This window comes from Amycolatopsis sp. (genome assembly GCF_035546795.1).
Lineage (GTDB): Bacteria > Actinomycetota > Actinomycetes > Mycobacteriales > Pseudonocardiaceae > Amycolatopsis_E.
Window position 1 is genome coordinate 334,698 of record NZ_DASZWC010000002.1, and the last position, 54,528, is coordinate 389,225.

Below are 54,528 nucleotides of genomic sequence, written 5' to 3' on the forward strand. Positions count from 1 at the left end.
CCCGAGCCGAGGAGCCGGGGCAGGAAGTAGGTCCCGCCGTTGCCCGGCACCAGGCCGAGCCTGATGTAGGTCTCGCCCAGCTTCGCGCGCGACGACGCGATCCGGATGTCGCAGGCCAGCGCGAGGTCCAGGCCACCGGCCGTGGCGCCACCGTTGATCGCGGCGACGATCGGCAGCCTGCTGGTGGTGAGTCGTTGGGTGAGCGGGAAAAGCACTCGCGCGTTGTAGGGCTCCTGTGCGATGTGCAGTTCCTCGTCGAGATACCGTCGCATCGCCTTGAGGTCGCCCCCGGCGCAGAACTGGCGGCCGGCGCCGGTCAGCACCAGCGCGCGGATCCCGGTGTCGGCTTCGAGATCGTCGAGGGCGCCGCACAGATCGCGGACCAGTTCCGGCACCACGCCGTTGGCGGACTCGGGCCGGTTCAGGGTCAGCACCGCGACCCCGTCCGCGGGAAACTCGTAGAACAGCGTCTCCAGCCGCACCGTGTCCCTCACCGGAGCGCCTCCAGGATCGTCGCGACGGCGACGGCGTAACCGCCGCCCATCCAGCCGCCGGTGTTCACGGCCAGTCCGAGGCCCGCGCCCTCGACCTGACGGTCCCCGGCGCGGCCACGCAGCTGGGTGGCGACCTCCACGATCTGCGCGATCCCGGTCGCGCCGAGCGCGTGCCCCCGGCTCATCAGGCCACCGCTGGTGTTCACCGGGATGCGGCCACCGAGTCCGGTGTCGCCGCCGCGGATCAGCCGGGTCTCCTCACCGGCCGGGCAGAGGCCGATTTCGCCGTACTGCAACAGTTCCGCGGGTGCCGCCGCGTCGTGCAGCTCGATCAGGTGCGCCTCGGGCACGCCCACCCCGGCCGCTTCGGTCACGGCCGCGGTCACCTCGGTGACGGGCAGGACGTCGCGCCCGCCCTTGAGCTCACAGCCCAGCACGCGCAGGAGCGCCCCGATTCCGTTGGCGCGGGCGTATTCCTCGGTGCACAGCACGACCGCGGCCGCGCCGTCGGTCATCGGCGAGCACATCGACAGCGTGAGCGGCGGCGCGATCATCCGGCTCGCCAGTACCTGCTCCACGGTCTGCGGGGCGCGGAACTGGGCCAGCGGGTTCAGCGACGCGTGCCGCCGGTTCTTCACCGCCACGCGCGCCAGGTCTTCGGTGGTCGCGTCGGTGCGGTCGAGGAAGCTCGCCGCTTCGGCGGCATAGAAGTCCATGAGGATGGACTTGGTCCAGTCCTGGTCCTGCGGCGCCTCGCCGATCTCGTAGATGTCGGTCGAGCCGCGCAGCGCCTTGAACGACCGGACCTTGTCCTCGTGTGTCAGCTGCTCGGCGCCGACCGCCAGTACGATCTCCTCGTGCCCGCCCGCGATCGCCTGCACGCCAAGGTGCACGGCCGAGCTGCCGGAGGCGCAGGCGTTCTCGATGTTGATCACCGGCAGGCCCGCCAGCTCACTGCCCCGGAACGCCACCTGGCCCTTGATCATGTCCTGCTGGGTCACGGTCGGGGCGACGGCGTTGCCGAAGAAGATCTTGCCGACCCGGTCGGCGGGCACGCCTGCGTCCTTCAGCGCCTCCGCCGACGCAGCCGTGGCCATCGCCCGGATGCCGACGCCCGGGCTGCGCCCGAACGGCGTCATCCCGACGCCGGCGATCACTACGTTTCGCATACGCACCTCATCTTCGAAGAAAACCTGGTCACGACGCTCAGCCGAGCAGCCCGAGCTCGTAGCGCCCGAAGGTGTCGTAGAGCTGGTTGGTGCTGAAGGAGTGCAGGATGCCGGCGCGCGCGTCGCGGAACAGGCGTTCGAGGATGTTCCCGCGCCGGAAGGAGGCACCGCCGACGAGGCGCAGGGCCTGGTCGGTCACGCTGATCGCGGCTTCGGTGGTGACGACCTTGGCCAGGTCCCACTGGGCCTTGCGCGCCGGGGCCGGCCCTTCGGGCCAGCGGCCCTCGATGGCCATCTGCCCGGTCGACTCCAGCACCCGCGCCGCGGTCTCGATCTCGGTGAACATCCGGCCGAGCCCGTACTGCACATAGCCGAGCTGCTTGATGTCGGTGTCCTGCGCGCCCGCGGTCGCACCGAGGTGCTTCTTCTTCAACGCTTCGCGAGCCTCGGCGAACGCCTTCTCGGCGAGGCCGAGATACACCCCGGCGAAGCCCATGGCCGCCCATTCGGCCTCACCGACCAGGCCTTCGCGGAAGTTGCCGCCGTAGGTCTCCGGTGCCGCGTAGACCTCGTCCATCACCAGGGTCTGGCTGCCGGTGGCGCGCATGCCGAGGGTGTCCCAGGTCCGCTCGATGGTCACGTTCGGCGAGCCGGTGGGGATGATGAAGGTCGATTCGCGGGCGCTGTGCTCGTGGAAGTCGGTGGGCAGCTTGCCGTCCTCGTCGGTGATCGTCGCGTTCAGCGCGATCACGTCGGAGCCTTCGATCAGGGTGGACCAGTTCTTCTTGCCGGTGATCTTCCAGCCGCCGCCGCGCTGCGGCACCGCGACGGTGTCCGCGAGCCCGGCGAGACCGGCGCGGGATTCGCTGAACGGACCGCAGATGATCGTGCCGTCCGACACGACGCTGGACAGGATCCTGGCGCGGGTCTGGTCGTTGAGCGCCGGGGTGTTGCGGAAGATGCCCACCATCGCCTGGTGCATGTTGAACGACAGCGCGATCCCGGGGTCGCCCTTGGCCAGCTCACGGCCGATCAGCGAGATGGTCAGGATGTCCGCGCCCAGCCCGCCGTACTTCTTCGGCACGGCCGCGCCCGCGATCCCGCTTTCGCGGTAGAGCGGCACCATCTCGGTCGGGAACCGGTTCGAGGCGTCGCATTCCTTGCCGATCGCGTCGAACTCCTTGGCCAGATCCCGTGCCTTGGCGAGAATGTTCGCCCGCTCCTCGGCGGTGATCTCCGGCGTGTGCTTGTGCATGGTCGTCCTCTCAGCTCAGTTCGCGGAAGAACTCGCGCAGTTCCCTGGTCACGAGTCCGGGTTGTTCGGCCGGGGGGAAGTGGCCGCCGCGAGGCTGGACCTCCCAGCGCCGGAGATTGGTGACCTTCGCCGCCAGTGCCCTGGGCAGCAGCAGAAGCTCCTTCGGGAACACGGCGAAGCCGGTGGGGACGTCGATCGCGCGCTCACGGTAGTGGCGCGGCTCCGGAGGCCGGCCGCCCCGGAAGTGCTCGTGGTAGATGCGCATCGAGGAGGCGATCGAGCCGTTGAACCAGTAGATCGACGCCGTCGTGCACAGGAAGTCCTTGTCGAACAAGGAGAACACGTCGCCACCATGGTCGCCCCAGTCCCGGCGGCGGCCCAGCACCCAGGCCGCGGTGCCCACCGGCGAGTCGGTCAGGCCGTAGGCGATGGTCTGCGGCTCGATCTGGTGCACCGTACGGTGGCTCTGGATCGTCGGCCCCGCCTCCTGCATCCGCGCCCACATCCACGCCTCGTCCGGCGCGAAGTCCTTTTCGGACAGTGTGCGGAGGTTGACGCCGGGCACGTAGGGCAGCGTGAGCCAGACCCCGTAGAGCGAGTCGGGGAAACCGTGCCCGATCTCGCCGGTGATGATCGAACCCCAGTCGCCGCCGCCGGCGCCGTAGCGTTCGTAACCGAGTACCTCGGTCATGAGTTTCTGCCACAGTTCCGCGACCCGGCGGGCGCCGTACCCGGTGGTGGTGAGCGGCACCGAGAAACCGGCGCCGGGCAGCGAAGGCACCACGACGTCGAAGGCGTCGGCCGGGTCACCGCCGTGCGCGCCCGGGTCCGTCAGCGGGCCGATCACGTCCTTCCAGTCCCAGAACGTCCACGGCCAGCCGTGCGTGAGGATCAGCGGTTTCGGGTTCGGCCCCACGCCCTTGACGTGGATGTAGTGGATCGGCACCCCGTCGATCTCGACCCGGTACTGCGGGAAGGAGTTGATCAGGTCTTCCTGCGCGCGCCAGTCGTAGTCCTCGATCCAGTACCGGACGAGGTCCTGCAGCCAGCCCTTTTCCACGCCGTAGGTCCAGCCGGCATTACCGGCGTCGCCCGGCCAGCGGGTGTTGCGCAGGCGTGCGTACAGGTCGTCCAGGTCCTCCTGGGGAATGGCGACCTTGAACGGTACGGGTTCTCCTCGGCTCATGGTGGCTCTCCGTTCTCTGCTCAGGCTCGGGCGCGGATGCTCAGCCCGCCGTCGACGACGATCGTTTGCCCGGTCACGTAGGCGGCGGCCGCGGAACCGAGGAAGGCGATGACCGAGGCGACTTCCTCGGGCCGGCACAGGCGGCCGAGCGGCACGTCGCCGGACAGCTCCGCGGCCGCCTGGTCGCCCATCCGCCGGTCGAACCCGGCGGTCCGCACGTAGCCGGGGGCCACCGCGTTCACCCGGATGCCGTTGGCCGCCCATTCGACGGCGAGCGTCCGGGTCAGGCCGATGACGGCTGCCTTCGCGGCCCCGTACCCGGCCCGCCCGGGCATCCCGACGACACCCGCGACCGAGCTGACGTTCACGATCGCGGGCGCGGCCGACGACTTGAGCGCCGGATAGGCGGCGCGGCTGCATTTGAGGGCGCCGCTCAGGTTCACGTCGAGCATCGCCGACCACTCGTCGTCGGTGATCGACGCCGAGACGTGCGAGCCCGGCACGCCCGCGTTGTTCACCAGGACGTCGAGGGTGCCGAACCGGTCGAGGGCGCCGGCGATCATCCGCTCGATGGACTCGCTGTCGGTCACATCGGCCTGCAGCGCGTGGGCGCGGGCCGGGTCATGGCCCGCAACGGCAGCGGTGGCGGCGGCCCCGTCCAGGTCGGCGAAGACCACGCGGCAGCCCTGGCGGGCGAACTCGGCGGCCGTGGCGAGCCCGATCCCGTTGCCGGCTCCCGTCACCAGCACCACTGGGCCACCGCTCAGCTGCGCGTTCCCGGCGGGCGCACCGTCTACTTGCGACAGTCCCGCACCGGCTGCCCGCGTTCCCATCGATCCTCCGAAGCCTCGTTGCTAAACGAACAATTGTTTTTCTTTGCCGACACCTCGCCGTGGACGTCTCCGCGCCGCACGCCTAGCGAGGCATCAGAGGCCCATCTCCCTGGCGATGATGCTGCGCTGGATCTCGCTCGCGCCACCGCCGACCATGCCGTGCTTGGCCTCGCGGAAGTACCGCTCCATGTCGTACTCCGGAACCTGCGCGTAGCCGCCCAATGCCTGCATACCGTTGAACGCGACCTTGAACGCGACGTCGGCGGCGAAAACCTTCGCCATCGACACCTCCTTCACGGCGCGCTCGCCGCGGGCCATCTTGGTCGCGGCGCTGTAGGTCAGCAGGCGCGCCGCCTCGACCTCGCACTCGTTCTCCGCCATCCGGTGCTTCAGGACCTGGAACGAGGACAGCGCGCGCCCGAACTGAGTGCGCCCCCTGGTGTAGGAGATGGTGTCGTCCAGCGCCGTGCGCGCATTGCCCACATAGGACGCGGCGAGGCCCAGCCGCTCGTACTCCAGGTGTTCGTTCACGTACTGCCAGCCCGAGTTCACCTCGCCCAGGATGCTCTCCCTGGGCACGCGCACGTTGTCGAAGAACAACTCCGTGGTGCCGAGGCTGCGCCGGACGATCGTGTCGAGCTTGCGGATCGTCAGACCGGGCACGTCGTTGGGCACCAGGATCATGCTCAGGCCGCCGTGCCGGTCCTCGCCGGTGCGCGCCATCAGGGTGATCGCGGTGTTCGGGTGGTGCGCGCCCGAGCACCAGGTCTTGTTGCCGTTGATGACCCACTCGTCGCCGTCGAGCACCGCCCGGGTCTGGATACCCGCGGCGTCGGAACCCGCGTCGGGCTCGCTGATCGAGATCGCGAACTTCTGCTCGCCACGCAGGAAAGCGGGCAGGTACTCCTGCTTCTGCTCGGCCGTGCCGTGGCGCGAGATGTTGGTCGCGGTGAACATCGGCGTCATCACGCAAGCCGCCGTGTCCAGGCTGAACTTCGCCATGGCCTCGCAGAAGATCGCGTACATCACCGGATCGGCGTCGAGGCCACCCTGGTCCTCCGGCAGTAACATGCCGAGCCAGCCGTTGTCGGCGACCTTCTGGTAGAGCTCGCCCGGGAACTCGCGCGCCTCGTCGTGCTTTCGCGTGTATTCGCGGCCGACCTCGTTCTCCATGAAGGCGTGCAGCGTGTCATGCCACAGCTTCTGTTCTTCAGTGAACGAGAAATCCATCGCCTAGCTCTCCCACTCTCACGCCCGGCCCCGGCCGTCATGCGCATCGTAACAAACGAACAGTTGTTTTTCAATGAATCCGGATCAGGCCCGCTGTACATGCGCCCGGATCGTCCCGTCCGGGCGGCACCACCCTTTCCGCCGGGCGTAGCCGACCATGGCCTGGTAACCGTCCCGCCAGCCATCGCCCGCGCCCGCGGCGGCGGCCAGCGCTTCGAGCGCCGGACCGCGTACCCAGACGTACCCGTCTTCGACGCTTCCCACGCCCGTCTCGCGCAGCACCGTGTCCACAGTGGACATTTCCGCACCGGGCGGGATCTGGACATGGAACGCGGTGAAGTCGTCCACTTCGGTCAGTCCCACTGCCTTTTCGGCCGGCTCGACGGTGACGATCATCGGCACTTTCCCTTCTGCCCGGGATCAGGCGGCGTGCCGGTTGCGCGGGATCGCCAGGCCCAGGTTTTCGCGCAGGGTCCGGCCGGTGTAGTCCGCACGGATCAGGCCGCGTTCGCGCAGGATCGGCACCACCAGGTCCACGAAGTCGGTTACGCCCTCGGGCACGTGGGAGATCTGCAGGATGAAGCCGTCGCAGGCCTCCGTCTCATACCATTCCTGGAACTCGTCGGCGGCCGCCTCGGCGGATTTCGGGTAGATGTTGGTGCCGTTGAACCCGTAGACCAGCTCGCGCATGGTGAGCTTCCGGTCGCGCGCCCTGGTCAGCATGTACTCCTGGTGCGCCCGCGGCATCCCGTGGGCGGCGTCCGGCAGCTCGATCTCGGGCACCGGCTCGTCCATCGGGTACGCCGACAGATCGATGCCGAAGTAGACCTCGGCGAAGGTACGGGACACGTCGTCGTCGAGCAGCGACTGCATCTGCTCGTACTTCTCCTCGGCCTCCTCTTCGGTGCGGCCCACCACCGGATTGATCGAGGCCAGGACCTTGACCTCGTCCGGATGCCGCCCCGCGTCCGCGGCCGCCTTCTTGACGGCCTGGTAGTAGTCGCGGGCCCGGTCCAGGCTGCTGTTCACCGAGAACAGCAGTTCGCCGTTGCGGCCGGCGAAAGCGATGCCCTCCTTCGACGCGCCGGCCTGGCAGATCACCGGGTAGCCCTGCGGCGGGCGTTCCATGTTCAGCGGGCCCGCCACCTTGAAGTGCCTGCCCTGGTGATCCAGCGGATGGAACTTCTCCGCGTGGAAGAACTGCCCGCTGTCCTTGTCGCGGATGACGGCGTCGTCCTCGAAGGAGTCCCACAGCCCCTTGACCACGTCGAGGAACTCCTGCGCCCTGGCGTAGCGGTCCGGACGCGGCGGGATGTGGTCCAGGCCGTAGTTGTGCGCCTGGTCGTCGGTGTAGGAGGTGACGACGTTCCAGCCGATCCGCCCGCCCGAGATGTGGTCGAGGGAGCCGATCTGCCGGGCCAGGTTGAACGGCTCGCTGAACGTGGTCGACGCGGTCGCCACCAGGCCGATCCGCGAGGTCACCGCGGCCAGCGCGCCGGTCAGTGTCAGGGTCTCCAGCCGCGCCGCGCGGGCGGTGCGGGCCAGGTACTCGGTCGGCAACGGCCAGGCGTCCAGCCGGTCGCCGAGGAAGACCACGTCGAACTTGCCGCGCTCGCAGTCCAGCGCCATCTGCTTGTAGTTCTCGAAGCTCATCAGGTCGGCGCCGGTGCTGCCGGGTAGCCGCCACGCCCCGTGGTGGTGCCCGCCCGGCCACAGGAACGCCGCCCACACAGCGGGTCCTTCTCGACGTGTCATCGCTTTCTCTTTCCTTGAGACGAGGTTCAGCTCCGGAGCCGGCCCGGGTCGATCGTGAGCGGGCGCCGGTAGGAGACGTCCGTGCGGTCCCGGCGAGGCTGCGCGCCGGTGCGCAGCAGTTCCCGGGTCCGCTCGTCCAGGCCGGGCACCGCGGTCAGCGAGGCCTGGTCGAGGCTCTCCGGGACGGCGGGCAGCGGAGCCCAGTCGCGCAGGCAGACCCGGGCGGCGATCGCCCACCGCCCGGCCCGCTTCTCGAACCGGTCGAGGTAGCGGCCGCCGCTCAGGGTCAGCGCGCTCCCCCGCCGGTTCATCCCGGCGAACAGGTAGTACGTCTCGGTATGCGCCACCGCACCGGCCAGCTCGCACGTGTAGTTCAGGATGCAGTGCTGGTGCGAAAGGTGCGTCGAGGTGTGCATCGCGAGCGCCCAGTCGACGAACTCCTCCGGGGTACCCACGAACACGCCGTGATCGTCGATCGCGTCGTCGTGGTAGACCGACAGCAGCAGCTCGCGATCCAGCCGGTCGATGCCCCGGGAGTAGGTCATCAGGCAGTCGTGGATGGCCTGCCGGTCCTGCAGCTGGACGACGGCCCGTTCGAGCTCGTCCGGTGACACGTTTCCGTCACCGCCGCCGGAACCAGGCGATCGGGCGCGCGTTCTCGGCGGTGGCGCCCTCGGCGACGAACTCGACCTCGGTGTCGCACGAGTAGCCGAGCCAGTCGCCATCGGCGTCGGCCACCAGCCTGCCGAGCAGTTGCACGTCCTCTTCGAGCCGCACCACCGCCAGCGCGTAGGGCAGTTCCTCCTCGAACCCGGCCGGCGCACCGATCCGCGAAATCGTGAACGAGCGCACCACCCCGCGCCCGGCCGAACGCTGCCAGCCCAGGTCCTCGGACTGGCAGAACGGGCACACGAACTTCGGGTACATGTTCAGCCTGCCGCAGTCCTGGCATCGTTGCAGCAGCAGCTCACCGCGGCTGAGCCCGGCGCGGTATTCGTCGGTCAGCACGTCCACCATCGTCATCACCCAACCCGCTCGAGCAGGAGAACCTGCGAATCCATGTAACTGCCCCCGGTACCGCCGATGATGGCGCGCCGGTGCTTGTCCAACTGCCGTTCGGACCCGGCGCGCCCGAGCAGCTGGCGCACACCTTCGGCGAGCAGCGCCGTGCCGCCGCCGACTCCGGTGTGCCCGGCGGAAAGCAGGCCCCCGTTGGTGTTCAGCGGGAACTCACCGCCCGGCGACGTCGCGCCCGAGGCGATCCACCGCGCGCCTTCCGATGGCTTGCACAGGCCGAGGCCCTCCGCGGCGATCGTGGTCACGGCGGCGTAGGAGTCGTAGATCTCGGCGAAGTCGGCGTCGCCGGGTCCCCAGCCGGACTGGGCGTAGGCCCGGTCCGCCGCCGTTTTCCAGCCCAGCGCGGCCAGATCGGTTTCCTGACCGATGCTGTAGTGACTGACACAGCCACCGGAGCCCGCGACCCGCACACTGTCCTGTCCGCGCCGTGTCGCGTTTTCCTGTGTGGTCATCACGAAACCGACCCCGCCGTCGGCGAGCATCGGGCATTCCATGGCGTGCAACGGATCGGTGATCATCCGCGAGCCCAGCACCTGCTCGACCGTCAGCGGCTTGTCCCGGTACATGGCGTTCGGGTTGAGCTGCGCCCATTTGCGCAGCGACACGCAGACGGCCGCCATCTCCGCCGGCGTCGAGCCGGTCTCGGCCATGTACCGCTGCGTGATCAGCGCGCCGATCGCGTTGAAGTGCAACCCCGACGGGCGTTCCCACTGGGCCGGGATGCCGTTGTAGCTCAGCATCGTGACCATCTCGGTCAGATCCGCCGAACCCCAGCACTCCGCTTGCAGCACAAGCACGTTCCGCGCGTGCCCCGACGAGATGAGCCCGGACGCGACCCGGACGGCGTTGTCGCTTGTGGACCCACCGGAGTGGATCATGAAGCTCGCCTTGGCCTGTTTGTTGAGCCCGAGCTCCTCGACCATCCGCGAGAACACCAGATCCGCCTGCTGGTCGGCCGAATGCAGGTTCGGGATCAGCAGGATGGTGTCGATGTCCGCGGGCTTCATCGCCGCGTCCCGCAGCGCGCGCACCGCGACCTGGGTCAGCGCCTGGATGAACGGCCGGTCGGGATAGCGCCCCGACGGGATCTCCCCCACGCCCACGAATACCGGGTCGTTGGCCGCGCCCGGCTCGATGTTCAGGGGGTTGACCGTAGCTGTCGTCACGACTGGAACTCCTCCGTACGGCATTTCGCCAGCATCTTCTGCTCGAAGTACATGACCTCTTCCTCACGCTGATTGAGCACCGAGTACGCCACCGTGATGGCGCCGGTCCGCCCGCTGTTCCCCTTCTCGGCGGCGATGACCGTCCCGCGCACCCGGATGGTGTCCCCCGGCAGCACGGGTTTCCGCGCCCGGAGACCGTCCACACCGAGCAGGGCGACGATCGCGTCGCCGTAGAACCCGCTCATCCCGACCAGGCCGACGGCCAGCGCGAAGGTCAGCGGGCCGTGCGCGATTCGGCTCTTGAACTGCGTCTGCTCGGTGTACTGCTGGTCGGTGTGCAACGGATAGTGGTCACCGGTGAGGCCGGCGAAAACGGTCAGGTCGCCGACGTCGACCGTCCGTCCCCGGGTGAGCACCACGTCACCGGTCGTGAAATCTTCGAACCAGCGCCCGGCCGGATCCCGCCACTCCGCGTTCGTCATCGAACCTCCGAACAACCATTTGTTTTAGTCTCGCCGCAGGACGGATCGGTTGTCAAGCCGTGAGCCGGCCATCGAGGCCCGAAGTCTTGCCACGGCGGCAGTTCGGCCGCGCCGACCCGGCCTTGACCCCATCCGGCGACCATTGTAATACTTCCGCAAACGAACAGTTGTTTGGAGGCAACGATGCCCCTGACCAGACGCAGCCTGCTCTCCGGGTCCCTGGCCGCCCTGCTCACCATGACGCTCGCCGCGTGTGCCGATTCCGGGACGCCCGCGGCGCCGGCGGAACCCTTGACACAACAGCAAAACGACCTCTACGCGAAGGCGAAGAGCGAACCGTCCCTGACCTGGTACAGCTCCCAGGACCCGGCGCGCAACGATGCGGTGCTCAAAGCCTTCCAAGCCCGGTATCCCGGCCTGCACGCGACCTCGTTCCGGCTGGCCTCGGGCGAGCTCGCCAACCGGTACTCCCAGGAACACCAGTCCGGGGTGCACACCGCCGGGCTGGTGACGCTGTCCTCACCGGACTTCGTCCAGCAGGGCCGGCAAAAGGGCTGGTTCGATCAGCTCTCGGCCGACGCCTTCCCCGAGCTCAGGACCTACCCGGCGGACTTCTACGCCGACGGGGTCGCGACTACCGGGATCAGCGTGTTCGGTATCGGCTACAACACCACGCTGGTGCAGAATCCGCCGAAGAACTGGACGGATCTGCTCAGCCCCGACTACCGCGGCAAGATCATCCTCGGTGATCCGCGCAATACGCCCGCCTACATCGCGCTTGGCACCGTGTGGCTGGAGAAATACGGCGAGAACTTCCTGCGCGGCCTGGCGGGCCAGCAGCTCAAGCTGGTGGACAGCATGGTGCCGGGCACCCAGCAACTCGCCGCTGGTGAAGGCAGCATCGGGCTGCCCAGCGTGCTGACCGTGCTCAACCCGCTCAAGTCCGACGGCGCGCCGCTCGACCTCACGGTGCCCGACATCACCACCGGGGTGGAGTTCCAGACGATGCTCCCGGCGGGCGGCCCGAGTCCGGACACCGCGAAGCTGCTCTACCAGTTCCTGCTGACCCCGGCCGGACAACAGGCGTTCAACGGCACCACCAGCTCCTCTCCGGTGAACGCGCCCGGCACCGTGCCGCTGCCGGCGAACTACCAGAAGGTCACCCTTGCCGACGCGGCGAACAACCGTGACCGGGTGCTGAGCCTGCTCGGGGTGCGGCAGTGACCGCCGGTCTCGATCTGCCCGCCGAAACCGCCACCGCCGACCCGCCAAGCATCCGGATCTCCGCCGCACACAAGCACTTCCGGCGCGGAGACGGGAGCACCGTGCGCGCGGTGGACGGGGTCGGGCTCACCGTCGCCGCCGGGGAGTTCGTGGTGCTGCTGGGCCCGAGCGGGTGCGGGAAGACCACCCTGCTGCGCAGCATCGCGGGACTCGAAACCCTCGACGAGGGCACCGTGGAGGTCCACGGACGGACCCTGTTCGACCGGGCCCGGCGGATCAACCTGCCGCCGGAGCGCCGGCAGGTGGGCATGATGTTCCAGTCCTACGCGCTGTGGCCGCATCTGTCGGTGGCCCAGAACGTGGCCTATCCGTTGCGGGCACAGAAGGTGGCCAGGGCCGAGGCCACCCGCAGGGTCGCCGAGATCCTCGACGTCGTCGGCATCGGGGAACTGCGCGGACAGTATCCGGCGCAGATCTCCGGTGGACAGCAGCAGCGCGTCGCGCTCGCGCGGGCGCTGGCGTGCGCGCACGACGTCGTGCTGTTCGACGAGCCCTTGTCCAATGTGGACGCCCGGGTACGTGATCATCTGCGCACCGAGCTGGCCAGGCTGCATCGTGAACTGGGCTTCACGGCGGTCTACGTCACCCACGACCAGGACGAGGCGCTGTCACTGGCCACGAGGGTGACGGTGCTGCGGAACGGGAAGGTCGCCCAGTCGGCACCGCCGCGGGAGGTCTACGAGCGGCCGGCGAACCCCTATGTGGCGCGGTTCATGGGCACCGCGAACGAGATCCCCGGCCGGGTCCTGGAGTCCTTTTCGGACGGACGAGTGGTGGTGCGGGCCGGGTTCGGCCCGGTCACCGGCGTCGGTGCGAGTCCGCTCGCCGTCGGCGAGCCGGTGATCGCCTTCTCCCGCCCGGAGATGTGGCGGTTCAGCGAACACGAGCCCGCCACCGCGAACCGGTGGCGGGCCCGCCGTGAGGACGGGCATTTCCACGGTTTCTACACCGATCACCTGTTCCGCCTGGGCACCGCGCCGATCCGGGTGCGGTCGCTTTCGGCGGCGCAGCCGCCGACTGCCGAAGGGTGGCTGGCGATCGACCCCGGCGAGGTGCGCGTGCTGCCGGAGGTGGAGCCGTGACCCGGCGCCCGCCGCGCCCTGGGGCCGGCCTGTTCGACCGCACGGCCGCCACCCTGTCCTGGGTCGCCGTGCTGCTGATCCTCGTCCCGCTCGCCGTGGTGTTCGTCCGGTTGTTCGGCGACGAGTCCTACCGTGGGTCGCTCGGCCGCGTGCTCGCGCTGCCCGGTCTTGGCCGCACCCTGCTGAACACGGTCGCCGTGATCGGCGCGAGCACGGTGCTCGCGGTCGTGGTCGCCTGCCTGCTCGCCTGGCTCAACGAGCGGACGAACGCGCGACTGGGGTTCCTCACGGATGTGCTGCCGGTGATGCCGATGCTGGTGCCCTCCATCGCGGGCGCGATCGGATGGGTGCTGCTGGCCGCGCCGACGGCCGGGTTCGTCAACGTCGTCCTGCGCGGCGCACACCTGCCCGTGCTGAACATCTTTTCCTGGCCGGGGCTCATTTTCGTGTACACCATCTACCTGGTGCCGCAGGTGTACCTGACGGTCGCGGCGGCGCTGCGCACCCTCGACCCCGGGCTGGAAGAAGCCGCCCGCATCAGTGGCGCGGGTCCATTCAGGACGCTGCGCACGGTGACGCTGCCGGCGGTCAAACCGGCCGTGCTCTCCGGTGCGCTGCTCGCGCTCGTCTACGGGATCGCGCTGTTCTCGGTGCCGTTGATCATCGGCACCCAGGCGCGGATCGACATCCTGACGGTGCAGGTGGTCCGGATGCTCGCGTTCACCTTCCCGCCGAGGACCGGCGAGGCCCTGATCCTGTCGCTGCTGGTGGCCGTGGTGCTGGCGCTGCTGTGGTGGATCAACGCCCGGATCGTGCGGCGCGGCCATTTCGCCACCATCGGCGGCCGGCACGCCGCGCGGCCCACCATCGTGCTGCGGCCGGTGTCGTTGGTGATCGCCAGGATCGCACTGCTCGGTTTCGTGCTCCTGGCGGCCGTATTGCCGCTGCTGGCGCTGATTCTGGTGTCGTTCCAGGGTTTCTGGTCCGGCAGGTTCGTCACCGTGTTCACCGTGCGCAACTACCGGACCATGTTCGGCGCCGGCAGCCAGACCCTGAACGGGTTGCTCAACAGCCTCGTGCTCGGGCTGGCCGCGGCGACCGTCACGATCCTGCTGGCGGTGCTGATCTGGTACCGGGTCACCGGGCCGGGCGCGCGCCGTGGGGGCCGGTTCATCGACGGTGTCACCAAACTGCCCGGCGCGCTCTCGCACATGGTGATCTGTGTGGCGCTGCTGGCCGTGCTGGGCGGGCCGCCGGTCGGCCTCAGCGGAACGCTCACCCTGCTCGTCATCGCCTACGTCGTGCTGTATCTGCCGCAAGCTTCGGTGAGCGCCCAGTCCGCGAACCAGATGGTGGGCGGCGAGCTGTCCGAGGCGTCCTGGATATCCGGCCGCGGCCGGGGCGCGACGGTGCGCAAGATCGTCGTGCCGTTGGCGCGGCCCGGGCTGGTCTCGGGCTGGACGTTCGTGTTCGTGCTCGTCGCCGGCGACATCACGGCCTCCTCATTGCTGGCCAGCCCGAGCAACCCGGTGGTCGGGTTCGTGATCACCACGCTGTTCCAGAACGGCACCTATCCCTTGCTGGCGGCGCTGGGCGCGGTGATCAGCGTCGTGTCGTCGGTCGTGGTGCTCACGGCGTTGTCCCTGGCGAACCGCAGGCGGCGCTACGAGCGCGCTGATCAGCCGGCCTCGTCGTCAGCCGCGGTCGGTGGGCGATCCGCAGCAGGGCGAGAAGCGTCATGAACAGCATTCCGTAAATGGTGAGCAGAACCGAGGTCTCGTAGATGTCGGCGGTGCGCCAGGTCGCGCCGGTGGCGTCGGTGACCGTGGTGTGCGCGGCGGTGAAGAACGTGACGAAGTAGGAGACAGTCGTTGCCGCGTAAAGCAATACTGCCTGCAGGTCGCCCGCCGTGATGCGTCCGGGCCAGGTGGCCGGGCCGCGGTGGCGCAGGTAGAGGGCGAACACCTGGAGGAACAGGTAAACGGTGAGCGTCCAGCCGAGGAAGTTGACCAGCGGCACGCCGAAGAAGCCGCCACCGTGCTCCCAGATCCAGGCCCGGTCGACGGTCGACGTGGTGGGGTCGAAGGCGAGGTCCCAGGCCGTCATGGTGAACGCGCCGACGACGGGTGTGCCGATCGTGGTCAGCCAGGGCGAGCCGCGGCGCACGTCACCGAGCAGCACGGTGGCCACGATCCAGGCCAGGTAGCCGGTGGCGAGATAGGCCGGCCCGATGAACCACGGCACCGCGAAGATCTTGCCGCCGCCGGTGTAGTGGTAATGGCCGAACGGGAAACCCGTCCGGATACTGAGGTTTTCCAGGATATTGCTGATGATCAGGCCTGCCCCGGCGAAAACCCCGATGGCGCGCCGGCCGTAGCGGTGCGCACCGTGCAGGAGCACGAAACCGACTTGCACCACGATCACCGGTAGCCGTGCGCCCGCGCCGGGGGCGAAGGCCGCGACGAGCAGGCCCGCCGCGATGACGGCGGTGAGGATCCACAGTGCCCTGGACGGGCTTCGGACAGCGGACATACGGTGACTCCAGCTATTCGGCGGGTCGCGCGAGCAGTCCATTGAGGACCAGGGTGCTGAGCAGTTCGTGGTCGCCGGCGTCGTCGGGACGGCCGAACAGCCGGGCCAGCGGTGTCTGGCTGTACATGGCCAGCGGCTTGGTGACGGCGAAATGGAACAGGTAGAAGGGGACGTCGCGCAGCACGCCCTGCCGGACGAGCCGGTCGAAAGCCGGACGCGCCGCGTTGTTGAGCGGGCTCATCAACGTGTGGAGGTAGGCAAGGCGCGGTGAGTCGCGGCCGGCTTCGTAGTCGACGACCCGGCCGAGGTGCGGGCGGCGGGCGCTGGCCTGGTGGAAGGCCCGCACACCGGCGATCAGCCGGGCGAGGTCGTCGGTGGGCGGCTCGTTGCCGAGAGCCGCCATGACGTCCTCGTTCACCTGGGCGACAGCGGCTTCCATGACCGCGCGCCAGAACGCTTCCTTGCTCGCGTACCGGTCGTGGATGAAGGTGTGCCCCATGCCGAGGCGCTCGTTGAGCTGCCGCACGGACACCGCCTCGTAGCCCAGTTCCGCGAAGGCCTCGAGACCGCGCTGCAGGATCTCGGCCAGATCGGGTAACGGTGCGTCGGCGGGCGGGCGGCCGGGCGCGCGCCGTGCTCTGCTCACAACACCTCCTGTGGTCGTCCGAACAGTGCTAACCTTAATCAGACAGCTGCCGGATTACAAGAAACCGGAGGGCGGCACCATGAACGCCATGCCTGCACGCCTCGGCTCGGCCGCCGAGGACTACGAGCGGATCGGGCTCAGCCCCGGCCAGGTCGCGCCGTGGGAGGACGGGACACGGACCGGCGGCGACGCGGGAACCTACGAGTGGTGGTACTTCGACGCCCATCTCGACGACGGCGCGAAACTGGTCGTGGTGTTCTACACCAAGAACTTCACCGACATCGCCAAGCCGCTCGCGCCGACCATCAGGATCGACCTCGACCTGCCCGACGGCACCAGCCACCACAGGATCGGGAAGTTCGCGCCGGAGGAGTTCTCGGCCTCCCGTGAGCGGTGCGACGTGCGCATCGGCGACAACGTGTTCAGCGGCGACCTGCACAGCTACACGATCATCGCCGAGGTAAACGACATCGCCGTCGAAATCGGTCTCACGGGCGAAGTCCCGGCGTGGCGGCCCGGCACGGGACACATGTTCTACGGCGCCGCCGGCGAGCACGAGTTCGACTGGCTGCCCGCCGTACCGCAGGGCAAAGTGGAAGCGAGCTACCGGGTGGCCGCGACGTCGGCCAAGTCCACCGGCGTGGGATACCACGACCACAACTGGGGCAACGCGCCGATGACCTCTCTGGTCAACAACTGGTACTGGGCCCGGGGACAGGCCGGTCCCTACAGTGTCATCGCGTCCTACGTGACGGCGGAACAGAAATACGGCTACGCCGGGATCCCCATCTTCATGCTGGCCGAGAACGGCGAGATCATCGCTGACGACGCCGCCAAGGTGACCTTCGAACGGCTCGGCATCTACACCGACACCACCACCGGAAAACCGGTCGCCAACCTGACCCGCTACACCTACACCGACGGCGACGACAGCTACCTCGTCACGTTCACCCGCCACCGCGACCTCACCGCGAACAGGCTGATCGACGAGGTCGACGGCGCCAAGAAGCTGGCCGCCAGGATCGCCGGCTTCGACGGCGCCTACCTGCGCTTCACCGGCGAGCTACGGATCGAGCACCGTCACGCGGGCAGGATCGTCGAGGGCCACGCCGACGCCGCCCTCTGGGAACTGATGTACCTCGGCAAAACCAGGGCCGGCCGGTAACCGCTCACTTCGAATACGGCAGGAAACTCCTGCCGAATCGCTCTCGCGCGATGATGATCTTCTGGATCTGCGCGGTGCCGTCGGCGATCTCGACGGCCAGCACGTCGCGGAGTCGCTGCTCGAGACCATAATCCTGGGCATATCCATAATTTCCGTGCAACAGCAGGCAATCCTTGACCGCCTGACTGGCTTTCAGCGGGCCGTACCACTTGGCCATCGCGGCCTCGGCGGTGTGCCGGAGCCCCTCGTTTCGCCGCCACAGCGCCGAATAGCACAGCAGGCGCGCTGCTTCGAGGGTCGTACTGTGCTCGGCCAGCGGAAAAGACACGCCCTCGAAGCCGGCCAGCGGGGTCCCGAACGCGTCCCGGTCCTGGACGTACTCCGCTGTCCGGTCGATGCAGTACTGCGCACAGCCGATGCCGGTCAACGCGAGCAAGGGCCGGGTGAAGTCGAAGCCGGCCAGTACGCTCCGGAACGCCGAGCCCTCCTCGCCGAGCAGGGCGTCCCGCGGCACCCGCACGCCGTCAAGGTGGAGCACCCCGCGGCCCATGGGCTTCCACCCGGTGTCGGCGATGTCCGAGCGCGAGACACCGTCCTGGTCCAGTTCGATCAGGAATGCCGACACACCGGCCGGTTCGCCGTCCCGGAAGGTCCGGGCAGCGACGATCATGGCCTCCGCGTTGGCGAGCATCGTCACGGATGTCTTCTCGCCGGTGAGCAGGTATCCGTCGCCATCGGCGACCGCGGAGGTGCGCAGCGCCGCCGCGTCCGAGCCGGAATGCGGTTCGGTGAGACCGAAAGCGATGTAGGTCTCTCCCGCAACGAGACGGCGGAGCCAGCGTTCCCTGACCGCCGGGGTCCCGTGCTCGGCGATCAGCGACGACATCAGCAGCACGGGGATAACCATGTTGGCCACGTTGAAATCGCCGTAGGCGAGCTCCTCCACCGCCAGGCCGGCGACCACGTAATCCGCCGTTTCCAACGGGTTGTGCTCCGGCCCCGCGAGCAGTCCCAGCACACCGAGATCCCCGAGGCGCCGGTGGATGTCCCACGGAAACGCGGTGCCGCGAGCACGTTCGGCGTAGCCGGGCGCCAGCTCCCGCCTTGCCAGGTTGCGGACGGTGTCGCGAAGCGCGATCTGGTCCTGGGTGAGCCCGAAGTCCATCGTGGTCTACATCCTCAGTTCCCGGTCACGGTGCCCAGCAAAGGCCCGGTGACCGCGGACAGTGGCGGCGGAGCCACCGGGAACGGGGGCACGAGCCGGGTCAGTTCCGGGAGCCGGTCGAAGATGCCGGGTCCGTGCGTGGCACACACCTGCCGGTACCGCGCGGTGTTTTCGCCGTGCACGCCCATCGCCTGGTCGGCGAAGAACATCACCTGGGCCTGGAACTGCGGGGCGTTGCGGTGCAGGGCCACGTTGTGTGAGGCGTCGGGGATGACGGCACCACGGAAGCAGGACTGCGAGTTCATCGCCGTCGACTGCCATTGCGTGTAGTGCGCGGACTTCTGCTCGACGGCCGCCGGGTCGTCGGCCCCCGTCGCGTCGGTCGAGCATTCCTGGGCGTTGTCGCCGCAGGTCATGATGTCGTACTCGCCCTGGATGGAGAAGGTGGGAATCGTGATGTTCTTGTGCGTGCCGTCGTATTCGCGGGGCACGAAGGTCGCGGCCTCCCCCACGGTGACCGTGTTCGCCAGCCGCCGGTCCGTGTCGATCACGGCCGGGTCGGCGTTCGGCGCGTAGTAGAGCTGCGGAAGGCCCCGTGCGGTGTCCAGTGGCTGAAGGTAGCCGGGGTCGATCGCCCACGGCTGGTTCCGCTGGACCGCGGAAGCGAGCGCCGGCGTCGCCATCGCGATGAACGACCCGGCGGTGACGGGGTCGACCCGGTCGCTGTATCCGGTGCCGATGTCCAGGTCGGTGTCGTTGTAGATCGCGGATTCGATCCAGTTGATGACCGTCCCGTAGGAATGTCCCACCAGGCCGACGTGACCGAAGGGGACACCGCCGATCTGTCCGGCCTTGAGCTTGTTCACCAGCTGGTGCACGACTTCGGCCTGCGCCGGTGCGTTCACCAGCGCGCTGAGGGGATGATCGCTCCTGCCGTCACCGACGCGGTCGAGGTTCAGCGTCGCGTACCCGTGTCCCACCAGGCTGTTGACGGTGGAATAGGTCTGCGGTTCGTACGGGAAGTCCCAGTAGTACGTGCCGTAGGTGATGCCGTGCACGAGAACGAGAACCGCCGGCGGATGGCCGGCCCTGGCCTCGGCCAGCGCCTGTTCGCTCATGCACAGCTCGCCGTACACGTTGGTCGGCACCGAGGGCTCGGACAGGTCGACCGCGGCGAGTCCCGGAATCGACGTGCCGACCGGCGACGTGATCGCCGGCAGGGAGACCGGGATGTTTCCCGTGAACGGACAGGTTTTTCCCGGCGCCGCGGTCGGAGTGCCGTAGTCGCGCAACGGCCCGTTGGGCAACCCGCCCGGCAGCGCGGTCAGCTCCGCGGCACCTCCGGCGGCGGGTTGGACCAGCGCCAGGGCGGCGACTCCCACCAAGACAAGAAATCGTATGCCCCGTCGCATACGCACTCCTCTCCATTGCGGCTACGTGCACCTTCACACGTTCTACGATCGGAGTGATCGTGTACGCGACGATGTCAATCGTCAATCGAGCTCACCTGATCGGGTGACGCCACCGCGGTCGATGTGCTGGAACGCCGCCATATTCGGAAGATCTGCTCGCGATGAGCCGGCCGCGGAGAATCCCGCTATCGACACCTAACGGAATGTGACCTGCTCTTGTGTCACAGGACTCCGGCCCGGACGGCGACGGGTTTACGACCCGGCCCGGTCATCGCGGCCGGGATGTCCTCCCAGTCGACGAGTCCACTGTAGACGGTCGAGGGCCGGACAAGCCGCCTGGCGACGGCGTCGACGGTGGCCTTGACGCTGTCCGGGCCGTGGTTCCCGCGGTACACGCGCAGCACGGCGGACAGGCCGTACATGGCCCAGGCCGGCAGGGTCGGGTCGGCGAAACCGCCGATACTGTCCACGACCCCTTCGGGCTCCAGCAGGTGAAAGGCGCGGCGAAGCCAAACAGGGTCGGGGGTCGCGGCGACCACGAGGTCGAAGCGGCCGTGGGAACGATCCGGTGGCCCGGGCGCGACCCGGGCGCCCATGGTCTCCGCGAGCCTCCGGTTGACGGGGTCGTCGTCGACGTAGAGAACGTCCGCCGCGCCGAGGGCGGTGGCGAAGGCGGCCTGGTAAAGGCCGTGCTCGGCCCAGCCAAGGACGAGGATCCGGTCCCGGCCCTCGGCGAGGCGCCCGGGGATGATCTCGTAGCCGAGACCGAGGGTGTCGCCTGCGACGACGAACTCGGCGAGATCGGCGACGGTGGCCGCGGTGCCGCCGGGTATCGGGGTGAGCATGGCGTCGGCGGCGGGGACCCGGACCAGGTCGTCGTAGAGTCCGCCCCAGTTCCCGCCTGCCGGAAAGCCATAGGCCGCGCCGGGCGGGGTGGACCGGCAGTGCGCAGTGCGGCCCCGCAGGCAACGGTCGCAATGGCCGCACGCGATGTTGGGGCTGATCACGACATAGTCGCCGACGGATACGCGAGTCACCGCGGAGCCGGTCTCGACAACGCGGCCGACAGCCTCGTGCCCGATGGGGAACGGACCGGTCAGCGGGGATTCGCCGGTGACGATCAGCCGATCGATCGCGCACCGGGCGGCGATCACGGGCCGCACCAGCGCATCCGACTCCCCCGCCAGCCGGGGCCGGGGAACCTCCCGCCATTCCAGCTTTCCCGGCCCGGCGAACCACAATGACCGCATGGTCACCACAACCTTGTTCCGCGATCGGCGAGCGTGAGTGCGTGGCCACCGGTTCCCCAGCCACCGTGCGGTACTTCGCTGACGTGGTTCCGCACGAGCGTCTCCCTCGTTCTATGGCGGTCGCCATATTATGTCGGTCGCCATAGTATGGCCGCCGCCGGCGCCGGTGGCAATCCCCGACTATGGCGATCGCCATAGGACGGCTAAGCTGGTTTCGTGCCACGTTCCACCGACGCCCGGGCCAAGGCCGTCCGCACCGCGGGGCTGCTGTTCCAGGAGCAGGGGTATGCCGCGACCGGGCTCACCGAGATCATCGAGCGCAGCGGCTCACCGAAGGGGTCCTTCTACTTCCACTTCCCCGGCGGGAAGGAGCAACTCGCGGTCGAGGCACTGACGGCGGCCGGCGAGTCGGTGGCCGAGGCGTTGCGCGGCCTCGCCGCCCGGGCACCGGGCCCGGCACGGCTGGTGCGCGACTACGTGAAGCTGCAGGAGCGGATGCTGGAGAACTCCGGCTACCGGCAGGGATGTCCGGTCGCGACCGTCACGCTGGAGATGGCGTCGGAATCCGAGCCGATCCGGGCGGCCGCCGCGGGCGTGTTCGCCCTGTGGTCCGGAATCCTGGCGGACTACCTGGTGCGGCACGGCCACCGGCCCGGCGACGCGGCCCGCTCGGCCGAGCACATCGTCGCGACACTGGAAGGCGCGCTCCTGCTCGCCCGCGCCCAGCAATCGACCAAACCGCTGCGCAACGCGGCACGAACGCTCACCGCCACGCTGGGCTGACGGTGCCGACTTTGGCCTGAACATTGAACCGTCGGACCCATCGGGGCTAGTATTCGCCCGACTCATCGCACCGCGCACCACAACATCGAGCTGGAGTCGAGATGCGGACAACGAGGTCCGGCATGATCGCCAGGGCGTTCGCCGTGGTCGTGGCGAGCTGTGTGCTGCTGGCTTCCGAAGTGAGCACCGCGTCGGCGGGCACTGCCCGCTACCCGGTGCCGTTCACTTTCGCGGCCAACGTGCTGGGCGCCGCGCAGCCGTACACCGATCCACCCGGCAGCAACGACTGGAGCTGTCGCCCGTCGGCCGCGCACCCACGCCCGGTGGTGCTGGTGCACGGGTTCGCGTCGGTGGCCAATGACGCCTGGCAGACCTACGCCCCGCTGCTCGCCGACGAGGGCTACTGCGTGTTCGCGCTGAACTACGGCGTCCCGGAGGGCACCCCGTTCCCCCTCGACCAGGTCGGCGGCCGCACCCCGCTGGAGGACAGCGCCACACAGCTCGCCGCGTTCGTCGGGCGGGTGCTGACCACCACCGGCGCGGCCAAGGTCGACATCCTCGGTCACTCCGAAGGCACCCAGATGCCCGACTACTACGTCAAACGCCTCGGCGGTGCGGCGACGGTGGACAAATACGTCGCATTGGCGCCGTTCTGGCGCGGCACCAACGCCGCCGGGCTGGCCACCGCCACCCGGCTGGCCGCCCGTTTCGGCTACGCGCCGCTCGTGGACGGCGTGCTCGACGCGGCGTGCGCGGCCTGCCGCGAGTTGCTCAGCGGCTCGGACTACTACACCGCCCTCGGCGACCCGGTCGTCGCGGGTGTGAGCTACACCAGCATCGTCACCCGCTACGACGAGCTGGCTGTGCCGTACACCAGCGGCATCGAGCCGGGCATGCACGACATCACGCTGCAGGACCAATGCCCGCTGGACTACGCGGACCATTTCGCGATCCTGTCCGACCCGGTGGCCGCCGCCGACGTACTCAACGCGCTGGACCCCGGCCACCCCCGGCCCGTGCCGTGCGTGCCGGTCCCGCCATTTCTCGGTTGAGCGCATGACTTCCGCACCACCAGACAGGAGATCCGACATGCCGACGACCTTCACCTTCACCGGCAGCGATGGCCTGGAAATCACCGCCTACCGCTGGGATCCCCCGGCGACGCCGACGGGCATCGTGCAGCTCACGCACGGAGTGGGCGAACACGCACTGCGCTACGCCGAGACCGCGGAACGGTTCACCGCCGCGGGGCTGGTCGTGTACGCGCAGGACCACCGCGGCCACGGCGCCACAGCCGACCCCACGCGGTACGGCGTGATCGGGGCGGACGGGTGGGCCGCGCTGGTCGCCGACATCGGGGTGCTGAGTGCGCACGCGCGCCGCGAACATCCAGGACTGCCACTGACCCTGCTGTCGCACAGCCTCGGCTCGTTCGCCACCCAGCAGTACCTGATCGAGCACAGCGCCGACGTGGACGGGGTGATCCTCACCGGCACCGCCGCGGTGGATCTGCTCGCCCCGGCGCTGGACCTCGACGGACCGGTGGGCCTGGAGCTGTTCAACGCCCCGTTCCAGCCCGCGCGCACCGAGTTCGACTGGCTGACCCGCGACGAGTCCATTGTGGACGCTTACCTCGCCGACCCGCGCTGCGGCTTCAACCTCGACCCGGACGGTCTCAAGGCCATGTTCGAAGGCGTGGCCCGCGCCGGCGAAGCCGCCGGCCGCGTCCGCACGGACCTTCCGCTCTACATCGCGGTCGGCGAACTCGATCCCGTCAACGGCGACCTCGCCCTGCTCCGCGCGCTCGAACAGCGCTACCTCGACGCCGGGCTCACGGACCTCACCGTGGTCACCTACCCCGGCGCCCGCCACGAACTGCTCAACGAAACCAACCGCACGCAGGTGATCACCGCGATGATCGACTGGATGCGCGGGCACGACCTCGGCATCGCCTGAGACACCGGGCCGCGGACGCAGGTGCCCGCACCGGGCAGCCGGGCCCGGTTACGGCGCGGGGTCCGCGCCCGCCAGGCGCAGCGCGAGGTCGCCGTAGTACCAGACCAGGGTGTCCTCGTCGAGTTCGCCGTCTTCCCGGTACCAGGCCGCGACTCCCATGCCGAGGTCGAGAATGGCGTAGGACGCCAGCCGCACTGAGGGGACGCGAAAAGCTCCGGCCGTCACGCCCGCGGCGATGAGATCCCGGAAGCCCGTCTCGTATTCCGCGCGCAGAGCCAGCACATCCGTGCGATGGGGCTCGCTCAGGCTGCGAATCTCCCGGTTGCCGACGAACGCCTCCATCCGGTGCCTGGCGTGGAACCGGACGTGCGCCTCCGTCGCCCGGCGCAGGCGGGCCACCGGATCTTCGGCCGTGGCGATGGCGGCGCGGTGCAGGGCGAGCAGATTCCGCATCGTGCCGAGCATGATGCCGGCGAGCAGGTCCTGTTTGGACGCGACGTGCTTGTACAGGCTCGGTCCGCGCATGCCGACGGCGTCCCCGATGTCGGACATCGTGGTCGTTTCGTAGCCGCGGCGCGTGAACAGTTCCAATGCCGCCGCGCGGATGTCCTCGGATCGACTCACCCTGTCGCCTTCCCGAATAGCTAACGGCTCTTAGTCTAGCCCAGCACCGGTGTGTGACCTGAAGCGAAAGCTGTTGAGTGGCAACTAGGTGGACCCTAGAGTATGGCTACTGATGATTAGCCACAGCGCGCGGGAGACGACATGCCAGTAGACCTGACCCCCGACGACGTGGTGGTCGGCCTCGCACAGCGGACGGCGGAGTTCGTCCGCGAGGTCGTCGTGCCCGTCGAGGAGCAGCACCGCGGTATCGCGCACACCGAGGAGATCCGGAGGGACCTCCAGCGGGCCGCCCGGGAAGCCGGCGTGTTCGCGCCGCACGTCGGCCGCGAATTCGGCGGGTACGGGCTGGACATGCGCGGTCGCGCCGCCGTGTTCGAAGAGGCCGGCTACTCCCTCCTCGGCCCGCTGGCACTGAACATCGCCGCGCCCGACGAGGGCAATATGCACATGCTCGAGGCGATCGCCACGCAGGAACAGAAGGAGCGGTACCTGCGCCCGCTCGCCGCCGGCGAGCTCCGGTCCTGCTTCGCGATGACCGAGCCCGCCCCCGGCGCCGGCTCCGATCCGAGCGCACTGGCGACCCGCGCGGAACGGGTCGAGGGCGGCTGGCGCATCAATGGCCGCAAGTGGTTCATCACCGGGGCCGACGGCGCGGGCTTCACGATCTGCATGGCCCGGTCCTCGGGCGAGCCGGGCGACGCGGGCGGGGCCACCATGTTCCTCGTCGACGCGGACAACCCCGGGATGAAGGTGATCCGCCACATCGAGACGCTCGACGAGAGCCTCTACGGCGGTCACATCGAGCTCGAGTTCGACGACTGCCACGTCCCGGACGAGGCCGTGCTCGGCGAGGTGGACCAGGGGTTCCGGTACGCACAGGTCCGGCTGGGGCCGGCGCGGATGACGCACTGCATGCGCTGGCTCGGCATCGCGCGCCGCGCACAGGACATCGCGGCCGGCAGAGCGGCACAGCGGGAGCTGTTCGGCTCGCGGCTGGGGGATCTCGGCATGGTCCAGCAGATGATCGCCGACAACGAGATCGACATCGCCGCCTCGCGTGGCCTGATCCTGCGCGCGTGCTGGGAGCTCGATCAGGGCCAACATGCCTCGGCGGCCACGTCGATCGCCAAGACGTTCTGCGCCGAAGCCGTCTGGCGAGTCGTGGACCGGTCATTGCAGATCTGCGGCTCGCTCGGCGTTTCCGGCGACATCCTGCTGGGCCGCTTCCTGCGCGAGGTCCGCCCGTTCCGGATCTACGACGGCCCGTCGGAAACCCACCGCTGGGCCATCGCGCGGCGCGTCATCCGCCAGGCTTCGAAGGCGGGCGCGCGATGAGCGGCGAGGCCGAAGGTCTCGATCTTGGCGCGCTGGAGCGGTATTTCCGGGACCGGGTGCCCGCCTTCGAGGGCAGGCTCACCGCGGAACTGTTGCAGGGCGGCCGTTCCAATCTCACCTACCGGCTCACCGACGGGCGCAACCAGTGGGTGCTGCGCCGCCCACCGCTGGGCGGGCTCACCCCGTCCGCGCACGACATGCTCCGCGAGTACCGGGTGGTGGCCGCGCTGTCGGGCACCGGGTTTCCGGTCGCCGAAGCCGTGACGACGGGCGGCGCCGACGTGCTCGGCGTGCCCTTCGCCGTGGTGGAGTACGTCCAGGGAAACGTCATCCGGACGCTCGACCAGCTGCACGCGTTGCCCGGCCCGGAGATCACCCGGTGTGCCTACGGCCTCGTCGACGTGCTGGCCCGGCTGCACGCCATCGATCCCGAGCGGGTCGGGCTGGGCGATTTCGGCCGGCCGGCCGGCTACCTGGAACGCCAGGTGCGGCGCTGGTACGACCAGTGGCAGCGAGTCCGCACCCGGGAACTCGGCGACATCGACGGGCTGCACGCCCGGCTGGCCGAGCTGTGCCCGGCCGAGAGCGGCGCCTCGATCGTGCACGGGGACTACCGGATCGACAACGTGATCCTCGACCCCGCGGACACCGCGACGGTACGGGCAGTCGTGGACTGGGAGATGGCCACGCTCGGCGATCCGCTCGCGGACCTGGCCCTGCATCTGGTCTACTCCGACCCCGCCTTCGCCCCGGTGCTCGCGGGCTCGGCGGCCTCGACCAGCCCCCGGCTGCCCCGCGCGGCCGACCTCGCGGAGCGCTACGCGAAGACCAGCGGCCGCGATCTCGGTGACCTCCAGTTCTACCTGGCCCTCGGCTATTTCAAGATCGCCGTGATCGCCGAAGGCATCCACGCCCGCTACCAGCGCGGCGAAACCCTCGGCTCGGGATTCGAAACCGTCGGCGGTGCCGTCGCACCGCTGGCGGCCGCCGGGCTGCACGCCCTCAACCACCCGGGACTGACATGACCGCCCTACTCGACCTGTTCCGCCTCGACGGCAAGGTCGCCCTCGTCACCGGAGCCAGCTCGGGCCTCGGAGCCGGGTTCGCCCGCGCCCTCGCGGAGGTCGGCGCCGACGTGGTCCTGGCCGCCCGCCGGACCGACCGGCTCGAAGGTGTCGCGGAGGAGATCCGCGGCCTCGGCCGACGGGCCCTCGCCGTGCGCGCCGACGTCAGCGAGCCTGCCGACTGCGACTCGCTTGTCGCCGCGGCGACGAGCGAGTTCGGCCACGTCGACATCCTGATCAACAACGCCGGCGTGGGCACCGCGGTACCCGCCACGAGGGAAAGCCCCGACGAGTTCCGCCGCGTGATCGACGTCAACCTCAATGGCGCCTACTGGGCGGCGCAGGCTTGCGGGCGCGTCATGGCGCCGGGATCGAGCATCGTCAACATCGCCAGCGTGCTCGGCCTCATCAAGTCCTACGCGCCCCAGGCGGCGTACGCGGCCAGCAAGGCGGGCCTGATCGGTCTCACCCGGGATCTGGCCCAGCAATGGTCCGGGCGCAAGGGAATCCGCGTCAATGCCGTCGCACCCGGCTACTTCGCCAGCGAGATGACCGCCGGCCTCCCGGAGGAGCCGCTGCTGAACTTCATCCGGCAGACCAGTCCGCTCGGCCGCCTGGGAGTGCAGCACGAACTCGACGCGGCCGTGGTCTTCCTCGCCAGCCCCGCGTCCGGCTATATCACCGGCAGCACACTGGCCGTCGACGGCGGCATGTCCGGGCACTGAGAGGCGCATGCCGACGGCGGACATCCCGCGGCGGGCCGCACCGTGACCTCGGTGCGGCCCGCCGCATCCCGCGCGTTGCCCGTCGCGTCGGCGACCACCTCCGGGTGCTCGGCACCGGTGACGCGGTAACTCTCGCCCGGACCGCGTACGACGGTGTCCCGCCAGAAATCGCGCCGGCCGGGGTGAATCGCCGCGATCTTGTCCGGCCACACCCGGGCCGCCCCCTCCAAGAACGACAGCGAAGTCAACGACGTGTACGAAACCGAGTCCACAATGACCTCCGGGGAAAGTGTGCAGGCTGAGCACACCGTAAATAGTCGGAACCTGCCTGGTCGGTCGACCAAGTCCCATGAATGGCCGGGTTCGCGCGCCTACCGGAAGTCGGCGGGACGGAACCGCCTGGTACGCCACCAGTACTCGACGGTCGTCGCCGGCCGGATGATGTCGTTGCGGCCACCGTCGGACAGGTACCAGCTCCGGCAGCCGGATACCCACACGGTCTTCTTCATGCGCTGCTGAACGTCGGCGTAGGTGGCGTCCTGAACCCGGCAGGCTATCTCGAGCACGGGACGGCGCGCGTCCCGCATGTGCCGCACCGCGGAGACGATGTACCGGGTCTGGGCCTCGACCATGAACACGATCGAATTGTGGCCGAGGGCGGTGTTGGGGCCGCCCATGAGGAACAGGTTGGGGACACCGGCGGTCACGATCCCGAGATGCGTCGCCGCGCCATCGCTCCACACATCGGAAAGCTCGACGCCGCCGCGCCCGAACACCTTCATCGGACGCAAGAAGTCGGTCGCCGAAAACCCGGTGCCGAAGATGATCGTGTCGGCAGGCCTTTCCGTACCGTCGTTGCTCACCACGGCAGTGGGACGCACCTCGGCGATCCCGTCCGTGACGAGCTCGACGTTTTCGCGCTGCAACGTCGGATACCAGGCGCCGTTTGCACCCGGGGGTGAAATCGGGGGTCACGGCCGCGCGCAGCCGCGGATCGGGAACCTCGGCCGCGAGATGCGCCAACGCCTCCTGGCGGTATTTCTCGACAGCCTTTCCGGCACCGTCGAGGAACCGGCGGGCGTGCAGCTCGAATTCCCAGTACGTCTGCCGACGGCGCAACCGCTGAAGCAGCGGAAGCCGGCGGTAGCGCGCACGGACGGCGGCCGGGATCGGCCGGTCGTCACGGGCAGCACCCACGCCGGAGTGCGCTGGTACACGTCCACCCTGGCCGCCGTTTTCGCGATCTCCGGGACGAACTGGATGGCGCTCGCGCCGGTCCCGATCACCGCCACCCGCGCACCGGCCAGATCATGACCGTACTCCCATTCGGCGGGGTGGAAACGCGTGCCCTAGCGGCGCGACGACTTCATCCGCGCTGCCGTCGAGGTCATCGCCGAACACGGCGTGGGAGGAGCCACCACCCGCCGGATCGCGGCCACGGCCAAGGCGCCGCTGGCCAGCCTGCACTACTGCTTCAGTTCCAAGGAAGACCTGCTCTTCGCGATCTACGAGCAGCAAGCCAAGACGCTCCAGCAGCAGGCGTGGCACATCCGTCAGGGCGCCGGGCTCGGCCGCACCGCCGCCAGCCTGCTACGGCAGCTGATGAGCTGGTGGGAAGGCGACGACAACTACGCGCAGGCCCAGGCGGAACTGTTCTTCTGGGCGCTGCGCCAGGGCGGCGACCTCGGCACCAAGGCGTTCCAGATCCATCTCGACGTCATGGTCGAGTGCCTGCGGCGGGGTATGCGGCCAGGCGACGACAAGAGTCTCGTCGAGTCGCTGGCCCGCGTACTCACCTCGACCGCGGACGGGCTGCTGTTCCAGTGGTTCGCGTTCCGTGACCGTGATCGCCTGCTCGCCGACATCGACCTGGCCACCGAGGCCCTGGAGCGACTCGCCGACGCGCATCGCTCGAAGGCGTAGCGCGCCGGCCGGTCGCTGGGGTCACGGCAGCGTCGTGTTCTCCGAGGGACGGGCGGCGCCCCGCGGTGTTCCGGTGTCCGCCGCCTTGTGCGTCGCCCGGATCCGCCGGCGCACGGCGACTGTCGTGGCGAGCGCGATCGCACACACGAGCGCCATGTAGCCGGCCGCCAGGTTCCCGCTTCCGCCGCCGAGGTCGACCAGCCAGGCCGCGATGAGCGGCGTCAGCCCGCCGCCGACGGCCGCGGTGAACTGGTAGGCGAATCCCGCGCCGCTGTACCGGAACTCGGTGTCGAACAGCTCGGTGAAGATCGGTTGCTGCACCGCGGCCATCGCGATCTCGGCCGAGGTCAGCACGACGAGCGTGGCCAGGATGATCACCACGGTGTTGCCGGTGTCGAGGCTCCAGAAGAACGGGAACGCGAGACAGATTCCCGCGGCCGCACCGAAAACGTAGACGCGGTAGTAACCGTAGCGATCGGCGTACCGGGCGATCAGCGGCACCGTGAACAGCGACGCGGCGGAGGTGATGATCAAGGCGACGAGCAGCACGTTCTTGCTCACGCCGGCGCGGGAGGTCGCGTAGGCGATCGCGAAGGTCAGCACCATGTAGTTGGCGACGTTCTCCCCCAGCCGCATGCCGATGACGATCAGGAAGGACTTCGGGTTCTCCCGCAACGCCGACCACAGCGGGACCTTCCGCACCTTGCCTTCCTCCCTGGCGGACCGGAACTCCGGGGTGTCCTCGACCCCGCGCCGGACCCAGAAGCCGACGCCGAGGATCACCGCGCTCGCCAGGAACGGGACACGCCAGCCCCACGACAGGAACGCCGGATCGGACAGCAGGCTGCTGAACAAGTAAAAGGCCCCGGTGGCGACGAGCAGGCCGACGTAGGCACCGGTCTGCACGACGCTGCCGAAGAACGCTTTCCGTTGTGGTGGCGCCGATTCCACGGCCATCAGGGTCGCGCCGCCCCATTCTCCGCCGACCGCGAAACCCTGGATCGCGCGCAGCACCACGAGCAGCACCGGGGCCGCCACCCCGATCTGCGCGTAGGTGGGCAGCACGCCGATCAACGTGCTCGATCCGCCCATCAGCAGCATCGTCAGGACCAGCATGCGTTTGCGCCCGATGCGGTCGCCGAAGTGCCCGAAGAAGATGCTGCCCACGGGCCGGAAGAAGAACCCGACCGCGAAGGTGGCGAAGGCCGCGAGAGTCCCTGCGGTCGAGTTGCTTCCCGGGAAATACAACGGGCCGAGCACCAGCGCGGCCGCCGTGCCGTAGAGGAAGTAGTCGTACCAGTCGGCGATCGCGCCGACCATGCTCGCCCAGCCGGCGCGCCTGGCCGTGGTGCCCGTCGGATCGGGCTGCCCGGTGTCGGTCATCGTGCTCTCCTTTGAGTTCCGACCTTGAGTGCTCGTGGTCACGTGGGGTTTTCGTCGTCCGGGAGTCCGAGTAGCGGTGCGACCTGCCGGTGGAAGGCCACTCGGATGCCGGGCGCCGCGCTGACGGTCAGCTCCGGTGCCGGCCGGCCTCCCGGTCCGGTGAGCACCACGCCGGCCTCGGCCGCGATCAGGTGTCCCGCCGCGACATCCCACGGTTTGGTGTCCAGCAGCAACCCGGCATCGACCCGTCCGGCCGCCAGATACGCGAGCTGGAGTGCCGCCGGATACCGGCGCAGATCGCCGAGGGCCTCCAGCAAAGCCGGGAGCAGCCGGGCCACGCGACCGCGCGTCTGCGGCGAAGGGTTGAACGTCAGCGCGAGCAGGGCACGGTCCAAAGTGTCCTCTGCCGAGGCGTGGATCGCGTTGCCGTTCAGGAAGGCGCCACGTCCGGTGACCGCGGTGAAGGTCTCCCCCGCCGCCGGATCGTGCACGACCGCCACCGTGGTGGCGTCATCCTCTTGGAGCGCGAGGCAGACCGACCACGGGGCGCTGCGGGTGATGTAGTTGCGCGTACCGTCGATCGGGTCGATGATCCACCGGCGTCCACTGCGGCCGACGCGATCCGTGCCCTCTTCGCCGAGCACGCCGTCATCGGGGAAGGCCTCGGTCAGCCCCGCGACGATCAGCTCCTCGCTGGCGATGTCCACATCGGACACCAGGTCGTTGGCATGTGCCTTCGTGCCCCGCACCACCAGGTCGTCCCGCCGGGCGAGCTGCAGCTCGCCGGCGCGGTGCGCGAGCCGCACCGCGAGGTGCAGCGCGTCGTCGTGTGAAGTCACCTGTCCGCCTTCCGGGATCACGCGGCGAACAGTGCCGCGTCCATCACGCGGGGGGCGCGCGGGATGAGCGGCTTGAAATCCATGGCGTCGAGTACATCCGCTCGCATATCGACACCGGGAGCCACTTCCGTCAGGACCAGCCCGTCACGGCTGAGTTCGAACACGGCGCGCTCGGTCACGAACACCGCCTCATGGCCGCGCGCCAGCGCCTGCGACCCGGAGTAGGTGATCTGGTCGACCCTGCGGACGAGCTTGCGAACGTCGCCGGCGCGTTCGATCCGCAGGCCCCCTGGCGTCACCGACGCTCGCGCGCCCTTGGTGTCGAAAGTCCCGCAGAACACCACTTTCCGCGCGTTCTGGGCGATGTCCATGAAGCCGCCGGGGCCCACGGTGAGCCCGCCGAGCCGTGACACGTTCACGTCGCCGTTCTCGTCCAGCTCGCCGAAGCCGAGGAAGGCGATGTCGAGACCGCCCCCGGCGTAGAAGTCGAACTGCGACGGCCCGTCGATCATGGCGGACGGGCTGCGCGCGTAGCCGAACATCGTGCCCGTCATCAGGTATCCGCCGTAGGTCCCGTGCTCGATCGTCTGGTGGTACCGCCCGGTCTCGCCGCGGTCGGCGATCATCTTCGCGACGCCTTCGCCGATTCCGACGCCGAAGTTGATGATCGCCCCTTCGCGCAGTTCCCGGTACGCGCGGCGGGCGATCAAGGTGCGCACGTCGAGCGGTTCCGGGGGGTCCAGGGTGATCGGCCCGTGCCGTTCGCCGGAGACGAGCGGGTCATACGGCAGGTCGTAGCCCATCCGCTGCTCCGGATCGACCACCACGGCATCGACGATGGCCCCCGGGACGCGCACCGACCGGGCCGGCAGCGAGCCGGCGTCGACGGCAGTGCGCACCTGGGCGATCACCAGGCCGCCGGAGTTGTGGGCGGCGAGCGCGGCCGCGTAGACGTCGATGTTGGCGGCTTCCTGGTCCAGGCTGATGTTGCCGTCGGCGTCCGCGAACGACCCGCGGATGATCGCCACGTCGATCGGGAAGGACTTGTAGAACAGCTGTTCCCGGCCGCCGAGCCGGACGACCTCGACGAGATCCTCGGTGGCCGAGGCGTTCATCTTCCCGCCCTGGTGCCGCGGATCCACGAAGGTGCCCAGCCCCACGTGGCTCAGCAGGCCCGGGCGCCCGCCCCCGATCTCCCGGTACAGCTGCATGACGCACCCGCTCGGCAGCACGTACGCCTCGATGCGCTCCTCCGCGGCCAGTCGCTGCATCCGCGGCGACCACACCCAATGGCCACCGATGACCCGCTTGACCATGCCCTCGTGGGCGAAGTGGTTGAGCCCTTCGGTCTTCTTGTCCCCGATCCCCAGCGCGTGCACGACGGTCAGCCCCCGTGGCGACCCGGTTTCGAGAAACCGCCGGGAGACCGCCCGGAACGTGTGGGTGGGCTCCATCAGGCCGCCACCGCCACCGATCAGCGCCACGGTGGCGCCGTCGCCGATCAAGGCGACCGCTTCGTCGGCGGTGCGGAACTTGCCCTGGCTCACGCGGCATTCCCGCCTTCCTGCGTGGCTCCGGCACGGCGCGGCACCATCAGCCGGTGCTCACCCTCCTGCACGATCTCCCCGCGCTGGTTCAGCAGTTCCACGGCGACGGTCACGATTCCCAGCTGCGGCCGGCTTTTCGACGTCCGGGCATCCGCGATCCGGAAGCGCACCTGCAGCGTGTCGCCGATCCGGATGGGGCCGCGGAAGTTCCAGCTCCAGCTCAGCGCGATTCCGGTCCGGAAATAGCCGGACTGCACCTTCAGCCCGTCGGTCAGGGTGAGGCCCAGCAGGCCGTGCGCGATCCGGCCGCCGAACTCGGTGCCCGCGGCGTACGTCTCGTCGAGGTGCAACGCGGAGAAGTCACCCGACACGCCCGCGTAAGCCAGGATGTGGCCTTCCGTGACCGTCACCCGCGGGGTGAGCTGCTCGTCCCCGACCGGGATGTCCTCGTAGAAGCGGCCCGGAAGCATCGTGGTCCTTCCTCGCTGACGAACGACTGTCTGATCGCAGACTGCCATACTTGTCAGAATTATGACAACTATGGAAGAGTTATGCCATGATTTGCGGCTGGACAGGTCGGTATTCCGCCAACCGGTGACGGAGGGGCACTATGCTCGGCTTGCGAACCCGGCCGAACGGGCAAGAACCCCGGGAGCTCTCCCATGCAGGTCCTCATGTGCGGTGACGCGTGGGACGACTCGGCGGACTCCCGCGGCCAGGTGGCCGCGATCTGCGCGAAAGCGGCCCGGCGGGCAGGGCTGCGTCCCACGGACCTCGAGTGGGTCCGGCTCGGTGAACGAGCCGTGCTCCGGGTCGACGCCGGGCGCGTGATCGCCCGCGTCGAACGTCCTGGCGTCGACGTCGCGGACGCGGCCGCCGAGATCGGGGTCGCCCGCTGGCTGTCCACGGCGGGTATCCCGGTCACCCACCCCCTGCCGGTGGACCAGCCGGTGGTGGTGGACGGCGCGGTCGTCACGTTCTGGTACGGCGTCTTCGGGCACCAGGGTTCCGTCGAGCAGCTCGCGGATCTCCTCCTCCAGGTGCACGCCCTCACGCCGCCGCCGGAGCTGGCCCGGCCCGCTCGGCCGTTCCTCCGTCTCCGCCGGCGGATCGCCCGTGCCCCAGGCCTGATCGAGGACGAACGTCGTCGTCTGGCGGCCGTGCTCGACGCGACCGCGGGCGAATTCCGGGCGCTGCAACCGGAATTGACACCCGGCTACGTCCACGGGGACGCGGCATGTCACAACGTGCTCGCCACGCCGGGCGGCCCGGTCCTGTTCGATTTCGAGTACGCGGGCTGGGGATACCGGGAATGGGATCTCGCGCAGACCGCCGCGTACCACGACATCGGCTGGATCAGCGAGCCCGGATACCGGGCGTTCGCCGGCGCTTACGGTCGCGATGTCCGCGCCGTGCCGGGCTACCCGGTGCTCCGGCGCGCGCGGCTGCTGCGGGAGCTGACCGGCCTGGCGCAACGGCCGGGCACGGCCGGCGACCCCACCGTGCGGGCGGAAATCCAGCGCCGCGTCACCGACCTCGAACTCGGCCGGCCACCGAGCGCCTGGCGTCGTATCGCCCCCGTGCACCCGACCCACCCGACTGGAGGCCAGCCGTGACCGCCGAGACGACATCCGATCTGCGCTACGACGGCGCGCAACAGCGACGCGCCCGCATTCTCGAGCGAGTCAGCACAACGGGTTTTCTCCCGATCGCCGTGCTCGCGGACGATCTCGGCGTCTCCGAGCAGACGGTCCGCCGGGACCTGCGCCGGCTCGAAGAAGCGGGACAGCTCAAGGTCGTCTATGGCGGAGCCAGCGCCATCCCGAACCGCACTCCGCCGACGCCGACAGCGCATTTCGCGATCCGGGCGGGCCGCAACGCCGACGCGAAAAAACGCATCGCCGCCCGCGCGGCCGAGCTGATCGAGCCGACGGACGCGATCGCGATCGACAGTGGCACCACACCTTTCGCACTGGCCGAAGCGCTTCCGGCGGAGTTCGCCGGCACCGTGATCACGGTGTCGATACCCGTGATCCAGCTCCTGCTGCACCGGGAGGACGTCCAGGTCATCGGGCTCGGCGGGAACGCGATGGCGAACCGTGAGGCGTTCGCCGGGCCGATGACACTCGAAGCGGCCGCGCGGGTCCGGGCACGAACGATGTTCCTCGGCGCCGAGGCCGCCGACGCCCGCGGCCTGTACATCGTCGCCGACGGCAACCCCGACGTGCAGCTGCGGCTCATGGAGAACGCCGACCGTTCGGTGCTGCTGATCGACCACACGAAGTTCGAGCGGCCCGGCCCCGTCCTGCTCGCCGGCCTCGACCAGCTCGACGCCGTCGTCACCGACCGGCGGCCACCGTCCGATGTGGAGCGAGCCATCCGCGCCGCCGGCGCCGAGCTGTTCGTCGCCGACGCCCAGGTGGCGAAATGACCACCACGGCCCGGCCGGCGATCACGTCCTATCGCGCCGGTCTCGTCGGCGCCGGAATCCGCGGCTCCTTCTCCCCGGCACTGCACGAACACGAAGCCGCCACGCTCGGTGTTCCCGGGCGCTACGAGATCCTCGACCTCGGCGAACTGGGCGCACCGCCGGAAGACGTCGGCCGGCTGGTCGCCGAAGCACGAGCTGCCGGCTGGCAGGGCCTCAACATCACGCATCCCTGCAAGCAGCTCGTGCTGCCATACCTCGACGCGCTCTCGCCCGAGGCCGAAGCCATCGAAGCGGTGAACACCGTCGTTTTCGGCCCGAACGGCGCGACCGGCCACAACACCGACTGGTCCGGCTTCGCCCGCGGCCTGCAAATCGGCTTCCCCGGCGGGCTCGACGAAGCCGACCTCGCCACAGTCGTCCTGCTCGGCGCCGGTGGCGCCGGTGCCGCCGTCGGCCACGCCCTGCTCACCTCCGGCGTGCGGACCCTGCACGTCACCGACCGCGAGCCGGCCCGGGCGGCCCATCTGGCCCGGGCACTGGCGGCCCGTTTTCCCGGCCACACGGTCGATCACGACGGCCTGGGCTCCTTGCCCCGCAAGCTCCCGCAGGCGACCGGTCTCGTCCAGGCGACTCCGGTCGGCATGGCCGGGCACCCCGGGATGCCGATTCCCGCGGAGCTCCTGCACGAACGGCTGTGGGTGGTCGACATCATCAACCGTCCATTGAGGACGGAACTGCTCACCGCGGCCGGCGCGCTCGGCTGCCGCACACTCGACGGAGGGCCGATGCTCGTCCTCCAGGCCGCCGACGCGATCGCCCTGTTCACCGGCCTGCGGCCGGATGACGATCGCATGCTCGCGGACTTCCGGCGGCTGACGGGCTCGCCTGACCACTGATCCGGCCAAAAGCAGGCGGACACGGTCCGCGGCGGACATGCCGGCAGAAACCCGTTTCCGCCGTCGCTGTGGCCGGATCAGTAACGAACGGCAGAGTACTGATCCGGCCGGAAGGGTTCGGGCAGCCCCCGCCGTCGCGCCGCGTGACGCAGGCGCACATGCAGTTCCGTGCGAGCCTGCGCCGCCAGCGGGTGCCGGACTTCGCCGTCCACGGTGCGGCAGCGGCCCCCGAGGTAGACCTCTTTGAGGTTGCGCTGCCCGCACGCGAGGACGTAGGTCGCGTAGACGTCCCACATCGGACCGGTGTCCGGCTGCGCAGGGTCGACGACCAGGAAGTCGGCGAACTTCCCGACCTCGAGGCTTCCCACCAGATCGGCGACGCCGAGCACCTCCGCCGAGCCCAGCGTATGCATGCGCAGCACCTCGCGGGGCATCAGCACCGATGCCTGGGAACGGCGGGCACGCTGGGTGTAGAGGCCCATGCGCATATTGCCGAAGGGATCCGAGATGTCGGTGCACGACTGGTCGTCGAGCCCCATCCCGACCCGGATCCCCCGCTCCCGGTAGCGGACCACGTCTGCGATGCCCGACCCGAGGCGCCCGTTGGACGTCGGCTGCCAGACCACCGCGCACCCCGCCGCCGCGACGGCGTCGACCATCTCGTCGGTGGGATGCACGAAATGGCCGAACACCATCCCGGGACCGAGCGCGCCCGCGCGGGCGTACCAGTCGAACTTCGCTTGCTGCGCGGGCAGATTCTCGGCGGTCTCCACGAAATGCGCCTGGTTGGTGATGCCGTACCGGGCCATCACCTCCGCTTCCAGCCCGGCGGTCGCCGGCGTGCCCGACCACTGCACCGCGCCGTACACCGAGATGCCGAGGAACGCTTCGTGCGGGGTCCGGGCGCGCACCTCCCCGGCCGCCTTGCCGAAGTTGTCCAGTGCCCGCGCCCGGCCGAACGCCTCATCGTCGAGCCGGATCGCGGTGAGCACCCGCAGACCCGATTCCGCGGCGGCGTCGAACTGGCGGTTGACGAAGTCTTCCGCCCGGACCTGGCCGGGCCGGTCCCCGGTTTTCTCGTCGTAGAGCCAGATCACGCGGCTGAGCGCGAAGTTGTACGCCGAGGTGATGCCGTTGGCGAGGAAGTCGAGACAACCGTGCAGGACGAACCAGTACATGTCCTCGTCGGCCGCCCCGAGCAGCACCTCGTTGTTCGCACGGACCCACGGGTACAACGTCTCGCCCGCCGCGAGCCCGCGCAGGCCCGAGGTGTGCAGATGGCTGTGTGCCGAGACGAACCCCGGCGCGATCATCTTTCCCTTCGCGTCGAGTACCGTGCCCTCGGCCGCGGGCGGGTCTCCCCGGCCGATCCCGGTGATCCGGCCGTCCGCACCGACGCTCAGCCAGCCGGTGAACGGCTCCTGGCCATCGGCCATGGTGAGCAGGAGCCCGTTCGTCACGGTCAACACGCTCAGCACGACCCTGCCGGCGCGGCGGGCAGCGTGGCCGGGGCGGGAATCGTGGGCAGCAACGACGTGTCGAAGAGCGCCTTGACGTCGTCGGGCACCGGCTGGCCGAGCTGCTTGAGCTGGTCGGCGAAGGTGGCCCACCGTTGTTCGGTCATCGCGCCGAGCTGCTTGGCGCCGTCACCCGCGACCACGTACTGACGCTGTTTGTCCCAGGCGTACCAGGCACTTTGCGCGGTCAGCTGGTCGTTCGCCTTGAGGATCGCGTCGTTGGCCGCCTTGGCCACGTCGACGTTGCCGAGGTAGTCGGCCCAGCCCTGCATACTCGCGGCGAGGAAGTCCGTCAGTTCCTGCCGGTGACCGGCCAAATAGGACTGTGACGTGAAGAATACGTCGTTATACGGGTTGAAACCCGACGCGGAGAACGGCACGAAGTTGACCTTCACCCCGGCCTTCTCCGCCTGATAGGCCTCATTCGTCGGCCAGCCCTGCTGCACCAGCCCGTCGTTGGTGAGGAAGTTCGCGATGGACCCGTTGTAGACCTGGGTGCCGAAGTCGATGCCGGTGTTCTTCTTGACCCAGTCGGGCCCGAACTGACCGGTCTGCACGACCCAGGTCTTACCTGCCATCCCGGCGAAGGACGTGATGCCGGTGTCCGCGTGTACCATCACGCCGACCGGGTTGTCCTGGTACAGCGCGCCGATCGCGACGACCGGGATGCCCTGCTGGCGCGCCTCGATGATGCCCGCGGCATCGGTGAACCCGATCTGCGCCCGGCCGGACGCCACGAGCTGCGTTGCCGACACCTGCGGTCCGCCCGGTTGCAGCGTGACATCGAGCTTCTTGTTCTGGTACAGCCCTTCGGACTGGGCGGCGAAGAACCCGCCGCCCTCGGGGTCGGCGTACCAGGGCAGGACGGCCGTGAACGGGGTCGTGCCGTCTGCCGACTTCGCCGGGGACGAGCTGCCACCGCAGGCCGCGGTGGCCAGGGTCAACGCCACCGCGACGGCCGTCGCGATGAACCTGCCCATGCTGGATCTTGTTGACATGTCGCGCTCTTTCGTGATTTCGGTGGGGTTTCGGGGCACTCAGTGGCGGGGCAGTTTGCCCGGGTTCAGCAGTCCGCCCGGGTCGAAGCGATCCGCCTCGGCCCAGCGGGGCGGCAGGTTCTCGGACACGACCCAGCTATGTGGACTGTCCACGAACAACTCTTCGGCGCGCAGCCGGTCCATTCCGGCGTGGACGGCCGCGTCGTCGCGGTGCGGGGCGAGGATCCGGGCCATCAGGCACGGTCCCCCGGGGCCACGGATGCCCTCCAGTTGCACGGTGGCGTCGGGAAAAGCCTCCGCGATCAGGCCGCGCTTGCCGAGGATTCCGTTGCCGCGCACCAGAACGTGGAACAACTCGGGGCGTCGCGCCTTGGCGCGCACGGTGGTGTGGTTGTTGATGAACGTCGCGAGGTAGCGCACGGCGTCGGCGCGCACGCCGGACACCGCACCTCCCCCGCGCTCCACGATCTCCCGCACGGCGCCGGCTTGTTCCACCGTGACGACGGCGCGCAGGTTCGTGCGTCCCGGTTCGAATCCGGGGTCCTCGGGGAACAGCGCCGCCAGCTCCGGCTCGGTGACCGCGAGGATCTGCGGGGCCGGGGAAAAGCGCAGGATCTCCAGTGCCATCGCCGCTCCGGCGTCCAGGCCGGGCACCGAAGCGAACACCGCCGTGCGTTCCCGCGCGGGTACCGTGCGCAGGCCCACCCGCGTGATGAGGCCGGTGGTGCCGAACGCGTGCACATGCGGGGTGGTGGCGGGGAAACACAGCTCGACCGGCTCCGCTTCGTTCGTCACCGGAACGACCGTGAGCCGCTGGACGAAGCCCTCGTGGTTGAATCCGTGTTCGATCGATCCCGGCCCGCCCGCGCCGCCGCCGACGTATCCGGCCACCGTGCTGTTCAGCGTGGTCGGGAACATGGCGAGCTCCCGCCCGGTGGTGTCGAGGAACGCGTTCAGCTCGTGCCAGGTGGTGCCTGCGAGGGCGGTCACGGTGCCGTCGTGGAGCTCGATTTCGCCGGTGAGACACTGGAAATCGACCATGATCCCGCGGGCCAGCGGGATGATCTGCCCGTAGTTCGAGGTGCCCTTTCCCCGTGCGGTCAGCGGGATCCGGTGCTGGTGGGCGTACCTGGCCAGTTTTCGCACCGCCTCGGCGGAGCGCACGGTCACGACCGCGTCCGGCAGGGTCCGCGGGATGGTGCCGTGGATGATCGGGGAAACCCACGAGAAGTCCTTGGTGGCGGCCTTGCGGGCGGCCTCGTCGGCGCTGACGTCAGCGGACTCGCCGAGCAGTGTTCGCAGGTCCGCCGCGAGCGCCTCGGGGAGCACGTTCACCACCCCTCAGGCGTCGTGAAGCCGACGAGCCCGGCTTCCTCGGCGAGCGCCGCCACTCGCAGCGGGGTGCGGTCGTCGAGGTAGCGGCCCAGCAGCTGGGCGCCGACCGGCAGGCCCGACACCGCGCCGGCACCGAGCGGCACGACGGTGGCGGGACCGCCGCCGAGACTGGAGATCCGGCTCCACGCGGCGACCGCGTCGGCGGCGGGCACCCCGGTTCCGTCGAGCGTCAGCAGCCGGGTCTCGTTCGGGACGTCGGAGTGCGGTGGCGCGGCGCACGGGGCCGCCGGGCAGAGCACGACGTGGTAGCGCTCGTGGACCTCCGCCCAACGGGCGGCGATGTGGCGCTGCGCCTCGAAATCGTCGAGGGCGGCACGAAGGGACCGCACGTGCCCGCGCGCCATCGCCCCGGCACGTCCGGGCGCGTCGACGAGCCCGGCGCTGCGGGCGTAGGCCTCGTCGTCGAGTCCGTGCACGACCTCTCCTGCCTGCAGCCGCACGAAGAGCTCGATCGCCCCTTCGCCACGCACCGGCGGATCGGCCAGCTCCTCGACGTGGGCACCGGCCCGGTCGAGTGCGTCGGCGAACGCCCGGATCGCGGCCCGGGTTTCGTTGTCGGCCAGGCACGCCGGGTCGTCGGGCCACACGGCGACACGGGTTCCGGCCAGTGCGTCGACCCGTGCGGGCGGCAGCTCCAGCCGCCACGCGAACGCGTCGAGGCCCTCGGCGCCCGCGATCACGTCGAGGAACCGTGCGCTGTCGGCGGCGGAACGGGTCATCGGTCCCACGGCCGAAACCCTCGGCTCCAGCAGCCCGCCTGCCGGCCAGGGCAGGTGGCCCAGCTTCGACACGATGCCGTTCGACGGGCGGTGCCCGAACAGCCCGCACCACGCGGCGGGCACGCGCAACGAGCCCGCGAGGTCGCTGCCGAAATCGGCCACGGCCAGTCCGGCCGCGACCGCGGCGGCGGCGCCCCCGGACGATCCGCCGGGCGAGCGCCCGGGGGCGAAGGGGTTGCGGGTGCGGCCGAAGTCGGCGTTCGCGGACTGGTGGTCGGCGAGGTGGACGGGCACGTTGGTCTTGCCGACCACGATCGCGCCCGCCTCCCGCAACCGGCGGACGAGCGGCGCGTCCCCGGTGGCACGATGCGCGTCGGAGAGACGTCCGTGCGAGGTCCGCATTCCCTTGGCGTCAAAGGCATCCTTGATGGTGACCGGCAACCCCGCGAGCGGGCCGGGCGCGTGTCCCGCGGCCCGTCCGGCGTCGACAGCTTCGGCGGCCGCGCGCGCACCCTCGCGGTCGGTGTCGACGACGGCGCCGAGCGCCGCACCGGGCCCGTCGAGCAGGGCGAGGTGCCGCTCCAGCAACTCGACGGCGGTGACCGCGCCGGACGCGAGGTCCGCCAGCAGCCGGGTGCCGTCCACCGCCGCCAGCGAGGAGGTCACGGCTGTCATGCCGCGGCCTCGAGAGTCCGCTGCCCGTCGCCGGACATCTCGATGCCCAGTCTCGGCGCCACCTCGGCCGCGAACATGCGCAGCTGGTCCTGATGTTGTTGCGGGGTCAGGCCCAGCGCGTCCATCGAGACCGACAACCGGCGCAGCCCCAGCAGTTCGCGGTATCCGGCGAGCTGTCCGGCGACCTCGTCGAAGTCGCCGACGAGGTAGATCCGTTGCCGCATCGACTCTTCCAGCGTGGGCGCGTAGTCGAACGGCGTCGCGTCCATCCCCTCCGGCGGGTCGTAGGTGGCGAAACGTCCATAGGGTGCAAGAAGTTTGGCCAGCTCGTCATGGCCCGGCCGGGCCAGCGCGACGGCTTCCTCGTGCGTGGGCGCGACGTTGACGTGCAGGACGAGCATCTGCTCCTCCCCCACCTCCGTCGGCCTGCCGTGTTCCCCGGTGAGCTCGGCGTGCTTCTGCCACGCTTCCGCCAGGCGCCGCGGCGACTGTCGCGTGTAGACACCGATGTGGCCGTGTTCGGCGACGTAGTCCATCGTGCGCGGCGACGTGCAGGCCTGGTAGATCTCGACCTCGCGGGTCACGTTGGGGACGAGCGTGAGCCCGCTGACGAACCCGCCGCGGTCCGGGATGCCCTCGGGCGGGAACGCGAAATGCTTGCCGTGGTGGGCAAAGCGGTCCTGGCCGAACGCCAGCCGGATGGCGGCCATCGCCTCGGCGAACCGCTCACGGTTGGCCTGCTCGGCGGCGGCGTCCATGGCGTTGTCGCCGGACTCGATGCGGGCGCCCAGCGTCTGCATCTCGCGCGGCACCGTGCCGCGTCCCACGCCGAACCGCATACGCCCGCCGGTGAGCACGTCGGCGGCGGCGAAATCCTCCGCCAGCCGCAGCGGGTTCCACTGCGGGACGATGTTGAACATCTGCCCGAAGCTGATCCGCTTCGTGACGGCCGCGCAGTAGAGGCCGAGCAGGATCTGGTTCGGGACCACCTCGTAACCCTCGTGCTGGAAGTGGTGTTCGGTGTACCAGAAGGTGTCGAAACCGACTTCATCGGCCACTGTGGACAGTGCGACGAAGTCGCGGTATGCGGTCGCGTAGTCCCCGCGGCCGTACCGGCGCGAGGTCGCCGGCGGGCCGTCGGCGCCCGCGTCGGGCATCCGGACCGCGCCCAGGATGTTGGTGTCGATGCGCATCAGGGTGTCCTTTCCGGACAGTCGGGCGATCAGTCGTCGGTGGCCATGGCGGATTCGTGCCAGCGCCGCAGCGTCAGCACCTCCACCGCGCGGACGATCCCGAACAACAGCAGCGAAACGCAGCTCGCGGCGACGACCGCGAGGAACAGCCGCGCCATCAACAGCTGCTGCGCGGTCGAAGTGATGACATAGCCGAGGCCGCCCTGCCCGCCACCGATCCCGGCGACGAACTCGCCGACGATCGCGCCGATGACCGACGAGCCCGCCGCGATCCGCAGCCCGGTCAGCACATACGGCAACGCGTACGGGACCCGGAGCACGACCATTTCGTAGCGCCTGGTCGCACCGGCCATGGCGAACAGCTGCACGAGGTTGCGGTCGGTGGACTTGAGCCCGGTGAGCGTGTTCGCCGTCACCGGGAAGACCGCGATCATCGCCGCGACAACGGTGTTCGTCGCGGCGCCGGGGCCGAGCCACACCACGAGGATCGGTGCTATCGCGATGATCGGGATCGTCTGGAGCAACACCATGTACGGGTAAAGGCCGCGCTCGGCGACGGTCCAGCGCGCCATCACGAACGCCACCGCGAACCCGATCACCGCGGCGATCGCGAACCCGCTGTAGGCCTCCTGCATCGTGACCAGCGTCGGTTCGACGAGCGCGCTCGCCGAGGACCCGATCGCGGCCAGCACGTCCGACGGCGAAGGCACCAGGAACGTCGGCACCCCGAACACGCTGATCGCCATCTGCCACAACGCGATCGCGAGTACGAGCACCACCAGCGGCGGCAGGATGAACAACAGCACTGTGCGCACCGACGGGCGCTTACGGGACCGCTTCGGCCGTGGACTCGCCTGTGGTGCCGGGGCGGCAGCCACGGTCTTCTCGGTGTTCTCGGTGATGCTCATGCCGCCGCCAATCGCGCACCGACGTACTTCACGGTTTCCTCCAGCGCGTCGGTGTCGCGCGCCGCGTCCGGATCCGCCGACGGCGGGCTCGGCGACCGGACGGTTTCCACGATCCGGCCCGGTCCCGAAGCCATCACCACGACCTCGTGCGCGATCTTGACGGCCTCGCGGATCGAGTGCGTGATGAACAGGACCCCGAACCCGCGCTCCCGCCACAACCGGATCAGCTCGTCGCCCATCCGGTCCCTGGTGAACTCGTCCAGCGCCGCGAACGGCTCGTCCATCAGCATCAGGTCCGGCTCCGACGCCAGCGCCCTCGCCAGCGACACCCGCATCTTCATGCCGCCGGAAAGCTCACGCGGCAACGACTTCTGCACGTTCTCCAGCCCGACGAGCCGTAGCGCCTCGACCGCGCGGCGGCGGCATTCGGCGCGCGGCACCTTGCGGATCCGCGACACCAGCTCGGTGTTGGCGAGCACGCTGCGCCACGCCATCAGCGTCGGATCCTGGAACACATAGGAGTTGCGTGCCGAGCTGATCGTCAGCGCACCGGCCGTGGGTGCCGAGAGCCCGCCCGCCATCCGCAACAGCGTCGTCTTGCCGCAGCCGGACGGGCCGACGATGCTCACGATCTTCCCGGCGCCGATGGTCAGGTCGACCGGGGCGAGTGCCGCGAAGCCGTTGCTGTAGGTCTTGGTGACGCCGGCGAAGGTGACCAGTTCGGTCGCCGGGGACGCCGTCGCGATGATCGACATCAGCCTCTCCTCGTGGTTGCCGGCGCTCACGCCGTGCGGAACGCGAACTCGGTCATCTGCCGGTAGGCGGTGGCCAGCCGCGAAGCCCAGTGGCCGACGATCTCCTTTCCGGTCTCCGCCGTGGCGGACCGCGGGTCGCCGATGACCCCGTTGGTGGTCAGGTCGTCGCTGAGCCACGCCGTGGGCAGCGGGCCTTCCAGGCTCAGCTCGCCGGTCGCCGGATACAGCGCCGGCAGGTGGACGCCGCCGGCCTCCGCGCGGTCCAGGCGCACCGCGTCGGGCGCGAGGTGCAGCATCACCGACGTCTCGACGTAGCCGCCGTGGATCGAGAACTCCGTGTCGGGCAGGTCGATCCCGGCGGGGACACCGAGCCTGCCGGTGGTCACGGGGAACACCAGCAGCCCGGTGTCGGTGCGGATGTCGCGCGCCGCCACGTCGAGCAGCGCCGGGTTTCCGCCATGCCCGTTGACGAAGGCGAAGCGGGTGAAACCGGACGCCGCCACCGACCGGCCGACGTCGCGCAGCACGGCGAGCAGGGTCTCCGACGACAGGCTCATCGTGCCCGCCCAGCCGAGGTGCTCGGTGGACTTGCCGTAGTGCAGCGGCGGCAGCAGCCACACGCCGTCGCCCGCGACGTCCGCGGCCAGCGCGGCGACCCGTTCGGCGACGAACGCGTCCGTCATGACCGGCAGATGCGGCCCGTGCTGCTCCACCGCCCCGATGGGCTGCACGACGAGCGCATTCTCCTTGCCGATCGCGGCGATGTCCACAGTGGACAATCGATTCAGCAGCCTTGTCATGCGCCACCGCCGAGGACGTCGCGGTCGGTGCCGTCCCAGGCGGCCGCGGCGCCTCGGGAGACCAGCTCCGCGAAACCGCCCGGCAGTGCCCCGGAATCCTCGGCCATGACCGTGACCGCGTAGAGCCGTTCGGTCGCGGAGGTGTTCACGATCCGGTGCGTGGAACCGGGATGCAGCACGAGCGCGTCGCCGGGCCGCAGCGCCACCGTGTGCTCGTCGCTGTGCGCGCGGCCGGTGCCGGACAGGATCACGAAGATCTCGGTCGACTCGGGGTGGGAGTTGTCGGGCTGGCTCCCGCCCGGTTCCCAGACCTCGAAGAAGACGCTGGTGGGCGAGCCGTCCGCGGGCCCGGCGAGCAGCGCGAGCTTGACGGTGTCGCCGGGTGAGATGAGCTGGGGCGCCACGTCGTCGAGACGCCGCAGGGTCGGTGGGGTGCTCATGATCCGTCCTTCGTGAAAGTGGCCAGCAGATCGGCGGCCGAAGTGGAAAAGCCGTAGCACTGGCGGGTGTTGTAGAGCGTCGCCTCGTGACAGAACGCCGGCGAGGTGGTCGCGGAGGCGCCGTCGGCCAGCACCACGTCGTAGCCGAGGCAGGCGGCGTCGACCAGCGTCGAATACACGCATTGGTCCGAGTTGACGCCGGTGAAGAACAGGGTGTCGACGCGGAGGTTGCGCAGGATCGTGTCCAGCGGGGTGTCCCAGAACCCGCTCATCCGGTACTTGTCCACCTCGATGTCGCCGGGTTCGGCGGTGAGCCCGTCGACGAGCGCGGCGCCCCAGCTGCCCTTGGTGAGCACCTTCGAGCCGTTGGGCAGCCGCGCCCCGATCCCGGCGCCACGGCCTTCCGGGTCGTACACATGCGACACTCCGGGCGGCAGGTTGGCCTGGTCCTCGCGGTTGCCCCAGTTCACCCACACCACGGGCACCCCGGCGGCGCGCGCGGCGGGAACGAGGTCCCGCAAGGCGGTGACCGCACCGGCGAGCGGCGAGACGTCCACCCCGATCCCGTGCAGCCAGCCGCCTTCGGCGCAGAAGTCGTTCTGCATGTCCACGACGATCAGCGCGCTGCGGGCCAGATCGACGGTCAGCGGCGCGGGCACGGCGGGCAGCCCGGCGGGGCGCGGCGGGCGGGCCGGACGGCGAAGGTCCACGCGGCCGCCTTCGAAACTCCAGCGGTTCGGGTGGCCCGCCCCGGCGAGCACACTGCCGGTCATCGCACGGTCCCTTCGATCGTGGCGGCGAGGTCGAGCAGGGCGAGGTCGGTGCCGGTGGCGCCGACGAGGCAGAGCCCCGCGGGACGGCCGTCTGAGGTGCGCAGCAAGGGAAGTGACACGGCGGGCAGCCCACCGAGCCCCGCCAGGCACGTGAGCCGCAGGGTGCCCGCCCGCTCGGCTTCGACGACCTCCGCACCGGCATTCCGGGCGGGTGCGCCGCCGCGGCTGGTGGGCAGCACCAGCACGGCACCGTCCAGCAGCGCGCACAACCGGGTCCGGGCCTCGGCGACGACGCCACGGGCTTCGTCGGCCTCGTCCGCGCTCACCGTCGCGGCCGCCGCGAACCGGCCTCCCACATCGGATCCGAGCGCGCCCGGGTGCGCACTGATCCAGTCGCCATGCGCCTGCCATGCCTCAAACGCTTGCACGGTGCGGAAAGCGGCGAACCAGGTCTCGAGTGTGCGCGGCTCGAGATCGCCGGTCTCGGTGGCCGGCAGTATCCCGGCCGCGGCCAGCGTCGCGCGGCTGTCGGCACACGCGGCCCGCACGTCATCGGCGGCGTGCACCTCGACCGCGGGCAGCACCAGCGTGCGGTGCGCCGCGGTGGCGGTCCCGGCGAGCAGGACGTCCGCGACCCGGCGCGCGGTCGCGACTTCCCGGGTGAGCCAGCCGACCGTGTCGAACGACGGCGCGAGCGGCAGCATTCCGGCGGTCGAGACCGCGCCATAGGTGGGACGGACGCCCACCAATCCCTGGTAGGACGCCGGAACGCGGATCGAGCCCGCCGTGTCGGTGCCCAGTCCCACGGCCACCTGGCGGAGTGCGACCGCCGACGCCGGGCCACCGCTCGAGCCGCCCCCGATGCCGCCGGGGACCGCCGGGTTCGGTGCGGTGCCGTAATGGGCGTTCTGCCCGGCCAGGCTGTAGGCGAACTCGTCGGTGCGGGCGATCCCGGTGATCTCGGCGCCCGCCGCGAGCAGCGCGGCGACCGCCGGGGCGGTGGTGCTCCGCGGTTCCTGCTCGACGAGCCACGCCGGGTTGCCCGCGCCGACCGGCTGGCCCGCGACGTCGAAGAGGTCCTTCACCGCGACAGTCGTCCCGTCGAGCGGGCCGTTGCCCGTGGCGGGAACGAGCGGGGTGCCCACAACCCGCCACACGGCGGGATCCACCGGCGGCGCGGCGGCGGGCTTGCCTCCGCCAGGCAGCGTGACGTGCGCGGCGGTGACCTTCCACTCCCCCGCGATGCGTTGCCACAGCTGGGTTTGCAGTCCGGTGGCGCCCGTCGCCGGCTCCACTGTGGACGCCATGACCAGCGCGGCATCCAGGCCTGCCGGACGGACGTGCAGCTGCGCGACGCGGCGGGTGGGGATCACCCTTCGGCCGGACCGGAACCCGGCGATGGCGTCGTGCCCGACGAGCAGGACCCTGCCGTCCCCGCGCACCGTGTCCGGGCCTGGCGCGAAAAGCCGGTCCAGCGCCCGGACATCGTTGGCCAGCAACGCGGTCTCGTAGGCGTCGAAGGCGGCAAGCAGACCGTCGGGCACCGGGACCGGGCACCTCACCTCCAGCGCGGGGGCGCTCACCGGGTCACCTCCGCGAAGTCCGCGAGCCGGATGCGCGCGTGCGATCCCTTCACCACGTCCACCACCTGGGAGATGTCGAAGTCCGCGGCGGCGGACAGGTACGCGTAGGCCAGTTCCGGCGCCATGCCGAAGACCGCGCCGAGCAACGTGACCGCGTTGCGGCCGCACTTCTGCACCGCGACGTCGAGGTCCTCGTCGAGTCCGGTGGGAATCAGGAACTCGGCTGTGCGGGCGAAGGGGCCGGCGACCGCACCGAACCGGGCGCGCGCCTCGTCGGCGGGCACCACGTCCACGGTGAGCGTGGCGCGCAACGGCGCTTCCAGTGCCGTGAGCGCGATTTCTCCGTTGCCCTGCGCGAAATGCGGGTCGCCGACGTAGAAGCCGGCGCCCGGCACCTGCACGGGCAGGTAGAGGGTGGCGCCGGTGACGAGCAGCCGGATGTCGATGTTGCCGCCGTGCAGTCCCGGCGGCGTCGAGTGACGGCGCGGAGCCGGGGTGGCCACGCCCATCACCCCGAGGAACGGCGTGATCGGGAAGCGGACGCGACGGCCGGTTCCCGCCGTGCGCAACGGAAGAGTGGCGCGGGCCCGGTCGATGCCGAGCGTGAGATCCTCCACGGGGCAGAAGATGCTGGTCAGTTCGCCGCCGGCGGGAAAGCAGTCGGGCAGCAAACCCTTGCCGTGCCTGCTCGAGACGACACCGTAGGGCACGCGCGGGGCCAGCTCGCCGATACGCACCGCGAGCAGGTCGCCGGGCCGGGCGCCGCGGACCTCGACCGGCCCGGTGATCACATGCGGACCTCCGGTGGGGTCGTGCTCGCCGCCGGCGGCGATCGCGATCGCGTCCAGGAGCACCTCCTTTTCGGCGACCCCGTGTCCACCGAAGAAGGCGACGGGATCCCGGCCCTGGTCTTCGAGAATGCCTTCGTGGCTCACCGTGTCGACGACGATGGTGGTGCCGGGTTCGACGGAAAGCACGGGTTCGTCGTCCGCGCAGGGCAGCCTGCCCCACGTCGTGGTGGCGGGACCGGCCGGGAGGTAGTCCGGAGCGTCCCCGGTGAGCGGTTGCAGGATGCGCGCGGTCTCGTCGGACGGCACCAGATCGGCCAGAGTCAACGATCCTCCTCCGCCGTCCCGCGCTTTTCGTAGCCGTCCCGGGTCAGCTCGGCGACATCGGCGAGGTGCCGGGCCATGGCGTCGCGTGCCTCGGCGGGATCGCCTTTCGCGACCGCCTTGAGGATCGCGCGGTGCCCGAGGTAAGAGACCTCGCGGGCGTAGCGCGACGAGTGCGAGAGCACGCGCGTCGCCGAAGTCCACGAGCACGCGAGCGTGTTGATCGCCGACATCAGCGGGTTCTGCGCCGCCATCGCGATGAGCAGATGGAACTCCAGATCCAGCCGCAGCGACTCCTCCGGCGGGACTTCCGCGACGGGGTGCCGCAACACGTTTTCCAGTTCGAGCAGGTTCGCCGCGGTGGCCCGTTCGGCGGCCAGCTCGGCGAGCATCGGCTCGATCGTCGCGCGCAGCTCGGCGACGTCACGCAGGTGGTGATCGGCTTCGGAGAGCCGCGAGTACAGGGTCTGCACCGGTTCCGGCGCGTTCAGGACGGTGGTGCCCCGGCCCGGCCTGCGTTCGAGCAGATGCTTGGCCTCCAGCTCGTGCATCGCCTCGCGCAACGACGCCCGTGACACGCCCAGCCGGGCGGCGAGCTCCCGCTCCGACGGAAGCCGGTCACCGGGCCGCAGTTCGCCGACCGCGATCAGCTTCTCCAGGTACGCGGAGATCTCGGTGCTGACACTGCCACGGAACGCGCCCGGCGCGGGCTTCGGCAGCTCCAGCGCGGAGACCGGCACCACACGGCGCCCGGGAGGTGACGCCGTGCCCGGCGTCCCAGAGGTGCTGTCCACACCCGTCCTTCCTGAGGGTTCGACACCGAACCACCGTTCGAGGTGGTTGGCCTGACCAATTCGACCGTAAGCACGGAATGCACGCCGGAAAAGGGTTCCAGGCCGCAGGCAACGCGTTGTTTACACGCGAAATGAATCCGACATCGCGCTTTCTCGGGGGAATGTTTCGGGCGCGTGAAGTTCGGATTCTGGTGTTGACGCGGCGCCAGGGCGGGAGCGACAGTGTTCGCCAGGTCCGCTTGGTCGGACCATCTCCGCCGACCCCCAGGCAGCGTCCGCACCAGCGAAAACGAGGACTTCTCGGCTCGTTCTACGCGGGCGGACGCGGCTGGGACGGCCGCGCGGGACCGGGACGACGCCGTCCGCATCCGCCGGGTTTCCGGGCGTCCGATTCCACCGGAATGCGCCGGCGGCGATTCCGCCATCCCTTTTCCGGAAGCCTCGAACAATTACCGGTCCCCGCTTTTCGCGACTGTTGGAGCCGCCGCCATGTTCTGTTCTTCCTCGCGCTGGGCGCGCCTGCGCCTCGCACTGGCGGCGCTGGTGGCCGCCCTCGTCCTCGCCGCGTGCGGCGCCGGGTCATCGGCCTCGCAAGGCTCCGGCGACTCGCTGACCGTGCAGCTCTCGTGGTTCAGCAACGCCCAGAACGGCGGCTGGACGACCGCGCAGACCGAGGGATACCTGACGCAGGCCGGCCTCACGAAGGTGTCCATCCTGCCGGGTGGCCCGAACGTGTCCGGTATCCCGCTGCTGGCGGCCGGCCGGGCCGACATCGCCGTCACCACCGCCGAGGCCTACCTGCAGGCCAAGGCGCAGGGGCTGCCGGTCGTCGCCGTCTACAACGAGTTCGACGTCGCGCCGACCGGTGTCCTGGTGAAGAAGTCCACCGGCTGGAGCAAGTGGCAGGACCTCGCCGGCAAATCGTGGACGGTCGCCCCGGCGAGCCTCGGCTGGCAGTGGGTGCAGCGCACCCAGGGCCTGCGGTTCACCACCCAGAACTTCAACGGCACCTACAACGCGTTCTTCGCCGAGCCGGACGGTGTGACCCAGGGCTACCCGACCAACACCGTCTACGAGGCCCGCAAACTGAACATCGAGCTCAACTACTTCAGCTACGCCTCCGCGGGATTCAACCCCTACGGCCAGATCCTCGTCGTCACCGAGGACTACGCGAAGAACCACGCCGGCACCCTCCGGAAAGCGCTTGCCGCGCTGTCGAAGGGCTGGACCGCCTACCTCACCGACATCCCCGCCGCGACCAGGGCCAACGACCGGATGGTCAAGGACAACAGCCAGCTCGCCGCCGACACCAACTGGTTCACCTGGGCCGGGCAGCGGCCGTTCGTGATCGGCGGCCGCGGCGGGCAGCAGCTGGGCGCCATGGCCGCCGGCCGGTGGGACACCACGGTGGAGCAGATGAAACAGATGGGCGCGCTGCCCGCGGACTGGAACCCGGCCGGCCCCCTGTTCGACAACTCCTTCCTGGACACGGAAACGATGCCCGGGCTGACCGGACTGCCCGGCGCGCCGGCCGGTTCGTTCCAGGGCCCCGCGCCGACGATCTCCGTGCCCCAGAACTGAGAGGACGACCATGACCGGCCTCGCCGCCCGGACCACCGAACCTCGCACACTGTCCATAGTGGACATTTCCGGGCCGCGTTCCGCCGACCACGCGGCCAGGAACGCCACCGCCCGCGCGCCGCACGCCCCCCGCGTCGAGACTCGCCGCTTCTTCGCGCTTTCCCGCGGAGAAGCACAAGGTGGCCATGACGAGCGGCGGCTACGCCGGAGCTACCCGCGGACTGGTTCCGTGACTTCGGCACCGAACCCGCGCCCGCGCCGCGGCAGCTGCACTACCCACCGCAGCCACCGAACCCGCTGCCACGAGGCGACGCCAGCGGGAAACCCACGAGCCGAACCCGACCGGCAGGGCAGGAGGCGGATTGCGGCTTCGGGGTGTCCCGGCGGGTTCGCGGGTCGCCGCAGTGACTATTCCGGGCGGCCGGCTCGTGCGTCGGCCCGGTGACGCTGCGGGACGATGGTGTACTTCGGGTCGGCGGCAGAATCCTTGCCCGCGTGGAAAACGCCCCAGCGGAGCGCGGCCGAGGCGGCGACCAGCGCGGCGCCCGACAGCCGCCGCAGCAGGTGGTTGCGCCGGGCGAGCAGTGCGCCCGCCGCCCCGGCGGCGGAGAGGATCTCCGCCGCGTGCACGTACTTTCCGCCCCTGCCGGTGCGATAGGGCTCGGCCACCATGCCCATCCGCCGCTCCATCAGTTTGAACGCACCGTTTTCGAGCGCGACACCGAACACCGCGAACGTCCGCGCCGGGCCGGACTCGGTCGTGGGCGCGGCGAGCAGGGCGAGCCCGCCGGCGGCGGTGGCCCCGGAGCCGACGAACACGTAGGGCAGTTCGCGGTGCCCGTCGTGCCAGGCGGGCACGGCGGTGTCGCTCAGCAGCGCCGCGGTGTAAGCGGCCACGGCCGGCCCGAGCACCGTCGAACCCGCTGTCGCGGCCGTCCCGATGCGGCGGAATCTGCCGGTGACAGCGGAAAAAGCGGCCGCGCCCGCCAGCGGCCCGTATGCGGTGAGCAGCCAGGAACCGACGCTCATCGGCGAAGTCACCTTCAGCACCCGCAGCATGTTCAGGAACCTCGCCGGCCGCCCGAGGTCGTGCACCAGTGCGACCAGAGACAGGCTCACCGCGCCGAAAGCACCGGTTTTGCTGATCGCCGCGATGGCGGGCCTGCCGGTCGCCTGCGCGCCGGCGCCCAGCAGCGAGGAGGCACCGGCGAGCCCGCCGAGGAAGAGGTACCCCGGGATGTCGGGCGCCTGCCAGACCGGCCCGTTGATCACCGGTTTTCCGTAGTAGGAGGTGAACTTCGCGTCCGGCACCATCGGCTGTTCGCCGCGCCGGCGTTTGCGTCCGGTGGCGACGCCGGTGAGTGCTTCCCGGCCTGGACGTGTCATCGCTTCCTCCCCAAAGCCGAACCGAGGAACGCCGCCAGCGCGCCGCCCGCGAGTGTGACCGCGGCCGTCGCGACGTGCCGCCACATCGAGGGCAGGTCTCGGGTGGTGACCACGGGATCCGGCGGCAGGCCGTACACCTCCGGCTCGTCGAGCAGCAGGAAGAACGCGCCGTCGCCGCCGACCCCGTCGCCGGGGTCGCGTCCGTACAGCTGCGCCTCCCCGACCCCGGCCTCGTGCAGCTGGGCCAGCCGCTGGTCGGCCCGCTCGCGCAGCTCGTCCAGCGGGCCGAACTGGATCGAGTCGGTGGGGCAGGCCTTGGCGCAGGCCGGCTCCTGGCCCACGCTGATCCGGTCGTAGCAGAGCGTGCACTTCCACACGCGCCCGTCGCCGTGCCGCTGGTCGATCACGCCGTACGGGCAGGCCGAGACGCAGGAGCCGCAGCCGTTGCAGATGTCCTCCTGCACCACCACCGTGCCGAACTCGGTGCGGAACAGCGAGCCGGTCGGGCAGACGTCGAGGCAGGCGGCCTCGGTGCAGTGCTTGCACACGTCCGAGGCCATCAACCACCGCACGCCCTCGGCCGCGCCGCCCTGCTCGCCGCCGGTGACCTGCCCGGCCAGCGGCTTGGTCTGCTCGATGAACGCGACGTGCCGCCAGGTGTCGGCGCCCAGGCTCTTGGTGTTGTCGTAGGACATCCCGGTGAACACCAGGCCGTCCTCGGGGATCAGGTTCCACTCCTTGCACGCCACCTCGCAGGCCTTGCAGCCGATGCACACCGAGGTGTCGGTGAAGAAGCCCATCCGCGGCGGCGCGTCGTCGTATCCGCTGCCCGCGGCCGGGTCCGGCCCGTTGCCGAAGCCGCCGTCCGACCGCACGCCCGGCATGCCGAGATTCGTCACGGCCATCAGGAGTGCACCTCCATCCCGGTGTGTTCGGTGATGCCGGCCCGCCGCTGGTACTCCTTCACCAGCTCGGCCCGGGCGGGCCCGGTGGGCCGGCGTCCCGGCTGGATGTCGACGGTGAACGCCTTCACCTCCTGGATGTGGATGTTGGGGTCCAGCGCGATGGCGGTGAGGTCGTTGGCCGAGTCGCCCTTGGTGTAGCCGTTGGTGCCCCAGTGGAACGGCAGGCCGACCTGGTGGACGGTGCGGCCCGCGACCTGCAGCGGCGCCATCCGCGGCGTCACCAGCACCCGTGCCTCGATCGCGTT

56 protein-coding genes (1 of these 56 cut by a window edge) are annotated in these 54,528 nt (G+C 70.0%); 15 read left to right on the plus strand and 41 right to left on the minus strand.

The window, feature by feature from the left end; translation table 11 throughout:
• From VHD82_RS03230 to VHD82_RS03285, 12 genes are all read right to left on the minus strand, one after another.
• Window positions 1-494, minus strand: partial view of an enoyl-CoA hydratase/isomerase family protein gene (locus VHD82_RS03230; protein ID WP_325696780.1) — the 5' portion only. It extends 328 nt beyond the left edge of the window; only the first 494 of its 822 coding nucleotides appear in the window; the start codon lies at window positions 492-494; the stop codon falls past the left edge of the window.
• Entirely contained in the window at window positions 491-1,663 is a 1,173-nt protein-coding gene (locus VHD82_RS03235; RefSeq protein ID WP_325696782.1) for a thiolase family protein, read from the minus strand. The genes VHD82_RS03230 and VHD82_RS03235 overlap by 4 nt, the downstream gene beginning before the upstream one ends.
• A gap of 37 nt (window positions 1,664-1,700) precedes the next feature.
• Window positions 1,701-2,918, minus strand: a complete 1,218-nt coding sequence (locus VHD82_RS03240) for an acyl-CoA dehydrogenase family protein (protein WP_325696784.1) — start codon at window positions 2,916-2,918, stop codon at window positions 1,701-1,703.
• Between the two features lie 10 nt (window positions 2,919-2,928).
• A complete protein-coding gene (locus tag VHD82_RS03245; protein ID WP_325696786.1) occupies window positions 2,929-4,104 on the minus strand; it encodes an epoxide hydrolase in 1,176 nt (391 codons plus the stop codon).
• A 20-nt stretch (window positions 4,105-4,124) separates the two neighbouring features.
• Entirely contained in the window at window positions 4,125-4,937 is an 813-nt protein-coding gene (locus tag VHD82_RS03250; protein ID WP_325696788.1) for an SDR family NAD(P)-dependent oxidoreductase, read from the minus strand.
• A gap of 93 nt (window positions 4,938-5,030) precedes the next feature.
• Entirely contained in the window at window positions 5,031-6,167 is a 1,137-nt protein-coding gene (locus VHD82_RS03255) for an acyl-CoA dehydrogenase family protein (RefSeq protein ID WP_325696790.1), read from the minus strand.
• A gap of 84 nt (window positions 6,168-6,251) precedes the next feature.
• A complete protein-coding gene (locus VHD82_RS03260) occupies window positions 6,252-6,563 on the minus strand; it encodes a hypothetical protein (RefSeq protein ID WP_325696792.1) in 312 nt (103 codons plus the stop codon).
• A 24-nt stretch (window positions 6,564-6,587) separates the two neighbouring features.
• Window positions 6,588-7,922 carry an LLM class flavin-dependent oxidoreductase gene (locus VHD82_RS03265; protein WP_325696794.1) on the minus strand — a complete coding sequence of 445 codons (1,335 nt, stop codon included), beginning with the start codon at window positions 7,920-7,922 and terminating at the stop codon, window positions 6,588-6,590.
• A gap of 26 nt (window positions 7,923-7,948) precedes the next feature.
• Window positions 7,949-8,536 (minus strand): nuclear transport factor 2 family protein, encoded by a 588-nt coding sequence (locus tag VHD82_RS03270; RefSeq protein ID WP_325696796.1) that lies wholly within the window; start codon window positions 8,534-8,536, stop codon window positions 7,949-7,951.
• A gap of 7 nt (window positions 8,537-8,543) precedes the next feature.
• The gene (locus VHD82_RS03275) at window positions 8,544-8,945 is read right to left on the minus strand and encodes a Zn-ribbon domain-containing OB-fold protein (RefSeq protein ID WP_325696798.1); all 402 of its coding nucleotides are present in this window, start codon (window positions 8,943-8,945) and stop codon (window positions 8,544-8,546) included.
• On the minus strand, window positions 8,945-10,165 hold the full coding sequence (locus tag VHD82_RS03280; protein ID WP_325696800.1) for a thiolase family protein: 1,221 nt from the start codon (window positions 10,163-10,165) through the stop codon (window positions 8,945-8,947). Before VHD82_RS03280 ends, VHD82_RS03275 begins: the two co-directional genes overlap by 1 nt.
• Complete coding sequence (locus VHD82_RS03285) at window positions 10,162-10,647, minus strand: MaoC/PaaZ C-terminal domain-containing protein (RefSeq protein ID WP_325696802.1); 486 nt, start codon at window positions 10,645-10,647, stop codon at window positions 10,162-10,164. Before VHD82_RS03285 ends, VHD82_RS03280 begins: the two co-directional genes overlap by 4 nt.
• Window positions 10,648-10,830: 183 nt before the next feature.
• On the opposite strand from VHD82_RS03285, the gene VHD82_RS03290 reads away from it, so the two are divergent.
• From VHD82_RS03290 to VHD82_RS03300, 3 genes are read left to right on the plus strand one after another with little or no spacing between them, the layout of a single operon-like run.
• Complete coding sequence (locus VHD82_RS03290) at window positions 10,831-11,871, plus strand: ABC transporter substrate-binding protein (RefSeq protein WP_325696804.1); 1,041 nt, start codon at window positions 10,831-10,833, stop codon at window positions 11,869-11,871.
• A complete protein-coding gene (locus VHD82_RS03295) occupies window positions 11,868-13,013 on the plus strand; it encodes an ABC transporter ATP-binding protein (RefSeq protein ID WP_325696806.1) in 1,146 nt (381 codons plus the stop codon). Before VHD82_RS03290 ends, VHD82_RS03295 begins: the two co-directional genes overlap by 4 nt.
• On the plus strand, window positions 13,010-14,755 hold the full coding sequence (locus tag VHD82_RS03300; RefSeq protein WP_325696808.1) for an iron ABC transporter permease: 1,746 nt from the start codon (window positions 13,010-13,012) through the stop codon (window positions 14,753-14,755). The genes VHD82_RS03295 and VHD82_RS03300 overlap by 4 nt, the downstream gene beginning before the upstream one ends.
• On the opposite strand, the gene VHD82_RS03305 is transcribed toward VHD82_RS03300, so the two are convergent.
• Complete coding sequence (locus VHD82_RS03305) at window positions 14,643-15,545, minus strand: carotenoid biosynthesis protein (RefSeq protein WP_325696810.1); 903 nt, start codon at window positions 15,543-15,545, stop codon at window positions 14,643-14,645. The two genes, VHD82_RS03300 and VHD82_RS03305, sit on opposite strands and share 113 nt — an antisense overlap.
• Before the next feature lie 13 nt (window positions 15,546-15,558).
• Window positions 15,559-16,191 (minus strand): TetR/AcrR family transcriptional regulator, encoded by a 633-nt coding sequence (locus VHD82_RS03310; RefSeq protein WP_325696812.1) that lies wholly within the window; start codon window positions 16,189-16,191, stop codon window positions 15,559-15,561.
• A gap of 88 nt (window positions 16,192-16,279) precedes the next feature.
• Here VHD82_RS03310 and VHD82_RS03315 point away from each other — a divergent pair, with 88 nt between their 5' ends.
• Window positions 16,280-17,356, plus strand: coding sequence for a hypothetical protein (locus tag VHD82_RS03315; protein ID WP_325696814.1), 1,077 nt, complete (start codon window positions 16,280-16,282; stop codon window positions 17,354-17,356).
• 4 nt (window positions 17,357-17,360) lie between these two features.
• Here the strand turns inward: VHD82_RS03315 and VHD82_RS03320 are convergent, their stop codons facing one another.
• The 3 genes from VHD82_RS03320 to VHD82_RS03330 all read right to left on the minus strand — a co-directional run bounded on the left by VHD82_RS03320 (window position 17,361) and on the right by VHD82_RS03330 (window position 21,183).
• Window positions 17,361-18,521: an acyl-CoA dehydrogenase gene (locus VHD82_RS03320; protein ID WP_325696816.1), complete on the minus strand. Its 1,161-nt coding sequence runs from the start codon at window positions 18,519-18,521 to the stop codon at window positions 17,361-17,363.
• A 14-nt stretch (window positions 18,522-18,535) separates the two neighbouring features.
• Window positions 18,536-19,903 (minus strand): alpha/beta hydrolase, encoded by a 1,368-nt coding sequence (locus VHD82_RS03325; protein ID WP_325696901.1) that lies wholly within the window; start codon window positions 19,901-19,903, stop codon window positions 18,536-18,538.
• Between the two features lie 251 nt (window positions 19,904-20,154).
• Window positions 20,155-21,183, minus strand: a complete 1,029-nt coding sequence (locus tag VHD82_RS03330; RefSeq protein WP_325696903.1) for an alcohol dehydrogenase catalytic domain-containing protein — start codon at window positions 21,181-21,183, stop codon at window positions 20,155-20,157.
• Between the two features lie 216 nt (window positions 21,184-21,399).
• Between VHD82_RS03330 and VHD82_RS03335 the strand changes: the two genes are divergently transcribed.
• The 3 genes from VHD82_RS03335 (at window position 21,400) to VHD82_RS03345 (ending at window position 23,922) form a co-directional block, all read left to right on the plus strand.
• Window positions 21,400-21,966, plus strand: coding sequence for a TetR/AcrR family transcriptional regulator (locus VHD82_RS03335; protein ID WP_325696818.1), 567 nt, complete (start codon window positions 21,400-21,402; stop codon window positions 21,964-21,966).
• A gap of 101 nt (window positions 21,967-22,067) precedes the next feature.
• Window positions 22,068-23,018, plus strand: a complete 951-nt coding sequence (locus VHD82_RS03340; RefSeq protein ID WP_325696820.1) for an esterase/lipase family protein — start codon at window positions 22,068-22,070, stop codon at window positions 23,016-23,018.
• 37 nt (window positions 23,019-23,055) lie between these two features.
• Window positions 23,056-23,922 (plus strand): alpha/beta hydrolase, encoded by an 867-nt coding sequence (locus tag VHD82_RS03345; RefSeq protein WP_325696822.1) that lies wholly within the window; start codon window positions 23,056-23,058, stop codon window positions 23,920-23,922.
• Between the two features lie 48 nt (window positions 23,923-23,970).
• Here VHD82_RS03345 and VHD82_RS03350 read toward each other — a convergent pair whose 3' ends face one another.
• Window positions 23,971-24,546, minus strand: coding sequence for a TetR/AcrR family transcriptional regulator (locus VHD82_RS03350; protein ID WP_325696824.1), 576 nt, complete (start codon window positions 24,544-24,546; stop codon window positions 23,971-23,973).
• A 141-nt stretch (window positions 24,547-24,687) separates the two neighbouring features.
• On the opposite strand from VHD82_RS03350, the gene VHD82_RS03355 reads away from it, so the two are divergent.
• From VHD82_RS03355 to VHD82_RS03365, 3 genes are read left to right on the plus strand one after another with little or no spacing between them, the layout of a single operon-like run.
• Window positions 24,688-25,881: an acyl-CoA dehydrogenase family protein gene (locus VHD82_RS03355; RefSeq protein WP_325696826.1), complete on the plus strand. Its 1,194-nt coding sequence runs from the start codon at window positions 24,688-24,690 to the stop codon at window positions 25,879-25,881.
• Window positions 25,878-26,906: a phosphotransferase family protein gene (locus VHD82_RS03360; RefSeq protein ID WP_325696828.1), complete on the plus strand. Its 1,029-nt coding sequence runs from the start codon at window positions 25,878-25,880 to the stop codon at window positions 26,904-26,906. The genes VHD82_RS03355 and VHD82_RS03360 overlap by 4 nt, the downstream gene beginning before the upstream one ends.
• Entirely contained in the window at window positions 26,903-27,670 is a 768-nt protein-coding gene (locus tag VHD82_RS03365) for a 3-oxoacyl-ACP reductase family protein (protein ID WP_325696830.1), read from the plus strand. Before VHD82_RS03360 ends, VHD82_RS03365 begins: the two co-directional genes overlap by 4 nt.
• Here the strand turns inward: VHD82_RS03365 and VHD82_RS03370 are convergent.
• The 3 genes from VHD82_RS03370 to VHD82_RS36700 form a co-directional block, all read right to left on the minus strand.
• Complete coding sequence (locus tag VHD82_RS03370; protein WP_325696832.1) at window positions 27,619-27,942, minus strand: hypothetical protein; 324 nt, start codon at window positions 27,940-27,942, stop codon at window positions 27,619-27,621. The two genes, VHD82_RS03365 and VHD82_RS03370, sit on opposite strands and share 52 nt — an antisense overlap.
• A 99-nt stretch (window positions 27,943-28,041) precedes the next feature.
• The gene (locus VHD82_RS03375; RefSeq protein ID WP_414637425.1) at window positions 28,042-28,596 is read right to left on the minus strand and encodes a hypothetical protein; all 555 of its coding nucleotides are present in this window, start codon (window positions 28,594-28,596) and stop codon (window positions 28,042-28,044) included.
• A 45-nt stretch (window positions 28,597-28,641) separates the two neighbouring features.
• Window positions 28,642-28,962, minus strand: a complete 321-nt coding sequence (locus VHD82_RS36700) for a hypothetical protein (RefSeq protein ID WP_414637426.1) — start codon at window positions 28,960-28,962, stop codon at window positions 28,642-28,644.
• Window positions 28,963-29,038: 76 nt separating this feature from the next.
• On the opposite strand from VHD82_RS36700, the gene VHD82_RS03385 reads away from it, so the two are divergent.
• Window positions 29,039-29,593: a TetR/AcrR family transcriptional regulator gene (locus tag VHD82_RS03385; RefSeq protein ID WP_325696906.1), complete on the plus strand. Its 555-nt coding sequence runs from the start codon at window positions 29,039-29,041 to the stop codon at window positions 29,591-29,593.
• Between the two features lie 21 nt (window positions 29,594-29,614).
• Here VHD82_RS03385 and VHD82_RS03390 read toward each other — a convergent pair whose 3' ends face one another.
• From VHD82_RS03390 to VHD82_RS03405, 4 genes are read right to left on the minus strand one after another with little or no spacing between them, the layout of a single operon-like run.
• Window positions 29,615-30,976, minus strand: coding sequence for an MFS transporter (locus VHD82_RS03390; protein ID WP_325696837.1), 1,362 nt, complete (start codon window positions 30,974-30,976; stop codon window positions 29,615-29,617).
• Between the two features lie 38 nt (window positions 30,977-31,014).
• Window positions 31,015-31,815, minus strand: a complete 801-nt coding sequence (locus VHD82_RS03395; protein WP_325696839.1) for an inositol monophosphatase family protein — start codon at window positions 31,813-31,815, stop codon at window positions 31,015-31,017.
• A 17-nt stretch (window positions 31,816-31,832) separates the two neighbouring features.
• Window positions 31,833-33,362, minus strand: coding sequence for an acyl CoA:acetate/3-ketoacid CoA transferase (locus VHD82_RS03400; protein ID WP_325696841.1), 1,530 nt, complete (start codon window positions 33,360-33,362; stop codon window positions 31,833-31,835).
• A complete protein-coding gene (locus VHD82_RS03405) occupies window positions 33,359-33,832 on the minus strand; it encodes a MaoC family dehydratase (protein ID WP_325696843.1) in 474 nt (157 codons plus the stop codon). Before VHD82_RS03405 ends, VHD82_RS03400 begins: the two co-directional genes overlap by 4 nt.
• A 192-nt stretch (window positions 33,833-34,024) precedes the next feature.
• On the opposite strand from VHD82_RS03405, the gene VHD82_RS03410 reads away from it, so the two are divergent.
• Genes VHD82_RS03410 through VHD82_RS03420 form a run of 3 tightly spaced genes read left to right on the plus strand, consistent with a single transcriptional unit; the run spans window position 34,025 to window position 36,689 of the window.
• On the plus strand, window positions 34,025-34,978 hold the full coding sequence (locus tag VHD82_RS03410; RefSeq protein ID WP_325696845.1) for an aminoglycoside phosphotransferase family protein: 954 nt from the start codon (window positions 34,025-34,027) through the stop codon (window positions 34,976-34,978).
• Window positions 34,975-35,793, plus strand: coding sequence for a DeoR/GlpR family DNA-binding transcription regulator (locus VHD82_RS03415; RefSeq protein ID WP_325696847.1), 819 nt, complete (start codon window positions 34,975-34,977; stop codon window positions 35,791-35,793). The genes VHD82_RS03410 and VHD82_RS03415 overlap by 4 nt, the downstream gene beginning before the upstream one ends.
• Entirely contained in the window at window positions 35,790-36,689 is a 900-nt protein-coding gene (locus VHD82_RS03420; protein ID WP_325696849.1) for a shikimate dehydrogenase, read from the plus strand. The genes VHD82_RS03415 and VHD82_RS03420 overlap by 4 nt, the downstream gene beginning before the upstream one ends.
• 77 nt (window positions 36,690-36,766) lie before the next feature.
• On the opposite strand, the gene VHD82_RS03425 is transcribed toward VHD82_RS03420, so the two are convergent.
• The 13 genes from VHD82_RS03425 to VHD82_RS03485 are packed head-to-tail and all read right to left on the minus strand — an operon-like array spanning window position 36,767 to window position 50,351.
• Window positions 36,767-38,149 (minus strand): amidohydrolase family protein, encoded by a 1,383-nt coding sequence (locus VHD82_RS03425; protein WP_325696850.1) that lies wholly within the window; start codon window positions 38,147-38,149, stop codon window positions 36,767-36,769.
• Window positions 38,150-38,160: 11 nt separating this feature from the next.
• Window positions 38,161-39,204 carry an ABC transporter substrate-binding protein gene (locus VHD82_RS03430; RefSeq protein WP_325696853.1) on the minus strand — a complete coding sequence of 348 codons (1,044 nt, stop codon included), beginning with the start codon at window positions 39,202-39,204 and terminating at the stop codon, window positions 38,161-38,163.
• A 39-nt stretch (window positions 39,205-39,243) separates the two neighbouring features.
• Complete coding sequence (locus VHD82_RS03435) at window positions 39,244-40,539, minus strand: FAD-binding oxidoreductase (protein ID WP_325696855.1); 1,296 nt, start codon at window positions 40,537-40,539, stop codon at window positions 39,244-39,246.
• A complete protein-coding gene (locus tag VHD82_RS03440; RefSeq protein WP_325696857.1) occupies window positions 40,536-41,993 on the minus strand; it encodes an amidase family protein in 1,458 nt (485 codons plus the stop codon). The genes VHD82_RS03435 and VHD82_RS03440 overlap by 4 nt, the downstream gene beginning before the upstream one ends.
• On the minus strand, window positions 41,990-43,186 hold the full coding sequence (locus VHD82_RS03445; RefSeq protein ID WP_325696859.1) for an LLM class flavin-dependent oxidoreductase: 1,197 nt from the start codon (window positions 43,184-43,186) through the stop codon (window positions 41,990-41,992). The genes VHD82_RS03440 and VHD82_RS03445 overlap by 4 nt, the downstream gene beginning before the upstream one ends.
• A gap of 29 nt (window positions 43,187-43,215) precedes the next feature.
• Window positions 43,216-44,094, minus strand: coding sequence for an ABC transporter permease (locus VHD82_RS03450; protein ID WP_325696861.1), 879 nt, complete (start codon window positions 44,092-44,094; stop codon window positions 43,216-43,218).
• Complete coding sequence (locus VHD82_RS03455) at window positions 44,091-44,849, minus strand: ABC transporter ATP-binding protein (RefSeq protein ID WP_325696863.1); 759 nt, start codon at window positions 44,847-44,849, stop codon at window positions 44,091-44,093. The genes VHD82_RS03450 and VHD82_RS03455 overlap by 4 nt, the downstream gene beginning before the upstream one ends.
• A 26-nt stretch (window positions 44,850-44,875) precedes the next feature.
• Window positions 44,876-45,649 carry a creatininase family protein gene (locus VHD82_RS03460; protein WP_325696865.1) on the minus strand — a complete coding sequence of 258 codons (774 nt, stop codon included), beginning with the start codon at window positions 45,647-45,649 and terminating at the stop codon, window positions 44,876-44,878.
• Window positions 45,646-46,089, minus strand: coding sequence for a cupin domain-containing protein (locus VHD82_RS03465; protein ID WP_325696867.1), 444 nt, complete (start codon window positions 46,087-46,089; stop codon window positions 45,646-45,648). Before VHD82_RS03465 ends, VHD82_RS03460 begins: the two co-directional genes overlap by 4 nt.
• Window positions 46,086-46,862: an isochorismatase family cysteine hydrolase gene (locus VHD82_RS03470; RefSeq protein WP_325696869.1), complete on the minus strand. Its 777-nt coding sequence runs from the start codon at window positions 46,860-46,862 to the stop codon at window positions 46,086-46,088. Before VHD82_RS03470 ends, VHD82_RS03465 begins: the two co-directional genes overlap by 4 nt.
• The gene (locus VHD82_RS03475; RefSeq protein ID WP_325696871.1) at window positions 46,859-48,445 is read right to left on the minus strand and encodes an AtzH-like domain-containing protein; all 1,587 of its coding nucleotides are present in this window, start codon (window positions 48,443-48,445) and stop codon (window positions 46,859-46,861) included. Before VHD82_RS03475 ends, VHD82_RS03470 begins: the two co-directional genes overlap by 4 nt.
• The gene (locus VHD82_RS03480) at window positions 48,442-49,560 is read right to left on the minus strand and encodes an acetamidase/formamidase family protein (protein WP_325696873.1); all 1,119 of its coding nucleotides are present in this window, start codon (window positions 49,558-49,560) and stop codon (window positions 48,442-48,444) included. Before VHD82_RS03480 ends, VHD82_RS03475 begins: the two co-directional genes overlap by 4 nt.
• Complete coding sequence (locus VHD82_RS03485; protein ID WP_325696875.1) at window positions 49,557-50,351, minus strand: FadR/GntR family transcriptional regulator; 795 nt, start codon at window positions 50,349-50,351, stop codon at window positions 49,557-49,559. Before VHD82_RS03485 ends, VHD82_RS03480 begins: the two co-directional genes overlap by 4 nt.
• Window positions 50,352-50,840: 489 nt before the next feature.
• Between VHD82_RS03485 and VHD82_RS03490 the strand changes: the two genes are divergently transcribed.
• Window positions 50,841-51,932, plus strand: coding sequence for an ABC transporter substrate-binding protein (locus VHD82_RS03490; protein WP_325696877.1), 1,092 nt, complete (start codon window positions 50,841-50,843; stop codon window positions 51,930-51,932).
• A 408-nt stretch (window positions 51,933-52,340) separates the two neighbouring features.
• Here the strand turns inward: VHD82_RS03490 and nrfD are convergent, their stop codons facing one another.
• From nrfD to VHD82_RS03505, 3 genes are all read right to left on the minus strand, one after another.
• Complete coding sequence (gene nrfD, locus VHD82_RS03495; RefSeq protein WP_325696879.1) at window positions 52,341-53,318, minus strand: NrfD/PsrC family molybdoenzyme membrane anchor subunit; 978 nt, start codon at window positions 53,316-53,318, stop codon at window positions 52,341-52,343.
• Window positions 53,315-54,223, minus strand: a complete 909-nt coding sequence (locus tag VHD82_RS03500; RefSeq protein WP_414637427.1) for a 4Fe-4S dicluster domain-containing protein — start codon at window positions 54,221-54,223, stop codon at window positions 53,315-53,317. Before VHD82_RS03500 ends, nrfD begins: the two co-directional genes overlap by 4 nt.
• Window positions 54,223-54,528: hypothetical protein (locus VHD82_RS03505; RefSeq protein WP_325696881.1), on the minus strand; the 306-nt coding region annotated here is incomplete at its 5' end. The genes VHD82_RS03505 and VHD82_RS03500, both read right to left, overlap by 1 nt.

Bases quoted from the DNA above. Each gene is read 5' to 3' on its own strand.
- VHD82_RS03260 (WP_325696792.1), bottom strand. From the start codon at position 6,563: ATGATCGTCACCGTCGAGCCGGCCGAAAAGGCAGTGGGACTGACCGAA.
- VHD82_RS03285 (WP_325696802.1), bottom strand. From the start codon at position 10,647: ATGACGAACGCGGAGTGGCGGGATCCGGCCGGGCGCTGGTTCGAAGAT.
- VHD82_RS03410 (WP_325696845.1), top strand. From the start codon at position 34,025: ATGCAGGTCCTCATGTGCGGTGACGCGTGGGACGACTCGGCGGACTCC.
- VHD82_RS03250 (WP_325696788.1), bottom strand. From the start codon at position 4,937: ATGGGAACGCGGGCAGCCGGTGCGGGACTGTCGCAAGTAGACGGTGCG.
- VHD82_RS03445 (WP_325696859.1), bottom strand. From the start codon at position 43,186: ATGCGCATCGACACCAACATCCTGGGCGCGGTCCGGATGCCCGACGCG.
- VHD82_RS03365 (WP_325696830.1), top strand. From the start codon at position 26,903: ATGACCGCCCTACTCGACCTGTTCCGCCTCGACGGCAAGGTCGCCCTC.
- VHD82_RS03420 (WP_325696849.1), top strand. From the start codon at position 35,790: ATGACCACCACGGCCCGGCCGGCGATCACGTCCTATCGCGCCGGTCTC.
- VHD82_RS03430 (WP_325696853.1), bottom strand. From the start codon at position 39,204: ATGTCAACAAGATCCAGCATGGGCAGGTTCATCGCGACGGCCGTCGCG.
- VHD82_RS03245 (WP_325696786.1), bottom strand. From the start codon at position 4,104: ATGAGCCGAGGAGAACCCGTACCGTTCAAGGTCGCCATTCCCCAGGAG.
- VHD82_RS03450 (WP_325696861.1), bottom strand. From the start codon at position 44,094: ATGAGCATCACCGAGAACACCGAGAAGACCGTGGCTGCCGCCCCGGCA.
- VHD82_RS03255 (WP_325696790.1), bottom strand. From the start codon at position 6,167: ATGGATTTCTCGTTCACTGAAGAACAGAAGCTGTGGCATGACACGCTG.
- VHD82_RS03470 (WP_325696869.1), bottom strand. From the start codon at position 46,862: ATGACCGGCAGTGTGCTCGCCGGGGCGGGCCACCCGAACCGCTGGAGT.
- VHD82_RS03355 (WP_325696826.1), top strand. From the start codon at position 24,688: ATGCCAGTAGACCTGACCCCCGACGACGTGGTGGTCGGCCTCGCACAG.
- VHD82_RS03320 (WP_325696816.1), bottom strand. From the start codon at position 18,521: ATGGACTTCGGGCTCACCCAGGACCAGATCGCGCTTCGCGACACCGTC.
- VHD82_RS03305 (WP_325696810.1), bottom strand. From the start codon at position 15,545: ATGTCCGCTGTCCGAAGCCCGTCCAGGGCACTGTGGATCCTCACCGCC.
- VHD82_RS03360 (WP_325696828.1), top strand. From the start codon at position 25,878: ATGAGCGGCGAGGCCGAAGGTCTCGATCTTGGCGCGCTGGAGCGGTAT.
- VHD82_RS03315 (WP_325696814.1), top strand. From the start codon at position 16,280: ATGCCTGCACGCCTCGGCTCGGCCGCCGAGGACTACGAGCGGATCGGG.
- VHD82_RS03500 (WP_414637427.1), bottom strand. From the start codon at position 54,223: ATGGCCGTGACGAATCTCGGCATGCCGGGCGTGCGGTCGGACGGCGGC.
- VHD82_RS03275 (WP_325696798.1), bottom strand. From the start codon at position 8,945: ATGACGATGGTGGACGTGCTGACCGACGAATACCGCGCCGGGCTCAGC.
- VHD82_RS03340 (WP_325696820.1), top strand. From the start codon at position 22,068: ATGCGGACAACGAGGTCCGGCATGATCGCCAGGGCGTTCGCCGTGGTC.
- VHD82_RS03465 (WP_325696867.1), bottom strand. From the start codon at position 46,089: ATGAGCACCCCACCGACCCTGCGGCGTCTCGACGACGTGGCGCCCCAG.
- VHD82_RS03240 (WP_325696784.1), bottom strand. From the start codon at position 2,918: ATGCACAAGCACACGCCGGAGATCACCGCCGAGGAGCGGGCGAACATT.
- VHD82_RS03455 (WP_325696863.1), bottom strand. From the start codon at position 44,849: ATGTCGATCATCGCGACGGCGTCCCCGGCGACCGAACTGGTCACCTTC.
- VHD82_RS03345 (WP_325696822.1), top strand. From the start codon at position 23,056: ATGCCGACGACCTTCACCTTCACCGGCAGCGATGGCCTGGAAATCACC.
- VHD82_RS03290 (WP_325696804.1), top strand. From the start codon at position 10,831: ATGCCCCTGACCAGACGCAGCCTGCTCTCCGGGTCCCTGGCCGCCCTG.
- VHD82_RS03440 (WP_325696857.1), bottom strand. From the start codon at position 41,993: ATGACAGCCGTGACCTCCTCGCTGGCGGCGGTGGACGGCACCCGGCTG.
- VHD82_RS03265 (WP_325696794.1), bottom strand. From the start codon at position 7,922: ATGACACGTCGAGAAGGACCCGCTGTGTGGGCGGCGTTCCTGTGGCCG.
- VHD82_RS03235 (WP_325696782.1), bottom strand. From the start codon at position 1,663: ATGCGAAACGTAGTGATCGCCGGCGTCGGGATGACGCCGTTCGGGCGC.
- VHD82_RS03330 (WP_325696903.1), bottom strand. From the start codon at position 21,183: ATGCGGTCATTGTGGTTCGCCGGGCCGGGAAAGCTGGAATGGCGGGAG.
- VHD82_RS03390 (WP_325696837.1), bottom strand. From the start codon at position 30,976: ATGACCGACACCGGGCAGCCCGATCCGACGGGCACCACGGCCAGGCGC.
- VHD82_RS03405 (WP_325696843.1), bottom strand. From the start codon at position 33,832: ATGCTTCCGGGCCGCTTCTACGAGGACATCCCGGTCGGGGACGAGCAG.
- VHD82_RS03490 (WP_325696877.1), top strand. From the start codon at position 50,841: ATGTTCTGTTCTTCCTCGCGCTGGGCGCGCCTGCGCCTCGCACTGGCG.
- nrfD (WP_325696879.1), bottom strand. From the start codon at position 53,318: ATGACACGTCCAGGCCGGGAAGCACTCACCGGCGTCGCCACCGGACGC.
- VHD82_RS03460 (WP_325696865.1), bottom strand. From the start codon at position 45,649: ATGACAAGGCTGCTGAATCGATTGTCCACTGTGGACATCGCCGCGATC.